58 protein-coding genes and 1 riboswitch (1 of these 59 cut by a window edge) are annotated in these 55,735 nt (G+C 67.3%); of the genes, 53 read left to right on the plus strand and 5 right to left on the minus strand.

What is annotated here, in order from left to right:
• Positions 1-167 precede the first annotated feature (167 nt).
• Both msrP and msrQ read left to right on the plus strand, forming a co-directional pair.
• Entirely contained in the window at positions 168-1,163 is a 996-nt protein-coding gene (gene msrP, locus U5771_RS26085) for a protein-methionine-sulfoxide reductase catalytic subunit MsrP (RefSeq protein ID WP_322026642.1), read from the plus strand.
• Between the two features lie 20 nt (positions 1,164-1,183).
• Positions 1,184-1,873: a protein-methionine-sulfoxide reductase heme-binding subunit MsrQ gene (msrQ, locus tag U5771_RS26090; protein WP_322026643.1), complete on the plus strand. Its 690-nt coding sequence runs from the start codon at positions 1,184-1,186 to the stop codon at positions 1,871-1,873.
• An 82-nt stretch (positions 1,874-1,955) separates the two neighbouring features.
• Here msrQ and lptM read toward each other — a convergent pair whose 3' ends face one another.
• Complete coding sequence (lptM, locus tag U5771_RS26095; RefSeq protein ID WP_322026644.1) at positions 1,956-2,237, minus strand: LPS translocon maturation chaperone LptM; 282 nt, start codon at positions 2,235-2,237, stop codon at positions 1,956-1,958.
• Between the two features lie 36 nt (positions 2,238-2,273).
• Between lptM and cyaY the strand changes: the two genes are divergently transcribed.
• Positions 2,274-2,600, plus strand: coding sequence for an iron donor protein CyaY (cyaY, locus tag U5771_RS26100; RefSeq protein WP_322026645.1), 327 nt, complete (start codon positions 2,274-2,276; stop codon positions 2,598-2,600).
• A gap of 98 nt (positions 2,601-2,698) precedes the next feature.
• Here cyaY and U5771_RS26105 read toward each other — a convergent pair whose 3' ends face one another.
• Complete coding sequence (locus U5771_RS26105) at positions 2,699-5,086, minus strand: penicillin-binding protein 1A (protein WP_322026646.1); 2,388 nt, start codon at positions 5,084-5,086, stop codon at positions 2,699-2,701.
• 226 nt (positions 5,087-5,312) lie between these two features.
• Between U5771_RS26105 and U5771_RS26110 the strand changes: the two genes are divergently transcribed.
• The 12 genes from U5771_RS26110 to ugpQ all read left to right on the plus strand — a co-directional run bounded on the left by U5771_RS26110 (position 5,313) and on the right by ugpQ (position 17,491).
• A complete protein-coding gene (locus tag U5771_RS26110; RefSeq protein ID WP_322026647.1) occupies positions 5,313-6,236 on the plus strand; it encodes a competence protein ComA in 924 nt (307 codons plus the stop codon).
• A complete protein-coding gene (locus tag U5771_RS26115) occupies positions 6,233-6,868 on the plus strand; it encodes a fimbrial protein (RefSeq protein WP_322026648.1) in 636 nt (211 codons plus the stop codon). The genes U5771_RS26110 and U5771_RS26115 overlap by 4 nt, the downstream gene beginning before the upstream one ends.
• Positions 6,865-7,731, plus strand: a complete 867-nt coding sequence (locus U5771_RS26120) for a pilus assembly protein (RefSeq protein ID WP_322026649.1) — start codon at positions 6,865-6,867, stop codon at positions 7,729-7,731. Before U5771_RS26115 ends, U5771_RS26120 begins: the two co-directional genes overlap by 4 nt.
• Positions 7,728-9,398 carry a type IV pilus secretin PilQ gene (locus tag U5771_RS26125; protein ID WP_322026650.1) on the plus strand — a complete coding sequence of 557 codons (1,671 nt, stop codon included), beginning with the start codon at positions 7,728-7,730 and terminating at the stop codon, positions 9,396-9,398. The genes U5771_RS26120 and U5771_RS26125 overlap by 4 nt, the downstream gene beginning before the upstream one ends.
• Positions 9,399-9,438: 40 nt before the next feature.
• On the plus strand, positions 9,439-9,993 hold the full coding sequence (locus U5771_RS26130) for a shikimate kinase (RefSeq protein WP_124501196.1): 555 nt from the start codon (positions 9,439-9,441) through the stop codon (positions 9,991-9,993).
• Positions 9,990-11,069 (plus strand): 3-dehydroquinate synthase, encoded by a 1,080-nt coding sequence (gene aroB, locus U5771_RS26135; RefSeq protein WP_322026651.1) that lies wholly within the window; start codon positions 9,990-9,992, stop codon positions 11,067-11,069. Before U5771_RS26130 ends, aroB begins: the two co-directional genes overlap by 4 nt.
• Positions 11,070-11,110: 41 nt before the next feature.
• Complete coding sequence (locus U5771_RS26140) at positions 11,111-12,319, plus strand: deoxyguanosinetriphosphate triphosphohydrolase (protein WP_322026652.1); 1,209 nt, start codon at positions 11,111-11,113, stop codon at positions 12,317-12,319.
• A gap of 90 nt (positions 12,320-12,409) precedes the next feature.
• Positions 12,410-13,744 carry a sn-glycerol-3-phosphate ABC transporter substrate-binding protein UgpB gene (gene ugpB, locus U5771_RS26145; protein WP_322026653.1) on the plus strand — a complete coding sequence of 445 codons (1,335 nt, stop codon included), beginning with the start codon at positions 12,410-12,412 and terminating at the stop codon, positions 13,742-13,744.
• A gap of 103 nt (positions 13,745-13,847) precedes the next feature.
• Positions 13,848-14,732 carry a sn-glycerol-3-phosphate ABC transporter permease UgpA gene (ugpA, locus tag U5771_RS26150; RefSeq protein ID WP_322026654.1) on the plus strand — a complete coding sequence of 295 codons (885 nt, stop codon included), beginning with the start codon at positions 13,848-13,850 and terminating at the stop codon, positions 14,730-14,732.
• Complete coding sequence (gene ugpE, locus U5771_RS26155; protein WP_322026655.1) at positions 14,729-15,574, plus strand: sn-glycerol-3-phosphate ABC transporter permease UgpE; 846 nt, start codon at positions 14,729-14,731, stop codon at positions 15,572-15,574. The genes ugpA and ugpE overlap by 4 nt, the downstream gene beginning before the upstream one ends.
• A gap of 32 nt (positions 15,575-15,606) precedes the next feature.
• Complete coding sequence (locus U5771_RS26160; protein WP_124487847.1) at positions 15,607-16,692, plus strand: sn-glycerol-3-phosphate import ATP-binding protein UgpC; 1,086 nt, start codon at positions 15,607-15,609, stop codon at positions 16,690-16,692.
• 28 nt (positions 16,693-16,720) lie between these two features.
• Positions 16,721-17,491 carry a glycerophosphodiester phosphodiesterase gene (ugpQ, locus tag U5771_RS26165; RefSeq protein WP_322026656.1) on the plus strand — a complete coding sequence of 257 codons (771 nt, stop codon included), beginning with the start codon at positions 16,721-16,723 and terminating at the stop codon, positions 17,489-17,491.
• A gap of 173 nt (positions 17,492-17,664) precedes the next feature.
• Here the strand turns inward: ugpQ and U5771_RS26170 are convergent, their stop codons facing one another.
• Positions 17,665-18,390, minus strand: coding sequence for an OmpW/AlkL family protein (locus U5771_RS26170; protein ID WP_322026657.1), 726 nt, complete (start codon positions 18,388-18,390; stop codon positions 17,665-17,667).
• Between the two features lie 193 nt (positions 18,391-18,583).
• Between U5771_RS26170 and U5771_RS26175 the strand changes: the two genes are divergently transcribed.
• The 6 genes from U5771_RS26175 (at position 18,584) to thpR (ending at position 28,311) form a co-directional block, all read left to right on the plus strand.
• The gene (locus U5771_RS26175; protein WP_175753211.1) at positions 18,584-19,297 is read left to right on the plus strand and encodes a transposase; all 714 of its coding nucleotides are present in this window, start codon (positions 18,584-18,586) and stop codon (positions 19,295-19,297) included.
• 289 nt (positions 19,298-19,586) lie between these two features.
• Complete coding sequence (locus U5771_RS26180; protein WP_322026658.1) at positions 19,587-24,290, plus strand: glutamate synthase-related protein; 4,704 nt, start codon at positions 19,587-19,589, stop codon at positions 24,288-24,290.
• Positions 24,291-24,375: 85 nt separating this feature from the next.
• A complete protein-coding gene (locus tag U5771_RS26185) occupies positions 24,376-25,842 on the plus strand; it encodes a glutamate synthase subunit beta (RefSeq protein ID WP_322026659.1) in 1,467 nt (488 codons plus the stop codon).
• A gap of 107 nt (positions 25,843-25,949) precedes the next feature.
• Positions 25,950-26,183 (plus strand): hypothetical protein, encoded by a 234-nt coding sequence (locus U5771_RS26190; protein ID WP_322026660.1) that lies wholly within the window; start codon positions 25,950-25,952, stop codon positions 26,181-26,183.
• 80 nt (positions 26,184-26,263) lie between these two features.
• On the plus strand, positions 26,264-27,766 hold the full coding sequence (locus U5771_RS26195) for an alanine/glycine:cation symporter family protein (RefSeq protein ID WP_322026661.1): 1,503 nt from the start codon (positions 26,264-26,266) through the stop codon (positions 27,764-27,766).
• Positions 27,763-28,311 carry an RNA 2',3'-cyclic phosphodiesterase gene (gene thpR / locus U5771_RS26200; RefSeq protein ID WP_322026662.1) on the plus strand — a complete coding sequence of 183 codons (549 nt, stop codon included), beginning with the start codon at positions 27,763-27,765 and terminating at the stop codon, positions 28,309-28,311. The genes U5771_RS26195 and thpR overlap by 4 nt, the downstream gene beginning before the upstream one ends.
• Positions 28,312-28,373: 62 nt before the next feature.
• Here the strand turns inward: thpR and U5771_RS26205 are convergent, their stop codons facing one another.
• Entirely contained in the window at positions 28,374-30,143 is a 1,770-nt protein-coding gene (locus tag U5771_RS26205) for an ABC transporter ATP-binding protein/permease (RefSeq protein WP_322026663.1), read from the minus strand.
• Between the two features lie 269 nt (positions 30,144-30,412).
• A riboswitch (TPP riboswitch) is annotated at positions 30,413-30,536 on the plus strand.
• 234 nt (positions 30,537-30,770) lie between these two features.
• On the opposite strand from U5771_RS26205, the gene U5771_RS26210 reads away from it, so the two are divergent.
• The 29 genes from U5771_RS26210 to tatC all read left to right on the plus strand — a co-directional run bounded on the left by U5771_RS26210 (position 30,771) and on the right by tatC (position 52,179).
• Positions 30,771-31,907 carry an FAD-dependent oxidoreductase gene (locus U5771_RS26210; RefSeq protein ID WP_322026664.1) on the plus strand — a complete coding sequence of 379 codons (1,137 nt, stop codon included), beginning with the start codon at positions 30,771-30,773 and terminating at the stop codon, positions 31,905-31,907.
• Between the two features lie 32 nt (positions 31,908-31,939).
• The gene (gene thiS, locus U5771_RS26215) at positions 31,940-32,137 is read left to right on the plus strand and encodes a sulfur carrier protein ThiS (protein ID WP_014898319.1); all 198 of its coding nucleotides are present in this window, start codon (positions 31,940-31,942) and stop codon (positions 32,135-32,137) included.
• A gap of 38 nt (positions 32,138-32,175) precedes the next feature.
• Positions 32,176-32,991, plus strand: coding sequence for a thiazole synthase (locus U5771_RS26220; RefSeq protein ID WP_322026665.1), 816 nt, complete (start codon positions 32,176-32,178; stop codon positions 32,989-32,991).
• Positions 32,988-34,112 (plus strand): thiamine phosphate synthase, encoded by a 1,125-nt coding sequence (gene thiE, locus U5771_RS26225; protein WP_322026666.1) that lies wholly within the window; start codon positions 32,988-32,990, stop codon positions 34,110-34,112. The genes U5771_RS26220 and thiE overlap by 4 nt, the downstream gene beginning before the upstream one ends.
• An 84-nt stretch (positions 34,113-34,196) precedes the next feature.
• Positions 34,197-35,018, plus strand: a complete 822-nt coding sequence (locus tag U5771_RS26230; protein WP_044845966.1) for an ABC transporter ATP-binding protein — start codon at positions 34,197-34,199, stop codon at positions 35,016-35,018.
• On the plus strand, positions 35,015-35,782 hold the full coding sequence (gene mlaE / locus U5771_RS26235) for a lipid asymmetry maintenance ABC transporter permease subunit MlaE (protein ID WP_322026667.1): 768 nt from the start codon (positions 35,015-35,017) through the stop codon (positions 35,780-35,782). Before U5771_RS26230 ends, mlaE begins: the two co-directional genes overlap by 4 nt.
• Positions 35,783-35,806: 24 nt before the next feature.
• Positions 35,807-36,367 carry an outer membrane lipid asymmetry maintenance protein MlaD gene (mlaD, locus tag U5771_RS26240; protein ID WP_322026668.1) on the plus strand — a complete coding sequence of 187 codons (561 nt, stop codon included), beginning with the start codon at positions 35,807-35,809 and terminating at the stop codon, positions 36,365-36,367.
• Positions 36,368-36,400: 33 nt separating this feature from the next.
• Positions 36,401-37,348 (plus strand): VacJ family lipoprotein, encoded by a 948-nt coding sequence (locus U5771_RS26245; protein ID WP_322026699.1) that lies wholly within the window; start codon positions 36,401-36,403, stop codon positions 37,346-37,348.
• 110 nt (positions 37,349-37,458) lie between these two features.
• Positions 37,459-38,088: an ABC transporter substrate-binding protein gene (locus U5771_RS26250; protein WP_322026669.1), complete on the plus strand. Its 630-nt coding sequence runs from the start codon at positions 37,459-37,461 to the stop codon at positions 38,086-38,088.
• Positions 38,085-38,360, plus strand: coding sequence for a lipid asymmetry maintenance protein MlaB (locus U5771_RS26255; RefSeq protein ID WP_322026670.1), 276 nt, complete (start codon positions 38,085-38,087; stop codon positions 38,358-38,360). The genes U5771_RS26250 and U5771_RS26255 overlap by 4 nt, the downstream gene beginning before the upstream one ends.
• Before the next feature lie 192 nt (positions 38,361-38,552).
• Positions 38,553-39,479, plus strand: a complete 927-nt coding sequence (locus tag U5771_RS26260) for an ABC transporter ATP-binding protein (protein ID WP_322026671.1) — start codon at positions 38,553-38,555, stop codon at positions 39,477-39,479.
• Positions 39,476-40,231 (plus strand): ABC transporter permease, encoded by a 756-nt coding sequence (locus tag U5771_RS26265; RefSeq protein ID WP_322026672.1) that lies wholly within the window; start codon positions 39,476-39,478, stop codon positions 40,229-40,231. The genes U5771_RS26260 and U5771_RS26265 overlap by 4 nt, the downstream gene beginning before the upstream one ends.
• Positions 40,232-40,281: 50 nt before the next feature.
• A complete protein-coding gene (locus U5771_RS26270; protein ID WP_006477131.1) occupies positions 40,282-40,521 on the plus strand; it encodes a BolA family protein in 240 nt (79 codons plus the stop codon).
• 14 nt (positions 40,522-40,535) lie between these two features.
• The gene (murA, locus tag U5771_RS26275) at positions 40,536-41,885 is read left to right on the plus strand and encodes a UDP-N-acetylglucosamine 1-carboxyvinyltransferase (RefSeq protein ID WP_059535635.1); all 1,350 of its coding nucleotides are present in this window, start codon (positions 40,536-40,538) and stop codon (positions 41,883-41,885) included.
• Positions 41,882-42,535, plus strand: coding sequence for an ATP phosphoribosyltransferase (gene hisG, locus U5771_RS26280; RefSeq protein ID WP_006751807.1), 654 nt, complete (start codon positions 41,882-41,884; stop codon positions 42,533-42,535). Before murA ends, hisG begins: the two co-directional genes overlap by 4 nt.
• Positions 42,536-42,559: 24 nt before the next feature.
• On the plus strand, positions 42,560-43,876 hold the full coding sequence (gene hisD, locus U5771_RS26285) for a histidinol dehydrogenase (protein ID WP_322026673.1): 1,317 nt from the start codon (positions 42,560-42,562) through the stop codon (positions 43,874-43,876).
• A gap of 119 nt (positions 43,877-43,995) precedes the next feature.
• Positions 43,996-45,069 carry a histidinol-phosphate transaminase gene (gene hisC / locus U5771_RS26290; RefSeq protein ID WP_322026674.1) on the plus strand — a complete coding sequence of 358 codons (1,074 nt, stop codon included), beginning with the start codon at positions 43,996-43,998 and terminating at the stop codon, positions 45,067-45,069.
• A 65-nt stretch (positions 45,070-45,134) separates the two neighbouring features.
• Positions 45,135-45,722 (plus strand): imidazoleglycerol-phosphate dehydratase HisB, encoded by a 588-nt coding sequence (gene hisB / locus U5771_RS26295; protein ID WP_322026675.1) that lies wholly within the window; start codon positions 45,135-45,137, stop codon positions 45,720-45,722.
• A 62-nt stretch (positions 45,723-45,784) separates the two neighbouring features.
• On the plus strand, positions 45,785-46,405 hold the full coding sequence (locus tag U5771_RS26300) for a YchE family NAAT transporter (RefSeq protein WP_322026676.1): 621 nt from the start codon (positions 45,785-45,787) through the stop codon (positions 46,403-46,405).
• A complete protein-coding gene (gene hisH, locus U5771_RS26305; protein ID WP_044845955.1) occupies positions 46,402-47,043 on the plus strand; it encodes an imidazole glycerol phosphate synthase subunit HisH in 642 nt (213 codons plus the stop codon). The genes U5771_RS26300 and hisH overlap by 4 nt, the downstream gene beginning before the upstream one ends.
• A gap of 163 nt (positions 47,044-47,206) precedes the next feature.
• Positions 47,207-47,962, plus strand: coding sequence for a 1-(5-phosphoribosyl)-5-[(5-phosphoribosylamino)methylideneamino]imidazole-4-carboxamide isomerase (gene hisA, locus U5771_RS26310; protein WP_043191766.1), 756 nt, complete (start codon positions 47,207-47,209; stop codon positions 47,960-47,962).
• A gap of 104 nt (positions 47,963-48,066) precedes the next feature.
• A complete protein-coding gene (gene hisF / locus U5771_RS26315; RefSeq protein WP_322026677.1) occupies positions 48,067-48,840 on the plus strand; it encodes an imidazole glycerol phosphate synthase subunit HisF in 774 nt (257 codons plus the stop codon).
• Positions 48,840-49,256, plus strand: a complete 417-nt coding sequence (hisI, locus tag U5771_RS26320) for a phosphoribosyl-AMP cyclohydrolase (protein ID WP_044845954.1) — start codon at positions 48,840-48,842, stop codon at positions 49,254-49,256. The genes hisF and hisI overlap by 1 nt, the downstream gene beginning before the upstream one ends.
• Positions 49,253-49,618 carry a phosphoribosyl-ATP diphosphatase gene (locus U5771_RS26325; RefSeq protein WP_044845953.1) on the plus strand — a complete coding sequence of 122 codons (366 nt, stop codon included), beginning with the start codon at positions 49,253-49,255 and terminating at the stop codon, positions 49,616-49,618. Before hisI ends, U5771_RS26325 begins: the two co-directional genes overlap by 4 nt.
• A 71-nt stretch (positions 49,619-49,689) precedes the next feature.
• A complete protein-coding gene (locus U5771_RS26330) occupies positions 49,690-50,082 on the plus strand; it encodes a hypothetical protein (RefSeq protein ID WP_322026678.1) in 393 nt (130 codons plus the stop codon).
• A 29-nt stretch (positions 50,083-50,111) separates the two neighbouring features.
• Entirely contained in the window at positions 50,112-50,477 is a 366-nt protein-coding gene (locus tag U5771_RS26335; RefSeq protein ID WP_166722065.1) for a histidine triad nucleotide-binding protein, read from the plus strand.
• Between the two features lie 93 nt (positions 50,478-50,570).
• The gene (gene tatA, locus U5771_RS26340; RefSeq protein WP_034183658.1) at positions 50,571-50,801 is read left to right on the plus strand and encodes a Sec-independent protein translocase subunit TatA; all 231 of its coding nucleotides are present in this window, start codon (positions 50,571-50,573) and stop codon (positions 50,799-50,801) included.
• A gap of 26 nt (positions 50,802-50,827) precedes the next feature.
• Entirely contained in the window at positions 50,828-51,355 is a 528-nt protein-coding gene (gene tatB, locus U5771_RS26345) for a Sec-independent protein translocase protein TatB (protein WP_322026679.1), read from the plus strand.
• Positions 51,356-51,396: 41 nt separating this feature from the next.
• On the plus strand, positions 51,397-52,179 hold the full coding sequence (gene tatC / locus U5771_RS26350) for a twin-arginine translocase subunit TatC (protein ID WP_322026680.1): 783 nt from the start codon (positions 51,397-51,399) through the stop codon (positions 52,177-52,179).
• Positions 52,180-52,418: 239 nt separating this feature from the next.
• On the opposite strand, the gene U5771_RS26355 is transcribed toward tatC, so the two are convergent.
• Positions 52,419-53,624 (minus strand): S1C family serine protease, encoded by a 1,206-nt coding sequence (locus U5771_RS26355; RefSeq protein WP_322026681.1) that lies wholly within the window; start codon positions 53,622-53,624, stop codon positions 52,419-52,421.
• 21 nt (positions 53,625-53,645) lie between these two features.
• Between U5771_RS26355 and U5771_RS26360 the strand changes: the two genes are divergently transcribed.
• The 3 genes from U5771_RS26360 to U5771_RS26370 all read left to right on the plus strand — a co-directional run.
• Positions 53,646-54,392 (plus strand): Nif3-like dinuclear metal center hexameric protein, encoded by a 747-nt coding sequence (locus tag U5771_RS26360; protein WP_322026682.1) that lies wholly within the window; start codon positions 53,646-53,648, stop codon positions 54,390-54,392.
• 218 nt (positions 54,393-54,610) lie between these two features.
• On the plus strand, positions 54,611-55,231 hold the full coding sequence (gene petA, locus U5771_RS26365) for a ubiquinol-cytochrome c reductase iron-sulfur subunit (RefSeq protein WP_322026683.1): 621 nt from the start codon (positions 54,611-54,613) through the stop codon (positions 55,229-55,231).
• Positions 55,228-55,735: the beginning of a cytochrome bc complex cytochrome b subunit gene (locus tag U5771_RS26370; protein ID WP_322026684.1), read on the plus strand. 875 nt of this gene lie beyond the right edge of the window; 508 of the gene's 1,383 nt are visible here — the first part of the coding sequence; it begins with the start codon at positions 55,228-55,230; the stop codon falls past the right edge of the window. Before petA ends, U5771_RS26370 begins: the two co-directional genes overlap by 4 nt.

Below are 55,735 nucleotides of genomic sequence, written 5' to 3' on the forward strand. Positions count from 1 at the left end.
CAAGCTGTAAGATTTTCGACGCGGGTCCGACAAAAGACCGCCGGCGCACTGCGTGCCCGGCGGTTTTCTTTTGTAACGGGCGGGCGGTCCGGGCGTCGAACGGCGCAGGATGGGTCGGGTCGAACGCTCATGACGCTGCGCGCCGCGCAGGCAGGAGGAGCAGCACGATGTGGATCAAACACCCTTTGCGCACCGTACTGACCGGCGGTGATATCGCGCAGAGCCAGATTACGCCGCGCGCGGTGTTCGAGAACCGGCGGCGCGTATTGCAGGCCGCCGGCCTGGCGGCGGCGGGCGGATTGCTCGGCGGCAGCGGCGCGGCGTTCGCCGCCTATGCGTCGCCCGACGCGCGGGCCGCGAAGCTCACGGCGAGAACCGACCCGAAGTTCGTCGCGGCCGACAAGGTGACGCCGTTCAAGGACATCACGTCCTACAACAACTTTTACGAATTCGGCACCGACAAGGGCGACCCGGCGCAGAACGCGGGCACGCTGCGGCCGCGTCCGTGGCGCGTGAGCGTCGAGGGCGAGGTGCTGCACCCGAAGGTGTTCGATCTCGACGAACTGCTGAAGCTCGCGCCGCTCGAGGAGCGTGTGTACCGGCTGCGTTGCGTCGAGGGCTGGTCGATGGTGATCCCGTGGATCGGCGTGCCGCTGTCCGAGCTGATCAAGCGCGTGCAGCCGACCGGCAACGCGAAATACGTGCAGTTCGTCACGCTGGCCGATCCGTCGCAGATGCCGGGGCTGTCGACGCCGGTGCTCGACTGGCCCTACTCGGAAGGGCTGCGGATGGACGAGGCGATGAATCCGCTGACGCTGCTGACGATGGGCGTCTACGGCCAGGTGCTGCCGAACCAGAACGGCGCGCCGGTGCGGATCGTCGTGCCGTGGAAGTACGGCTTCAAGAGCGCGAAGTCGCTGGTGAAGATCCGCTTCGTCGACAAGCAGCCGAAGACGAGCTGGAACACGTATGCGTCGAACGAATACGGTTTCTATTCGAACGTGAACCCGAACGTCGATCACCCGCGCTGGAGCCAGGCGACCGAGCGCCGGATCGGCGAGGACGGCTTCTTCACGCCGAAGCGCAAGACGCTGATGTTCAACGGCTACGGCGATCTCGTCGCGTCGATGTATCAGGGCATGGACCTGAAAAAGAATTTCTGAGCGCGACGGTGAGAAACGACATGCCTCCATCGACGCTGACGCCGGGGCACGCGTCCGGCCCGCGCACGGCCGCCGCCGGTAGTGCCCGAGGCGGCGCGGTGCGTACAGCCGCGCCGCGCTGGCTTGCTCCCGCCAAGGTGCTGGTTTTCGCGGCCGGTTGCTATCCGCTCGCCCGTCTCGTGCTGTTCGGGCTGACCGACCGGCTCGGCGCGAACCCGATCGAATTCATCACGCGTTCGACGGGCCTCTGGACGCTGGTGCTGCTCTGCATCACGCTCGCCGTCACACCGCTTCGGCGCGTGACGGGCGTGTCCGCGTTGCTGCGCTTCCGGCGGATGATCGGCCTGTTCGCGTTCTTTTACGCGATGCTGCATTTCACGACGTATCTGTGGTTCGACAAGTGGTTCGACGTGGTCGCGATCCTGAAGGACGTCGGCAAGCGTCCGTTCATCACGGTCGGCTTCGCCGCGTTCGTGCTGCTGATTCCGCTGGCCGCGACGTCGCCGCGCGCGATGGTGCGTCGGCTTGGCCGTCACTGGGCGACGCTGCATCGCGCGATCTATGCGATCGCGCTGTTCGGCGTGCTGCATTTCTGGTGGATGCGGGCCGGCAAGCACAATCTCGCGCAGCCGAAGTTCTACGCGGCGATCGTCGCGGTGCTGCTCGGCTGGCGGCTGCTTGAATGGGGCTGGCGACGCATTCGTGCATGACGATGCGGGCCGGAAAAACAAAAGGCGATGACGGGAAGTCATCGCCTTGATCGCGAAGGAAACCGCGCGAGCGGCGGCGCGCTTACTGCGTGGCGGCTGGGCCGGATGCCGGCGTCTCGGCCTTCGACGCACCGCTAGACAGCTCCGGCGACAGCGTGAGCGGCGTGCCGGAAGAGTCGGGAATGCTGTCGGACGACGCGTTTTCATCGGTCGGCGTGACGTCGGACGGCGGCGTGTCCTGCTGCTGGATGGGCTTCGCCGGCAGCGGGGGAACGGTGGGCAGATAGAGCGGGCCGCGTTGACCGCAGCCGGCAAGAATCGCCAAAGCCGCTACAATCGCGCTCATCCGGAAAACGACTCGCATGATCGTCCCTGAACAATTTAACCGATAGAGTTTAGCATGTCCGATACTGAATACCTGGCCCGTGCCGAGGCCGTGCTGGCGGCCGTCGAGCGTACCGTGGATGCCGCGAACGACGGCGATCACGACATCGATCTGGAGCGCAACGGCAGCGTGCTGACGCTGACGTTCGAGAACGGCTCGAAGATCATCGTCAACCTCCAGCCGCCGATGAAGGAGCTGTGGATTGCCGCGAAGGCGGGTGGATTCCATTACCGTTTCGTGGACGGCGAATGGCGCGATACGCGCTCCGGCACCGAGTTCTTCGCGGCGCTCACCGACTACGCGACGCAGCAGGCCGGCCTGCCGATCACGTTCGGCGCGTAACGTCCGGCGCTCACCCCGGCCGGGCGCCGATACGCCGGATCGAAGCACAAAGAAAAAGCGCCCCGCGGGGCGCTTTTTTCATGCTCGGGCCGTTCGTGTCAGTGGCCGCGGAACAGGTTCATGATGTCCTGCTTCTCCTGTTCGTCGACGTGCGGCACCGCTTCGTCGGTGCTCTGCACCGCCGGCGCCTGCGGCACGCCGACCGTCGACACGAAGCCGTGTCCCGGCGTGAACTCCGCGAAGTACAGCTCGCTGCCGAGCGCCTGGACGTCGTCCGGCATCGTCGGCTTGAACTCCGGCACGCCCTTCAGCGCCGCGCCCATGTACTCGATCCAGACCGGCAGCGACAGGCCGCCGCCGGTTTCGCGATCGCCGAGGCTGCGCGGATTGTCGTAGCCGATCCACGCGATCGCCGCGAGCGTGTGCTGGTAGCCGGCGAACCATGCGTCGTGCGAGTCGTTCGTCGTGCCGGTCTTGCCCGCAAGGTCGGTGCGCTTCAGCACGTTGGTGCGCGCGCCCGTGCCGCGCTGCGCGACGCTTAGCAGCAGGCTGTTCATCACGTACGCGTTGCGCGCGTCGATTGCGCGCGGCGCGTTCTGCTCGGCGATGAGCGGCTGCGCGCGGGCGACGATCGCGCCGTTCGGATCGGTCACTTCGGCGATCAGGTACGGATTCACGCGGAAGCCGCCGTTCGCGAACACCGAGTACGCGCCGGCCATCTGCAGCGGCGTGACCTGGCCCGCGCCGAGCGCCATCGGCAGGTAGGCCGGATGGCGGTCGGCGTCGAAGCCGAAGCGCGTGATGTACTGCTGCGCGTACTTCGTGCCGATGTGGTTCAGGATCCGGATCGACACGAGGTTGCGCGAGCGCTGCAGCGCGGTGCGCATCGACATCGGGCCTTCGAAGCCGCCGCCGTAGTTCTTCGGCTCCCACGGCTGGCCGCCGGTTTCCGCGGCGCTGAAATACAGCGGGCCGTCGTTGATCACCGTGGCCGGCCCGAGGCCCTTGTCGAGCGACGCCGAGTAGATGAACGGCTTGAACGACGAACCCGGTTGCCGCCACGCCTGCGTGACGTGGTTGAACTTGTTCTTGTTGTAGTCGAAGCCGCCGACGAGCGAGCGGATCGCGCCGTCCTGCGGGATGATCGAGATGAACGCGCCTTCGACCTGCGGCAACTGCGTGATCGACCACTTGCCGGCGTCGTTCTTCACGACCCGGACGATCGCACCCGGACGGATGCGGCGGTTCGGCTGCGCGCTGGCCGACAGTGCGCCCGATGCGAACCGCAGGTTGTCGCCTTCGATCGTCGCGCTGCTGCCGTCGATGAAGGAGACCGTGATCTGGCGCGGGGTTGCCGTGGTAACGACCGCCGCGATCAGCTCGCCGTTGTCGGGGTGCTCGAGCAGCGCATCGTCGATCGCCTGCTCGCGGTCGTCGGCGCCGGCCGGCAGCTCGATGAAGCCTTCCGGCCCGCGATAGCCGTGGCGGCGCTCGTAATCCATGATGCCCTTGCGCAGCGAGGTGTATGCAACCTGCTGGTCGGCGGAATCGATCGTCGTGACGACGTTGAAGCCGCGCGTGTAGGTTTCCTCGCGGTACTGCGCGTACATCATCTGCCGGACCATTTCCGCGACGTACTCGGCGTGCACGCTGAATTCGCGGCCCGCGCCCTTGACGACGAGCGGCTGCGCGACGGCTGCGTCGTACTGCTCGCGCGTGATGAAGTTCAGCTCGAGCATCCGCTGCAGGATGTATTCCTGGCGCACCTTCGCGCGCTTCGGATTGACGACCGGGTTATACGCGGACGGCGCCTTCGGCAGCCCCGCGAGCATCGCCGCCTCCGCGAGCGAGATGTCCTTCAGGTCCTTGCCGAAATACACGCGCGCGGCGCTCGCGAAGCCGTACGCACGCTGGCCGAGATAGATCTGATTCATGTAGACCTCGAGAATCTGATCCTTCGTCAGCGCGCGCTCGATCCGGTACGCGAGCAGCATCTCGTAGATCTTGCGCGTGTAGGTCTTTTCGCTGGACAGGAAGAAGTTGCGCGCGACCTGCATCGTGATCGTGCTCGCGCCCTGCGACGCATGGCCGTTCGTCAGCGCGACGAAGCCCGCGCGGGCGATGCCGGTGAGGTCGACACCGCCGTGATCGTAGAAGCGCGCGTCCTCGATCGCGAGGATCGCCTTCTTGAGCGAGTCGGGCACGTCCTTGAAATGGACGATGTCGCGGCGTTCCTCGCCGAATTCGCCGATCAGCACGTGATCGGACGTATAGATGCGCAGCGGTACCTTCGGACGATAGTCGGTCAGCGCGTCGAGCGACGGCATGTTCGGCCACGCGACGACGAGCGCGTAGCCGAGCACGAGGCCGCCGGCCACGACGAGGGCCACGCACATCGCGGCGAGGCCGATCAGGACTTTCAGCCACCAGGACCGCTTCTTCGGCTCGGGCGCGGGAGGCGGGGACGTAGGAGACGTGGATTGCATAGGCATACCGGAAAACAGTCCCGCGATTATAGCTGCCCGGTAAGACCGGTCCTGGCGCGGGGGGCGTCCGCCGGAAAGCGGCGGATCGCGGTGCCGCCCGCATAGTGTCCGCGCGGCCGCCCCGCGCCACAACTGGCCGTCCGGCCGACTGGCGGGCGCACGCGCCGCTTTGCAGAATCAGGCCTCGGAAACGCGGCGTGGGCCGCAACGATCGCGGGAGGCTGGGATGGCAGGACGATGGGCGGCGCGGTTCGCGCCGGGCAGGCACCGTTCGACGGGCATCGACGTCGGGGCGGACGAGGTGAGGGTGGCCGTGCTGAGCCGGCGGGGTCGGGCCGTGGATGTGCGGGTCGAAGGGCTCGAGCGGGAGCCGGTCGGATTGGCGGGCGGGCCGGAGGACGCGCGCTGGGCCGCGGTCGCCCGCGCGCTGGCGGCGGCCGTGTCGCGATTGTCGGCGGCGGGCGTGCGCTGCGACACGCGCGGCGTGATGGCGCTGCGCGACGACGAGATGCGGACCGCGACGCTCGACCTGGCCGGGCGCGACGACATCGCGGACGCCGCCCGGCAGGCCGCTGAACGGATCTCGGGGCTGGCGCCCGACAGTCTCGCGTTCGACTGGCGGCAGGACGACGGTGCGGGTTCGGGCGAGATTGCGGTCGCCGTCGCGCCGCAGGCATTGCTCGAACGGCGGATCGACGTGGCCGCGCAGGCCGGCATCGACCTGACGGCCGTCGACGGCGAGTCAGCCGCCGCGCTGCGCGCGTTGCGCTATGCCGCGCAACTCGAACCCGACGCACACGGCCCGTATGCGGCATTCTGGTTCTGCGACACGGGCGCGTTCGGCTGGCGGGTCGACGGCGCGGTCGCCGCGCCGGTGCTCGCGGTGTCCGGCGACGTGCGGGCGGCATTCCCCGACGCATTGCGCCGGTGCGTGTTCGAGCCGGTGCGCTGCGTACTCGTGGCTGGCGACGAGCGCAGCATCGCCCGCTGCGGGACGTCGGCCGCGGATATCGGCGATGTGCTCGGGGTGGCTGCGGTGCCGTTCGACTGCACCGGATGGGACGGGTTGCCGGGCGAGCCCGCCGGCGGGCCGGGCGGCCCGGCATTTGCCGTCGCGGTCGGGCTGGCGCTGCGCGGGGTGTGGGAATGATGGCCGATATGGGGTTCGGGCCGGCGGCAGCCGGCCATGCCGCGCTCGGCGGCTTCAACCTGCTGCCGTACCGTGAGCGGCTGGCGCAGGCGTTGCGGCGGCGCCGTGTCGGGCAATGCGGAGCGGCGATCATGCTCGGCGTGCTCGGAGCCTGCGTCTGGACGGGGGCGGCGACCGCGTGGCGATGGCGCGTGGATGCCGAGCGTACGCGTGTGGAGGCGCGGCTGCGGCAATGGCAGCCACAGGTCGAGGCCGCACGGCGCGCCGCCGGCGCGGCCGCCGAGCTCGCGCAGCGCGATGCGCGGTCGGTCGTGCTTGCCGCGCCTTACCGGCGTGTCGCCGGGCTGCTCGCGACGCTGGCGCAGGTGCGCGACGACACCGTCCGGCTCGACGCATTACGCACGACATCGTCCGGCGCCGTGCTCGACGCGCACGCGACGAGTTACCGGGCGGCCGCGCGTTGGCTCGCACGGATCGCGGCCGAGCAGCGCGACTGGCGATTCGATATTGGTGCGCTGACGCCGGCTTCGCCCACGCCGGTCACGGGTTCGGCCGTGCCGTTCCGGTTTTCCGTGCAGGTGCGCTGGCACGATGCGCCGCCTCGACAGAAGGCAGCGGGAGGCGGCGCATGACGGCGATCGTGCAGCGGTCCATGCCTGACGGTGCCGCGTGGCTCGGCCGCGTGACGCGGATGTCGCCGGCCGCAGCGCATGCCGTCGGCTGCGTGCTGGCATTCGCCTCGGTGATGGTGGGCGGCATTCATCTGATGGATGCTGTCGACGCGAGCGGGCTCGTACGCAGTCACGCGTTGCTGGCAACGGCACACGTGCGTGCCGCCGATGCTCAGCGGCTGCTCGCGGCCGCGCCACGGCGCGACACGGATCGGGCTGCCGGGCGCGACCCCGGTTCGCCGCGTGCGCCGGGGTGGCCCGCGCTGATGCTGGAGCTGGCGGACCTGGCCGGCGCGAGCGGATTGCGGATCGTGTCGATCGAACCGCGGCGCACTGACGATGCGTCGCCGGATGGCCGTCGCACGGTGCGGATCGTCGCGGACGGCGGCTTTCCGGCGCTGCTGCGGCTGATGGGTGGGCTGGCGAGTTTTCCCGCGCTGGTCGTGCCGTCGAGGCTGCAGATCGAGCGGAAGCCGCCCGCGTCGCGGCTGGACATGACGATCGACGTGTTTCCGGGGCTGTCGGGGGCCCGTGTTGCGGATGGCATGGCGTCGCAGCTTGCCGGCGCGCCGAGCGACGATCCATTCGGCGGCGCCGGTTCGCCCGCGGTGGCCGACGATATCGCGCCGCGCCTGGCTGGCACGATTCGCGACGTACGCACCGGGCTCGCGCTGTTCGACGCGGGCGATGGCGCATTCGCGACCGTCGCGCCGGGCGAAGCATTCGGGGTATCGCGCGTGGTGAGCGTCGATGCCGGTGCCGTGACGCTCGCGACGGCCGATGGCGCGCGCCGGTTCGTCGTCGACGACGGAGGCCGCCCATGACGAAGTACGGATGGCGGGTGATCGCATTCTGGGTCGGATCGAGCGTGGCTGCGGCACACGCCGCGCTACCGCCTCTGCCCCCTTTACCGCCTTTGCCGCCTTTGCCGCCGGCCGGCTGGCCGACCGCATCGACGCAGGCATACGCCCAGGGCACACCGCTGCCGCAGGGCGCGCCCGACGGCGCGGACGGCGTGGACGGTATCGCGCCCGCGCACGACGGTCCACTGCCGTTCGATCAGGCGGCACGTGTGGCGCGTCAGGCGGACACGACCGCATCGGTGCCGCTGCTGGAAGGGCCGCCGATTCCCTTGTCGCCGCCAACGCGCATGAGCGACGCCGCGGCGCGGCACCCCGGCGATGCGGACGACGCGCGGCGAATCTCGCTGAACCTGCACGGCGTGGGGCTCGCGGCCGCGTTCGACGCGCTCGCGCGATTCACCGGGCTCAACATCGTCGTCGGCGAGCAGGTGCGCGGCACCGTGACGTTACGTCTGAACAATGTCCGTTGGCGCGATGCGTTCGATACGCTGCTCGACACGCACGGGCTGGCGATGTCCCGGCGCGGCGACGTGATCTGGGTCACGCCGGCGGCCGAGCTCGCCGCGCGGGAGCGCGAGCGGTTCGAAACGCACGCCCGCGCGGCCGAGCTGGAGCCGCTCGCGAGCCGGACCTTCGCGCTGCATTACCCGCGCGCGCAGGACGTGCAGCGGCTGCTGGCCGGGGCGACCGGCCAGCGCCTGCTGTCGAAACGCGGCGCCGCGGCGGCCGATCCGCGCACGAACCTGTTGTTCGTCACCGATCTCGCGCCGCGCATCGTGCAGATCGCGGGCCTGATCGACGCGATCGACCGGCCGTCGCGGCAGGTCCGGATCGAGGCGCGCATCGTCGAAGGCGAGCAGGGCTTCTCGCGCAACCTCGGCGCACGCGTCGCGCTACGCGCGCAGGGACGGGCACCTGCGGCCGACGGCGCGGCATTCGCGACGGACACGCGCAACGCGCTCGACCTGGCTGCACGACCGCTCGGCGGCTTCGAGGCGGCGACGGCCGGCTTCACGCTGTTCGCCGCGCCGCTCAGCCGCGTGCTCGACGTCGAACTGAGCGCGCTCGAGGCGCAGGGGCGGGGCCAGATCGTTTCCAGCCCGCGCGTGGTGACGGCCGACCGCGTGAAGGCGATCGTCGAGCAGGGCTCGGAGCTGCCGTACCAGGCCAAGGTCGGCAACGGCGTGAGCGGCGTACAGTTCCGCCGCGCGACGCTGAAGCTCGAGGTCGAGCCGCAGATCACGCCCGACGGGCGTGTCGTGCTCGACCTGGACGTGACGAAGGACAGCATCGGCGAGCCGACGGCGGCCGGCCCGGCGATTCATACGAAGCATGTCCAGACGCGCGTGGAGGTCGAGGACGGCGGAACGGTCGCGATCGGCGGGATTTACGAGCAGTTGAACCGGGACGATGTGACGCGGGTGCCGCTCTTGGGCAAAATACCGGTACTGGGCGCGCTGTTCCGGCACCGCGCGCGGCGCGACCAGCGCAGCGAACTGGTCGTCTTCATCACGCCGACGGTCGTCGGCGCGCGTTGCGAGACGGCCGGCGCGGGCGACGCGGATGCAGGAAAAACGGGGCCGGAAGCCGGCGGCGCAGGCTCGACAAGGCAGCCGCTTTGCCAGTAAGCTGCGCCACACACCAGCAAGATTCAAGCAGAGGAAGCCGTTGCAAGCGCGGGACCCACATGCAAACGTATTTTTCGTCGGCCTTATGGGAGCGGGTAAGACCACCGTGGGCCGCGCGGTCGCGCGCCGGCTCGACAGGACGTTCTTCGACTCCGACCACGAAATCGAGGCCCGCACGGGGGCGCGCATTCCGGTGATCTTCGAGATGGAGGGCGAGGCCGGGTTTCGCGACCGCGAATCGCAGGTGATCGCCGATCTCACGCAGCGCGAGAACATCGTGCTCGCGACGGGCGGCGGCGCGGTGTTGCGGCCCGAGAATCGCGATTGCCTGAAAGGCAACGGCATCGTCATCTATCTGCGCGCCAATCCGCACGATCTATGGCTGCGCACCCGCAAGGACAAGAACCGCCCGCTGTTGCAGACCGACGATCCGAAAGCGCGTCTCGAAGCGCTCTACGAAGTACGCGACCCGCTGTACCGCGAATGCGCGGATTTCATCATCGAGACCGGCCGCCCGTCGGTCAACGGCCTCGTCAACATGGTGCTGATGCAACTCGAACTGGCAGGCGTCATCGCCAAGCCGCTACAAGCATGATTACCGTCAACGTCGATCTGGGCGACCGCGCCTACCCGATTCACATTGGTGCCGGCCTGATCGGCCGCACCGAACTGTTCGCCCCTCACATCACCGGTTCGTCGGTCACGATCGTCACGAACACGACGGTCGATCCGCTCTACGGCGACGCGCTGCGCGCGGCGCTCGCGCCGCTCGGCAAGCGCGTGTCGACGGTCGTGCTGCCGGACGGCGAGGCCTACAAGAACTGGGAAACGCTGAACCTGATCTTCGACGGCCTGCTGACCGAGCGCGCCGACCGCAAGACGACGCTCGTCGCACTCGGCGGCGGCGTGATCGGCGACATGACCGGCTTCGCCGCCGCGTGCTACATGCGCGGCGTGCCGTTCATCCAGGTGCCGACGACGCTGCTGTCGCAGGTCGATTCGTCGGTCGGCGGCAAGACGGGCATCAACCACCCGCTCGGCAAGAACATGATCGGCGCGTTCTACCAGCCGCAGGCCGTGGTCGCCGATATCGGCGCGCTGACCACGTTGCCCGATCGCGAGCTGGCGGCCGGCGTGGCCGAGGTCATCAAGACGGGTGCGATCGCCGATGCGGCATTCTTCGACTGGATCGAGGCGAACGTCGATGCGCTGAACCGCCGCGAGCCGGCCGCGCTCGCGCATGCCGTGAAGCGTTCGTGCGAGATCAAGGCGAGCGTGGTCGCGGCCGACGAACGCGAAGGCGGGCTGCGTGCGATCCTGAACTTCGGCCATACGTTCGGCCATGCGATCGAGGCCGGGCTCGGCTACGGCGAGTGGCTGCACGGCGAAGCGGTCGGCTGCGGGATGGTGATGGCGGGCGACCTGTCGGTGCGGCTCGGCCTGCTCGACGAAGCGTCGCGGCAGCGGCTCGATGCGGTGATCGCCGCCGCGCACCTGCCGGTCCGCGGGCCGGCACTCGGCGATGCGCGCTACATGGACCTGATGCGCGTCGACAAGAAGGCCGAAGCCGGTGCGATCAAGTTCATCCTGCTGAAGCGATTCGGCGATACGCTGATTACCCAGGCGCCCGACGAAGCCGTGTTCGCCACCCTGGCGCAGACGACCCGGTAACGGCGCCCCGGATGCCCCGGCGCCCCTGACATGGAGGAGACGTGAGCGAGACATCCAGCAGCAACCCGACCCAAGCCGGCCGCGCATCCGTCGCGGCGCTGGCCGAGCCGCCGACGCTGGCGGCGCTGGAAGCCCATCTCGCTCCGTATGCCGCCCACGCGTCGCAGTCGCGCGGCCGCCGCCATCAGGAAACGCCGCCGGCGGCGCGCACCGAATTCCAGCGCGACCGCGACCGCATCGTTCATTCGACCGCGTTCCGCCGGCTCGAATACAAGACGCAGGTCTTCGTCAATCACGAAGGCGACCTGTTTCGCACCCGCCTCACGCACAGCCTCGAAGTCGCGCAGATCGCGCGTTCGGTCGCGCGCAACCTGCGGCTCAACGAGGATCTCGTCGAAGCGATCTCGCTCGCGCACGATCTCGGTCATACGCCGTTCGGCCATGCCGGGCAGGATGCGCTGAACGCGTGCATGCGCGAGCACGGCGGCTTCGAGCACAACCTGCAGAGCCTGGCCGTGGTCGACGAGCTCGAGGAGCACTACGGCGCGTTCAACGGCCTGAACCTGTGCTTCGAGACGCGCGAAGGCATCCTCAAGCACTGCTCGCGCGAGAACGCGCGCAAGCTCGGTGCGCTCGGCGAGCGTTTCCTGCAAGGGCGCCAGCCGTCGCTGGAAGCGCAGCTCGCGAACATCGCGGACGAAATCGCGTACAACAACCATGACGTCGACGACGGCCTGCGCTCCGGCCTGATCACGATCGAGCAGCTCGCCGAAGTCGAGCTGTGGCAGCGCCACTACGACGCGGCGCTCGCCGAATTCCCGCATCTCGAAGGCCGCCGCCTCGTCCACGAGACGGTGCGCCGCATCATCAACACGCTGATCGTCGACCTGATCGACGAGACTACGCGCAATCTCGCGCGCGTCGCACCCGCGTCGCTCGACGACGTGCGCGCCGCGCCGCCGCTCGTGGCGCACAGCGAACCGATCGCCGCGCAGGCGGCCGCCCTCAAGCGTTTCCTGTTCAAGAACCTGTACCGCCACTACAAGGTGATGCGCATGGCGAACAAGGCGCAGCGCGTCGTCACCGGGCTGTTCGACGCGTTCATCGACGATCCGCGCCTGCTGCCGCCGCCGTACCAGTCGGACGACGAAGCGCAGCAGCCGCGCCTCGTCGCGCACTACATCGCCGGCATGACCGACCGCTTCGCGCTGAAGGAATACCAGCGCCTGTTCGTCATCAACGACAACTGACTGTCACAAACGATCACTAGACTTCGCCGGTTCAATGGCGCTGGGAATGTTGCACACGCTGTTGGTAACGTTTTCATAGGAGAGAGGTCGATGAAGAAGAAGCCTGCGGGGACCGTGGTTCGTTCGATCGCGCTGGGCGGCGCGCTCATGTTCGGTGTGCAGCATGCGGCGTTCGCCGCGACGGAGATCCAGTTCTGGCATGCGATGGAGTCGGCGCTCGGCGAGCGCGTGAATGAACTCGCCGCGCAGTTCAACGCATCGCAGAGCGACTACAAGATCGTGCCGGTCTTCAAGGGCACCTACGACCAGGCGCTCGCGGCGGGCATCGCCGCCTATCGCAGCGGCAACGCGCCGGCGATCCTCCAGGTCTATGAAGTCGGCACCGCGACGATGATGCAGGCGAAGAAGGCCGTCGTGCCCGTCTACGACGTGTTCAAGCAGGCCGGCGTGCCGCTCGACGAAAAGGCGTTCGTGCCGACCATCGCGAGCTACTACAGCGATGCGAAGACGGGCCATCTCGTGTCGATGCCGTTCAACAGCTCGACGCCGGTGCTGTACTACAACAAGGACGCGTTCAAGAAGGCCGGGCTCGATCCGAACCAGCCGCCGAAAACGTGGGCCGACGTGCAGGCCGACGCGGAGAAGCTGCGCAAGTCCGGGATGACGTGCGGCTTCACGACCGGCTGGCAGGGCTGGATCCAGCTCGAGAACTACAGCGTGTGGCATGCGCTGCCGTTCGCGAGCCGCAACAACGGCTTCGACGGCACCGACGCGGTGCTCGAGTTCAACAAGCCGCAGCAGATCGCGCACGTCGCGTTCCTGCAGCAGATGCAGAAGGACGGCACGTTCACGTACGCGGGCCGCAAGGACGAAGCGTCCGCGAAGTTCTACAGCGGCGACTGCGGAATCCTGACGACGTCGTCGGGCGCGCTCGCGAACGTGCAGAAGTTCGCGAAGTTCAGCTACGGCACCGGCATGATGCCGTACGACGCGAACGTGAAGGGCGCGCCGCAGAACGCGATCATCGGTGGCGCGAGCCTGTGGGTGCTGGCAGGCAAGGATCCGGCGACCTACAAGGGCGTCGCGAAATTCCTCGCGTTCCTGGCCTCGCCGCCGATCGCCGCGAAGTGGCACCAGGAAACCGGCTACCTGCCGGTCACGACGGCCGCGTACGACCTCACGCGCCAGCAGGGCTTCTACGCGAAGAACCCGAGCGCGGAAACCGCGATCAAGCAGATGATGAACAAGCCGCCGCTGCCTTACACGAAGGGGCTGCGTCTCGGCAACATGCCGCAGATCCGCACGGTCGTCGACGAAGAGCTGGAGCAGGTCTGGGCGCAGAAGAAGTCGCCTAAGGACGCGCTCGATTCGGCGGCGTCGCGCGGCGACGAGCTGCTGCGCCGCTTCGAGAAGTCGGGCGGCTGATCCGCAGCGCGTTCGTGCCGCCGGCCGCTGGCCGCCGCGTCGCCCAGGCGCGCGCGGCCGGCGGCGCGGTTCCCTTCCCGTTTCGCCTGACCGGATGCCCGCGATGCAATCCCGTTCCCGTTTCGGCGCGAGCCTGCTGCCGTACCTGCTGATCGCGCCGCAGCTCGCGATCACCGCCGTGTTCTTCCTGTGGCCCGCCGGCGTCGCGCTGTGGCAGTCGACGCAGATGCAGGATGCGTTCGGCACGTCGAGTGAATTCGTCGGCCTCGCGAACTTCACGCACCTGTTCGCCGATCCGCTGTACCTCGACTCGTTCCGCACGACGCTGGTGTTCAGCTCGCTCGTCACGGTCAGCGGGCTCGTCGTGTCGCTGCTGCTCGCCGCCTGCGCCGATCGCGTGAGCCGCGGCGCGCGCGTGTACCGCACGCTGCTGATCTGGCCGTACGCGGTCGCGCCGACGATCGCGGCCGTGCTGTGGGCGTTCCTGTTCAACCCGAGCATCGGCCTCGTCACCTATGCGCTCGCGAAGGGCGGCATCGTGTGGGATCACGCGCTGAATGGCGGCCAGGCGATGTTCCTCGTCGTGCTCGCGTCGGTGTGGAAGCAGGTGAGCTACAACTTCCTGTTCTTCTACGCGGGGCTGCAGGCGATTCCGCGCTCGCTGATCGAGGCGGCGGCGATCGACGGCGCCGGGCCGGTGCGGCGCTTCTTCAACATCGTGCTGCCGCTGCTGTCGCCGACGAGCTTCTTCCTGCTCGTCGTGAACCTCGTCTACGCATTCTTCGACACGTTCCCGGTGATCGACGCGGCGACCGCGGGCGGCCCCGCGCAAAGCACGAAGACGCTGATCTACAAGATCTTCACCGAGGGCTTCCAGGGGCTCGACATCGGCAGTTCGGGCGCGCAGTCGGTGGTGTTGATGATCATCGTCGTCGGGCTTACGGTGATCCAGTTCCGCTTCGTCGAACGCAGGGTGCAATACGCATGATCGAAAATCGCAAGGGCTTCGACCTGTTCTGCCACGCGGTGCTGATCGCGGGCGTCGTGCTGATCGTGTTCCCGGTGTACGTCGCGTTCTGCGCGGCGACCATGAACGCTCAGGAAGTGTTCACGATCCCGCTGTCGCTGGTGCCGAGCACGCACCTGCTGGAGAACATCGCCTACATCTGGGGGCACGGCAGCGGCGGCACGACGGCGCCGTTCGGCCGGCTGCTCGTCAACAGCTTCGCGATGGCGCTCGGGATCGCGGTCGGCAAGATCGCGGTGTCGATCCTGTCCGCGTACGCGATCGTCTATTTCCGCTTCCCGTTCCGCAACACGGCGTTCTGGCTGATCTTCATCACGCTGATGCTGCCGGTCGAGGTGCGGATCTTCCCGACCGTGCAGGTCGTGTCGACGCTGCACCTGACGAACACCTACGCGGGGCTCTCGCTGCCGCTGATCGCATCGGCGACCGCGACGTTCCTGTTCCGCCAGTTCTTCATGACGCTGCCCGACGAGCTGATGGACGCCGCGCGCATCGACGGCGCGGGGCCGCTGCGCTTCTTCTGGGACGTCGTGCTGCCGCTGTCGAAGACGAGCATCGCGGCGCTGTTCGTGATCACGTTCATCTACGGCTGGAACCAGTATCTGTGGCCGATCCTGATCACGACGGAGGCGTCGCTGTCGACGGCGGTGGTGGGCATCAAGACGATGATCGCGAGCGGCGACGCCGCGACCGAATGGCAATACGTAATGGCGGCGACGCTGCTGGCGATGATTCCGCCGCTCGTCGTCGTGCTGGCGATGCAGCGCTGGTTCGTGCGCGGCCTCGTCGATTCCGAGAAATAAACCAAGGACGGCAACCGGGAGAAGGACCAAGTATGGCTGCGCTGAGCTTGAAGGGCGTCAGGAAATCCTACGACGGCAAGCAGCACGTGCTGCATGGCATCGACGTGGAGATTGCCGACGGTGAATTCATCGTGCTGGTCGGCCCGTCGGGCTGCGGCAAGTCGACGTTGCTGCGGATGATCGCAGGGCTCGAGACGGTGACGGACGGCGAGATCGCGATCGGCGAGCGCGTGGTCAACGCGCTGGAGCCGAAGGATCGCGATATCGCGATGGTGTTCCAGAACTACGCGCTGTATCCGCACATGACGGTCGCGCAGAACATGGGCTACGGGCTGAAGATCCGCGGCATCGAGCGCGCGACGATCGACGCGCGGGTGGCTGCCGCCGCGAAGATCCTCGAGCTCGAGCCGCTGCTCGCGCGGCGGCCGCGCGAACTGTCCGGCGGCCAGCGGCAGCGCGTCGCGATGGGGCGTGCGATCGTGCGCGAGCCGTCGGTGTTCCTGTTCGACGAGCCGCTGTCGAACCTCGACGCGAAGCTGCGCGTGCAGATGCGGCTCGAGATCCAGCGGCTGCATGCGCGGCTCGCGACGACGAGCGTGTACGTGACGCACGACCAGATCGAGGCGATGACGCTCGCGCAGCGTGTGATCGTGATGAACCGCGGCTATGCGGAGCAGATCGGCGCGCCGGTCGACGTGTACGAGAAGCCGGCGACGGTGTTCGTCGCGGGCTTCATCGGCTCGCCGGCGATGAACCTGATGCACGGCCGGCTGTCGGAGGATGGCGCGACGTTTACGGTCGCGGGCGGCGGCCCGGCGCTGCCGGTCGCCGGCGCGCCCGGCATCGGCACCGCGATCGCCACCGGGCGCGACTGGGTGCTCGGCGTGCGGCCGGAGCACATGACGCCGCAGCCGGGCGTCGCGCAGGCGACGCTGCCGGTCGACTCGTGCGAACTGCTCGGCGCGGACAACCTCGCGCACGGCCGCTGGGGCAACCACGACGTCGCGGTGCGCCTGCCGCATGCGGATCGTCCCGCGCGCGGCACGGCACTGGGCGCCGCGCTGCCCGCGCACCGGCTGCATTTCTTCGATCCCGAGACCGGCAAGCGTGCCGGCTGACCCTGACAAACCCGTTGCGAGGCTCACGATGACTTCCCGTACCGACTGGCCCTATCCGCGCGTCGTCGCCCATCGCGGCGGCGGCACGCTCGCACCGGAGAACACGCTCGCCGCGTTCGACGAGGGCGCGCGGCGCGGTCACCGGATGGTCGAGTTCGATGCGAAGCTGTCCGCCGACGACGTGAGCTTCCTGCTGCACGACGACACGGTCGACCGCACGTCGAACGGCAGCGGGCCGGCGGCGGGCATGCGCTATGCGGCGCTGGCCGCGCTCGACGCCGGCGCCTGGTTCGACGCGCGTTTCGCGGGCGAGCGGATGCCGACGCTCGAGGCGGCGGCGGCGCGCTGCGTCGCGCACGGGCTGGCGGCGAACGTCGAGATCAAGCCGTGCCCGGGCCGCGAGCGCGACACGGGGCAGCGGGTGGCCGCCGATGCGGCCGCGTACTGGCACGGCGCGGCGGTGCCGCCGCTGCTGTCGTCGTTCTCGTTCGACGCGCTGCAACAGGCGCGCACGAGCGCACCGGCGCTGCCGCGCGGGATGCTGTACGAGGCGGTACCGGACGACTGGCACGCGCAGGTCGTCGGCGCGCTCGGCTGCGTATCGTTGCACGCAAACCACAACGAACTCGACGAACCGCTCGTGCGCGCGATCAAGGCGGCCGGGCTGCGCATCCTGGTTTACACGGTGAACGACCTCGAACGGGCGCGCGAACTCGCGCGCTGGGGCGTCGATGCGGTCTGCACGGACCGCATCGACCTGATTGCCCCCGATGCGCTGGACGACATCGAAATCGTCTAGCCGACGGCTGCGACGGCGGTCGGGAAAACCTTTCACGCAAACGTGCCTGACGCGAAAAACGACGCCCCGGCGGGATTCCCGCCGGGGCGTTTCGCATCGTGGAGACGTTACGCCAGGAAAATTCCGCTACAAATTGCAGCAGGATTAACCATTCCCCAAATATTCGACTACGCTTAGAAGCGGTAGCCGACGTTCAGGTACGTGACGATCGGGTTGAGCGAGATCTTCGCTTTCGACGTTTCGGTCAGGGTGCCGACCGGCGTCCGGCGGGCCGTCGTGAAGGTCGCGGTCACGCTGACCGGGATGTACGAGATCGACAGGCCGCCGAACCAGTGTTTCGTGAAGTTGTACGTGAAGCCGGCGTTGAACACGGGCGCCCACTGGTTGCTGGTCGTCGCGCTGGTCGGGCCGCCGAGCACGCCGTTCTCGAAGCTGCTGTTCGTGATCTTCGCGCCGGTGAACCAGACATACGTCGCGCCGACGCCGACATACGGACGGAACTTCGCGTTGGCGTCGTTGAAGTGGTAGCGCAGCAAGACGGCGGGGCTCCACTGGTACGCACGGCCGAGTACGCCGAACTTTTCGAACTGACCCTTGCCGGTGATGTCGAACTTCGGCGGTATCCCCATGACGAGTTCGGTGGAGATGTGGTCGGTGACGAAGTAGCCAGCTGCAAGCCCAAGCGTATCGGCGTCGTTGATGCCGGCGCCCGTGTTGGGAATCGATTGGTTGATGGGCGTGCCGCCGACGCCATACAGGAACAGCGGATCGCTGCTGTCCTGCGGCGACAGGTGCAGCCAGCCGGTGCTGACGTAGAAGTCACCCGCGGATTGTGCATGTGCCGTACCGCCCGCAAATGCGAGCGCTACAGCCCCCGTAATGGCCAGTTTTCGTTTCATTGTGTCTCCTCCGATCAAAGGCGTGCTCATTATGACGACTGCGTTTAAAACCAAACAAGCTCGCAAGTTAGAGCTTTCTCCCTAGTATTCGCACGACCGTACGCTTCCGCGCCCCGCCGGGACAGGCATTCTACGCAGGTGCGCATTTTCGGACCTTCGGGTATTTCCTAACGCGTTCAAACGGACATTCAGCATGGCACGGTTAGCACGACTCTACGTTCCCGACCAGCCGCAGCACGTGATACTGCGCGGCCTGGATCAGCAACCCGCGTTCGTCGACGACCAGGACTACGAACTCTTCATCGATTGTCTGAAGGCCGCGGCACGCGATCACCATCTTTCGGTGCATGCCTACGTGCTGCTTCCGCGTCAGGTGCAGCTCCTCGTGACACCGAGCGACGAGGCGAGCCTGCCGAAGGCGATGCAGGCGGTCGGCCGCCGCTACGTCGCGCATTTCAACCGGCGTTATTCGCGCCGCGGCACCCTGTGGGAAGGCCGCTATCGCGCGACCGTGATCGAAGGCGAGCGCTATTTCCTGCTCGCGAGCCGTGTGGTCGAGATGAGCCCGGTGCGCGCGCAGCTGGTGGCGACGGCCGACGCCTATCGCTGGTCGAGCTACCGGCACCACGTCGGGCTCACCGTCGACAGCCTGATCACCGACCATCCGCTCTACTGGGCGCTGGGCAACACGCCGTTCGACCGTCAGCGCGCGTACAAGGAGCTGTGCGAGCAGCCGCTCGACGAGCGGCAGGCCGATCAGCTCCAGCAGGCGACGCTGAAGGGCTGGGTGCTCGGCGGCGAGAACTACCGCGAGTGGGCGGCGCGCACCGCGAACCGTCGCGTGTCGCCGCTGCCGCGCGGACGCCCCAGAAAGGTGCGTGAAAACACGCCGCCGATCCAGCAGTAACGCGGGAAAGGCGGATCACGAGGCGGCGCTGCGGGCGCCGCTTCTTTTTGCACCAAAACGATACGGCCCCATTAAAACAGCACCAGATCAGAGCATTGGTTTAATTGGGGATCGATCAAGCGGTTTTTGTTGCTATTCCTTTGATTCGTCGCGTATATTCCGAATTCCGGTGGCCCGGGTGAAGCTCGCCCAACCACTGTCGGCCGTGCCGTCTCCCGTCGGGAGCGGGATCGACGGCAACAAAAAAATGGTTCAACGGCCCTCGCGGCCCCTTTACGACGGTGTCCCCATGAACGACCACCAGCAGCCGCTCGCCGCGGTGCCCGCCGCACAAGGTCTGTACGACCCGCAAAACGAACACGACGCCTGCGGCGTCGGCTTCGTCGCTCACATCAAGGGCAAGAAGAGCCACGAGATCATTCAGCAGGGTCTGAAGATCCTCGAGAACCTCGATCACCGCGGCGCGGTCGGTGCCGATCCGCTGATGGGCGACGGCGCCGGCATCCTGATCCAGATTCCGGACGCGTTCTATCGCGAGGAAATGTCGAAGCAGGGCGTGACGCTGCCGCCGGCCGGCGAATATGGGGCCGGGATGATCTTCCTGCCGAAGGAAAACGCGTCGCGTCTCGCGTGCGAGCAGGAGCTCGAGCGGACGGTGCGGGCAGAGGGTCAGGTCGTGCTCGGCTGGCGCGACGTGCCGGTCGACCATGCGATGCCGATCTCGCCGACGGTCAAGGCGAGCGAGCCGCTGATCCGCCAGATCTTCATCGGCCGCGGCAAGGACATCATGGTGACGGACGCGCTCGAGCGGAAGCTGTACGTGATCCGCAAGACCGCGAGCCACCGCATCCAGGCGCTGAAGCTCAAGCACGGCAAGGAATACTTCGTGCCGTCGATGTCGGCGCGCACGATCGTCTACAAGGGTCTGCTGCTGGCAGGCCAGGTCGGCGTGTACTACCGCGACCTGCAGGACGCGCGCGTCGTGTCGGCGCTCGCGCTCGTGCACCAGCGCTTCTCGACCAACACGTTCCCGGCCTGGGAGCTGGCTCACCCGTACCGGATGATCGCGCACAACGGCGAGATCAACACCGTGAAGGGCAACGTGAACTGGCTGAACGCGCGTACCGGCGCGATCGCGTCGCACGTGCTCGCGGACGACCTGCCGAAGCTGTGGCCGCTGATCTACCCGGGCCAGTCGGACACCGCATCGTTCGACAACTGTCTCGAACTGCTGGTGATGGCCGGCTACCCGCTCGTGCACGCGGTGATGATGATGATCCCGGAAGCCTGGGAACAGCACACGCTGATGGACGAGAACCGCCGCGCGTTCTACGAATACCACGCCGCGATGATGGAGCCGTGGGACGGCCCCGCCGCGATCGCGTTCACCGACGGCCGCCAGATCGGCGCGACGCTCGACCGTAACGGCCTGCGCCCGGCGCGCTACATCGTGACCGACGACGACCTCGTCATCATGGCGTCGGAAGCCGGCACGCTGCCGATCCCCGAATCGAAGATCGTCAAGAAGTGGCGCCTGCAGCCGGGCAAGATGTTCCTGATCGACATGGAGCACGGCCGCATCATCGATGACAAGGAGCTCAAGGACAACCTCGCGAACGCGAAGCCGTACAAGAGCTGGATCGACGCCGTGCGCATCAAGCTCGACGAGATCGAGCCGAAGGCCGAGGAAGTCGCGGCCGGCCGCACGCAGGGCGCCGCGCTGCTCGACCGCCAGCAGGCGTTCGGCTACACGCAGGAAGACCTGAAGTTCCTGATGGCGCCGATGGCGCAGCAGGGCGAAGAGGCCGTCGGTTCGATGGGCAACGACTCGCCGCTCGCGGTGATGTCGAACAAGAACAAGACGCTCTATCACTACTTCAAGCAGCTGTTCGCGCAGGTCACGAACCCGCCGATCGACCCGATCCGCGAGAACATGGTCATGTCGCTCGTGTCGTTCATCGGCCCGAAGCCGAACCTGCTCGACACCAACAACATCAACCCGCCGATGCGTCTCGAAGTGTCGCAGCCGGTGCTCGATTTCAAGGACATCGCGAAGATCCGCGCGATCGACCAGTACACGGGCGGCAAGTTCAGCGCGTATGAACTGAACATCTGCTACCCGGTCGCATGGGGCAAGGAAGGCATCGAGGCACGCCTCGCGTCGCTGTGCGCGGAAGCCGTCGACGCGGTCAAGTCGGGCTACAACATGCTGATCGTGTCGGACCGCAAGACGGATGCCGAGCACGTCGCGATTCCGGCGCTGCTCGCCACGTCGGCGATCCACACGCACCTCGTCCAGCAAGGGCTGCGCACGAGCACGGGCCTCGTCGTCGAGACGGGCTCCGCACGTGAGACGCACCACTTCGCGCTGCTCGCGGGCTACGGCGCGGAAGCCGTGCACCCGTACCTCGCGATGGAAACGCTCGCGAAGATGGCGGAAGGCCTGCCGGGCGACCTGTCGCCGGAGAAGGCCGTCTACAACTTCACGAAGGCGGTCGGCAAGGGCCTGCAGAAGGTGATGTCGAAGATGGGCATCTCGACGTACATGTCGTACACGGGCGCGCAGATCTTCGAAGCGCTCGGCCTGTCGAGCGACCTCGTCGAGAAGTACTTCAAGGGCACGGCCTCGAAGGTCGGCGGCATCGGCCTGTTCGAAGTCGCCGAAGAAGCGATCCGCCTGCACCGCGATGCGTTCGGCGACAACCCGGTCCTGCGCGACATGCTCGACGCGGGCGGCGAGTACGCGTACCGCGTGCGCGGCGAAGACCACATGTGGACGCCGGATTCGATCGCGAAGCTCCAGCACGCGACGCGCAGCAACTCGTACCAGACGTACAAGGAATACGCGCACCTGATCAACGACCAGACCAAGCGTCACATGACGTTCCGCGGCCTGTTCGAGTTCAAGGTCGAGCCGACCAAGGCGATCCCGATCGAAAACGTCGAGTCGGCGAAGGACATCGTCAAGCGCTTTGCGACGGGCGCGATGTCGCTCGGTTCGATCAGCACCGAAGCGCACGCGACGCTCGCGATCGCGATGAACCGGATCGGCGGCAAGTCGAACACCGGCGAAGGCGGCGAGGACGAGAAGCGCTACCGCAACGAACTGCGCGGCATTCCGATCAAGGCGGGCGAGACGCTGAAGTCGGTGATCGGCGACGAGATCGTCAGCGACATTCCGCTGAAGGACGGCGATTCGCTGCGCTCGAAGATCAAGCAGGTCGCGTCGGGCCGCTTCGGCGTCACCGCCGAGTACCTCGCATCGGCCGACCAGATCCAGATCAAGATGGCGCAGGGCGCGAAGCCGGGCGAAGGCGGCCAGCTGCCGGGCCACAAGGTGTCGGAATACATTGGCAAGCTGCGTTACTCGGTCCCGGGCGTCGGCCTGATCTCGCCGCCGCCGCACCACGACATCTACTCGATCGAGGATCTGGCGCAGCTGATCCACGACCTGAAGAACGTGAACCCGAGCTCGAGCATCTCGGTGAAGCTGGTGTCGGAAGTCGGCGTCGGCACGGTCGCGGCCGGTGTCGCGAAGGCGAAGGCCGACCACGTCGTGATCGCCGGTCATGACGGCGGCACGGGCGCATCGCCGCTGTCGTCGGTCAAGCATGCGGGCACGCCGTGGGAACTCGGCCTCGCCGAAACGCAGCAGACGCTGGTGCTGAACCGCCTGCGCGGCCGGATCCGCGTGCAGGCCGACGGCCAGATGAAGACGGGCCGCGACGTCGTGATCGGCGCGCTGCTCGGCGCGGACGAATTCGGCTTCGCGACGGCGCCGCTCGTCGTCGAAGGCTGCATCATGATGCGCAAGTGCCACCTGAACACGTGCCCGGTCGGCGTCGCGACGCAGGATCCGGTGCTGCGTGCGAAGTTCCAGGGCCAGCCCGAGCACGTCGTGAACTACTTCTTCTTCGTCGCCGAGGAAGTGCGCGAGATCATGGCGCAGCTCGGCGTTGCGAAGTTCGACGACCTGATCGGCCGTGCCGACCTGCTCGATACGCGCAAGGGCATCGAGCACTGGAAGGCGAAGGGCCTCGACTTCTCGCGCGTGTTCTACCAGCCGGAAGAATGCGAGGACGTCGCGCCGCGTCACGTCGACGTGCAGGATCACGGCCTCGAGCGCGCGCTCGACCACGTGCTGATCGAGAAGGCGAAGGCCGCGATCGAGAGCGGCGAGCATGTGTCGTTCATCCAGCCGGTGCGCAACGTGAACCGCACGGTCGGCGCGATGCTGTCGGGCGTGATCGCGAAGAAGCACGGCCATGACGGCCTGGCCGACGATGCGGTGCACATCCAGCTGAAGGGCACGGCCGGCCAGAGCTTCGGCGCGTTCCTCGCGAAGGGCGTGACGCTCGACCTCGTCGGCGACGGCAACGACTACGTCGGCAAGGGCCTGTCGGGCGGCCGGATCATCATCCGCCCGACCAACGACTTCCGCGGCAAGTCCGAGGAAAACATCATCTGCGGCAACACGGTGATGTACGGCGCGATCGAAGGCGAATCGTTCTTCCGCGGCGTCGCGGGCGAGCGCTTCTGCGTGCGCAATTCGGGCGCGACGGCGGTCGTCGAAGGCACGGGCGACCACGGTTGCGAATACATGACGGGCGGCACGGTCGTCGTGCTCGGCGAAACCGGGCGCAACTTCGCGGCCGGCATGTCGGGCGGTCTCGCGTACATCTACGATCCGGAAGGCACGTTCGCGGCGAAGTGCAACAAGTCGATGGTCGCGCTCGATCCGGTGCTGCAACAGGCCGAGCAGGAGCGTACGGTCGACCGCGCGCTCTGGCACGCAGGCACGACGGACGAAGCGCTGCTCAAGGGGCTCGTCGAGCGTCATTTCCAGTTCACGGGTTCGCCGCGCGCGAAGTCGCTGCTGGAAAACTGGGACGCGGCGCGCCGCCAGTTCGTGAAGGTGTTCCCGCACGAATACAAGCGCGCGCTGGGCGAGATCGGTGCGAAGAAGGCGGCGAAGGAAGTGCTGGCCGCCTGAGCGACGAACGACATAGCGAATGCCGCGCGCGCCTGACGGCCGCGCGCGGCTCCCCCACCCGATACACCGAACAGAAGAGCACCTTATGGGCAAGGCAACCGGTTTTCTGGAGTTCGAACGCCGCCACGAGGCGTACGAAGCACCGCTCACGCGCGTGAAGCACTACAAGGAATTCGTCGCGGCACTGACCGACGCGGACGCGAAGGTCCAGGGCGCACGCTGCATGGATTGCGGCATCCCGTTCTGCAACAACGGCTGCCCGGTCAACAACATCATCCCGGACTTCAACGATCTCGTTTACCGCCAGGACTGGCAGCAGGCGATCGAAGTCCTGCATTCGACCAACAACTTCCCCGAGTTCACGGGCCGCATCTGCCCGGCGCCGTGCGAGGCAGCCTGCACGCTCGGGATCAACGACGATCCGGTCGGCATCAAGTCGATCGAGCACGCGATCATCGACAAGGCCTGGGGCGAAGGCTGGGTGAAGCCGCTGCCGGCCGAGCACAAGACCGGCAAGAAGGTGGCGGTCGTCGGTTCGGGCCCTGCGGGCCTCGCCGCCGCGCAGCAACTCGCGCGCGCCGGCCACGACGTGACGGTGTTCGAGAAGAACGATCGCGTCGGCGGCCTGCTGCGTTACGGGATCCCCGACTTCAAGCTCGAGAAGTGGCTGATCGATCGCCGCATGCGCCAGATGGAAGCGGAAGGCGTGACGTTCCGCACCAGCGTGTTCATCGGCAAGGATCCGCTGCCCGAGTCGATCGGCAGCCTCGCGAAGGAAACCATTTCGCCGGAGAAGCTGAAGGAGGAATTCGACGCGGTCGTGATCGCGGGCGGTTCGGAAACGCCGCGTGATTTGCCGGTGCCGGGCCGCGAGCTCGCCGGCGTCCATTTCGCGATGGACTTCCTGCCGCAGCAGAACCGCGTGAACGCGGGCGACAAGCTCGTCGATCAACTGCTGGCGAAGGGCAAGCACGTGATCGTGATCGGCGGCGGCGATACGGGTTCGGACTGCGTCGGCACGTCGAACCGTCACGGCGCGAAGCAGGTCACGCAGTTCGAGCTGCTGCCGCAGCCGCCGGAAGAGGAACACAAGCCGCTCGTGTGGCCGTACTGGCCGATCAAGCTGCGCACGTCGTCGTCGCACGAGGAAGGCTGCGAGCGTGACTGGGCGGTCGCGACGAAGCGTCTCGAAGGCAAGAACGGCAAGGTCGAGAAGCTGATCGCGGTGCGTGTCGAGTGGAAGGACGGCAAGATGCAGGAAGTGCCGGGCTCCGAGTTCGAGATGAAGGCCGACCTGGTGCTGCTCGCGATGGGCTTCATGCAGCCGGCAGCCACCGTGCTCGAGGCGTTCGGCGTCGCGAAGGATGCGCGCGGCAATGCGCGTGCGGCGACCGAAGGCGATCGCTCGTACTACACGTCGGTCGACAAGGTGTTCGCGGCCGGCGACATGCGCCGCGGCCAGTCGCTCGTCGTCTGGGCGATCCGCGAAGGCCGCCAGTGCGCGCGCTCGGTCGACGCGTACCTGATGGGGCATTCGGAACTGCCGCGCTGAGCTGAAGCGCGCGAGCGGGTTTCGATGAAAACCGGGCGTCCGAAAGGGCGCCCGGTTTTTTTATGGGGCCTCGATAACACGAGTAGCCGTTCAACTGATTTGCGTGGATGTCTGAGTTCGCGAATCGCCAGCCGCAGTATTTTGCTTTGGATCGCGACGCGGCGCTGAGTCAGGCACTCCCCGTGAAGCGGGGATTGGCGGAGGACGCAAATCCCGGGCATCCATTCCTCGCCTTCACCCCGCTGCGCATCCCGCATTTTCCCGAAGCGTCGCCTAACCTGATCACATCGGCCATTGATATTCCGCGATCTTGTTTCCTTTCGTTTTGTAATAATCCTTGAAAACTGTCATATCATGTCGCCCCTCCGGCCGCGTTCGCGCGGCTGCCGCATATGACTAACCCCATTTACAAGGACTCTGGATGGAAGCATTCGTGCATGGGCTGATCGACGCCGTCAACGGCGTGCTGTGGAACTACGTGCTGATCGCGCTGCTGCTTGGCGCCGGCGCGTGGTTCACGTTGCGGTTCCGGATGATCCAGCTGAAGGCGCTGTTCCTCAGCATGAAACTGGTCGGCAGCAAGGGCGAGCCGGGCAGCATCTCGTCGTTCCAGGCGTTCGCGACCGGGCTCGCGAGCCGCGTGGGCACCGGCAACATCGCCGGCGTCGCGGTCGCGCTGACGGTCGGCGGGCCGGGCGCGATCTTCTGGATGTGGATGACGGCGCTCGTCGGGATGTCGTCGGCGTTCGTCGAGGCGACGCTCGCGCAGATCTTCAAGGTGTCGCATCCGGACGGCAGCTATCGCGGCGGCCCCGCGTACTACATCCAGACGGGCCTGCGCTCGCGCGGCTTCGGCGTGCTGTTCTCGCTGTCGCTGATCCTCGCGTTCGGCTTCGTGTTCAACGCGGTGCAGGCCAATGCGATCGCCGACGCGTTCCATACGTCGTTCGGCTGGCGCCGCGAGACGGTCGGCCTCGGCCTCGTGCTGCTCACCGCACCGCTCATCTTCGGCGGGATTCGCCGCATCGCGTCGGTCGCGCAGGTGATCGTGCCGGTGATGGCGATCGGCTACCTCGCGCTGGCGGTCTACGCGGTCGCGACGCACGTCGCGCTGGTGCCGGGCGTGATCGCGCTGATCGTGAAGAGCGCGTTCGGGCTCGAACAGGCGGCGGGCGGCCTGACCGGCTATGCGGTCGGCCAGGCGGTCGCGATGGGCGTGAAGCGCGGGCTGTTCTCGAACGAGGCCGGCATGGGCAGCGCGCCGAACGCGGCCGCGACCGCGAGCGTGCGGCATCCGGTGGTGCAGGGGCTGATCCAGATGCTCGGCGTGTTCGTCGACACGATCGTGATCTGCAGCGCGACCGCGTTCGTGATCCTGCTGTCGGGCCAGTATGAACTCGGCACCGGCATGGAAGGCGCGGCGCTCACGCAGCGCGCGATCGCGAGCCACGTCGGCGACTGGGGCGGCATCTACATGGCCGTCGCGATCTTCTTCTTCGCATACTCGTCGGTGATCGGCAATTACGCCTACGCGGAAGGCAACGTCGACTTCATCACGAAGCGGCGCGGCGTGCTGCCGCTGTTTCGCATCGCGGTGCTCGGGATGGTGATGTTCGGCAGCGTCGGCCAACTGCCGCTCGTGTGGGCGATGGCCGATACGAGCATGGGGTTGATGGCGATCATCAACCTCGTCGCGATCCTCGCGCTCGGCAAGTATGCGCATGCCGCGTGGCGCGACTATCGCCGCCAGCGCGCGCAGGGGATTGCCGATCCGGTGTTCACGCGCAACACGATTCCCGCGCTCGCACACGTGCTGCCGGCCGACGTGTGGGGCGAGCACGGTCCGCTGCCGCAGCGTCCGGCATCGGCCGCAGCGGTGGCAGATGCGGTGGCCGAAGTGCGCGTGACGGTGCGCGAGTCATGAACGGCGACCGGCTCCGTGCGTTCGTCGCGCTGATGCCCGATACGGCATCGCGCGACGCGCTGCACGCGTTGCCGGTCACCCGCGGCGCGCGGCGCACGCAGCCCGCGCAACTGCACGTGACGCTCGCGTTCATCGGCGCGATCGAGCGCGCGCGTTGCGACGCGCTGGCCGCGCGCCTGCCGGCGCTCGCGGCCGCGCATGCGCTGCCGTTGCAGCCGGTCGAGCGGATTGCGTGGTGGCCGAGCCTGCCGCGCGCGCGGCTGATCGTCGCGGAACTCGCGCCCGATCCCGCCTGCGCGGCGTTGAATGCCGGCTTGTCCGCGCTGCTGCGCGAACTGGGCGTGCCGGCCGACCGCCGGCCGTTCCGGCCGCACGTCACGCTCGCGCGGCTGCCGCGCGACGCGGACGGGCAGCCTGCGCACGGCGGCGCGACCGGGCGACCGGTCGCGCTGCGTTTCGTCGCGCTGACGCTGTTTGAAAGCCGGGTGTCGCACGACGGCGTGTCGCATGTGCCGATCGTGTCGGTGCCGGTCGGGCCGGCGTAGCGGGAAGGCGGGGAGGACGAAGAAGAGAAGGCCGACGCGGCATGCGCCGGCCTTTTTTGCGGTTACGCGGCGACCTTGTCGCTGTCGTTCACGCGCTCGACATGGATCGTGCCGACGTGGAACGCGGCCAGCGACTCGCGGTGCGCGATGCTGACGATCGCAGCCTTCGGCAGCCGTTCGGCGAACAGGTGATAAAGCCGCGCTTCGTTGTCCGCGTCGAGCGCGCTCGTCGCCTCGTCGAGGAACAGGAAGTCCGGCTTGTGCAGCAGCACGCGCGCGCCGGCGAGACGCTGCTGTTCGCCCGGCGACAGCACGCGCGTCCAGTGGCCGGTCTCGCCGAGGCGCTCGACGTAGTCTTCGAGGCGGCACGCGCGCAGCGCGTCGCGGCATGCGTCGTCGGTGAACGCGTCGGGCGCGGCCGGATAGGTGAGCGCGGCCTTGAGCGTGCCGATCGGCAAGTAGCTGGTTTGCGGCACGAACATCATCCGCGCGCCGACCGGCGCGTCGATCGCGCCGTCGCCGAACGGCCACAGGCCCGCGAGCGCGCGCATGAACGTGCTCTTGCCCGAACCCGACTTGCCGATCACGAGCCAGCGCGAGCCGGGTTCGATCGTCACGTTGCCGATGTCCGCGAGCGTGTTGCCGTTCGGCAGCGCGAGCTTCAGCGACGACGTCGACAGCTTGGCGGCATCGACGTAGTGCAGGTTGATGCCGCCGTGCTCGGTCGCGGGCGACAGGCTTTCCTTCAGGTGCGACGTGCCCATCACGCGCTTGAATTCACGCAGACGGTTGACGGTCGCGCGCCATTCGACGAGGGTCGAGTAACTGTTGATGAACCACGAGAACGAATCGCTGACGGTGCCGAACGCGGACGAGATCTGCATCAACACGCCGAACGAGAATGCGCCCGCGAAATAGCGCGGCGCCGCGACGACGAGCGGGAAGATGATCGCGATCTGTCCGTAGAAGCTCAGCACGAACGTGAGGCGCTTCGTGTACTTCATCACGCGCCACCAGTTGTCGCGAATGCGCATGAACAGGCTCTGCGCGTTGCCGGTCTCGGTTTTCTCGCCGTCGTAGAACGCGATCTGCTCGGCGTTCTCGCGCACGCGGATCAGCCCGAAGCGGAAGTCGGCCTCGACGCGCTGCTGCTGGTAGTTGATCGACACGAGCGGGTGGCCGACCTTCTGGATGATCAGCGAGCCGACCACCGCGTACAGCGCCGCCGCCCAGACCATGTAGCCGGGGATCGTGATCGGCGTCGCGCCGAGCGAGACCGTCAGCGCGCCGGCGAGCGACCACAGGATCGTGATGAACGACACGAGCGTGACGACCGTCGACAGCAGGTCGAGCGACAGCGCGAGCGTCGTCGTCGCGAACGACTGGAGGTCGTCGGTGATCCGCTGGTCGGGGTTGTCGGCGAGGCGGTCGCGTTCGATCCGGTAGAACGCGCGATCGCCGAGCCACTGGTCGAGAAACCGGTCGGTGAGCCACTGGCGCCAGCGGAACCCGAGCATCTGGCGCAGGTAGCGGCCGTACACCGCGAGGATGATGAAGCCGAACGCGAGCGCGGAGAATTGCATCAGCAGGTTCGGGAAGTCGTGGACGTCCTTCGACTGCAGCGCGTTGTAGAACTGCGCGTTCCACTTGTTCAGCTTGACGTTGATCCAGACCACGCAGAGGTTGATCGCGATGATCGTGACCAGCAGCCCCCACGCGATTTTCCATTCGGACGACACCCAGTAGGGCTTGATGAGGCTCCATGCGGATACCGGGCGCTCGTCCTGCGGCGCGTCGGAGGCGGAGCGGACGGGATCGATCGATTGGGTCATGTGCTTCCTGATGAGTAGCCGGCGCGCGGGCCGGGCGAAGCCGGCCGCGCGCCGCGATACGGCATGCCGGGACGAGGTGCCGACTGACGGCGGGCGTCCGGATGGTGGCCCGCGCGTCTTAAACGGCACTTAAGGCCGGCGGTGACGCGGCAACCGGCCGCTTGCGCGGCCGGCCTGCGGGCATTGTGCCAGAGCGGCGCGACGCGACGGCGAATTTGCCGCAAGGGGGACAGTTTGCGGCGCTTTCCGCTTTTATGGTCTAATGGCCGACGACGAAACAGGGGTGCTTCGAGCGCGGCCGACGGACAGTTCCGGGCGACGCGGCGAGGCTGAGAAAGACCCTTCGCACCCGATCCGGGTAATACCGGCGAGGGAAGTTTCTGATCCCGCCGGGCCGCGCTGGCTGCCATCCCACATGGTCAGCGCCCGAGTCCCGCCCGGCCGGCCTTTGCTGCCGGTTTCGTCCTTTTGGGTACGCGCGTTGCGCGTTACGGAAGGAATGATGACCGCTCAATCTTCAGTCTTTTGCGCTGTTCCCGATCCGCTGTCGCGTGCGTCCGCACGGGACGGTGCGCGTGCATCGACGTCCGTCGAACGTGCCCGCGCGGTTCGCGGGGAGGGCGCGCGATGAACCTCCACGCTTCCCGGCCGGATTTCGCGGTAATCGGCGGCGGCCTCGTCGGCCGCCTGATCGCCTGGCGGCTCGCGGGCGACGGGCATCGCGTCGCGCTGTACGAGCGCGGCGGCCCGGACGGCGAGCAGTCGGCCGCGTGGGTCGCGGCCGCGATGCTCGCGCCGCTCGCCGAGGCGGCGAGTGCCGAGCTGCTGATCACCGAGCTCGGCGCCGCATCGCTCGCGCGCTGGCCGCAATGGCTCGCGGAACTGCCCGAACCGGTGTTCTTCCAGCATCACGGCACGCTCGTCGTCTGGCATCACGCGGATCGCGCGGAGGCGCCGCTGTTCGAGCGGCGCGTGCGCGCGAACGCGCCGGCCGAGCTGTTCGACGGCGGCTTCGTCGCGCTGGCCGGCGCGCAGGTCGACGCGGCCGAGCCCGCGCTCGCGGGGCGCTTCGCGCGCGGCCTGATGCTGCCGCGCGAAGGACAGCTCGACAACCGGCAGGCGCTGCGCGCACTCGCGGCGGGCCTCGCGCAACGCGGCGTCGAGCTGCACTGGCACGCGACGATCGACGACGCGAACCGGCCCGACGCCCATTTCACGATCGATTGCCGCGGGCTCGGCGCGAAATCCGCGCTGCCCGCGCTGCGCGGCATCCGCGGCGAAGTCGCGCGCGTGCGTGCGCCCGGCATCGGGCTCACGCGGCCCGTGCGGCTGCTGCATCCGCGCTACCCGCTGTACATCGCGCCGAAACAGGACGACCTGTACGTGATCGGCGCGACCGAGGTGGAGGGCGAGGACCTGTCGCCCGTCAGCGTGCGCTCGGCGCTCGAACTGCTGAGCGCGGCGTTTTCCGTGCACCCGGCGTTCGGCGAGGCGCGCATCCTCGAACTGAATGCGCAATGTCGCCCGACGCTGCCCGATCACCGCCCGGCGGTGATCTGGGATGGCGCGACGACGCTTGCCGTCAACGGCCTGTACCGGCACGGCTTCATGATCGCGCCGGAAGTCGCGCAGGCGGCGGTCGCGTTCGCGCAAGCGGCGCTCGGCGGCACGTTCGCCGATGCCGACGCGTTCGCCGCGTGGCGCGATGCCGCGCGCTGGCCGACGCTCCTTCATCACCGCGACGACGCGCGCCAGCCGGCCTGACGCGCGCCGCCGACCGAATTCGATCAAGCCTCATGGATATCCAGATCAACCAACAGACGCTGACGCTGCCCGACGGCGCGACGGTGGCCGACGCGCTTGCCGCGTACGGCGCGCGTCCGCCGTACGCGGTCGCGCTGAACGGCAATTTCGTCGCGCGCACGCAGCATGCGGCGCGTGCGCTCGCGACGGGCGACAAGCTCGACGTGGTGCACCCCGTCGCGGGCGGCTGAGCGCCGCCGGTTCGCCCCCGCTCTTCCAGGAAAACGACATGACGTCCCTCACTTCCGCCGACGCGCTGACGCTGTACGGCGAAACCTTCGCAAGCCGCGTGCTGCTCGGCACGTCGCGCTATCCGTCGCTGCAGTCGCTGTCCGATTCGATCGCCGCGTCGCGCCCCGGAATGGTGACGGTCGCGCTGCGCCGCCAGATGACCGGCGGTACCGCCGAGGCCGGCTTCTTCGACCTGCTCAAGCGTCACGCGGTGCCGCTGCTGCCGAACACGGCCGGCTGCCAGACCGTCGCCGAGGCGGTGACGACCGCGCACATGGCGCGCGAGGTCTTCGGCACCGACTGGATCAAGCTCGAGCTGATCGGCGACGACTACACGCTGCAGCCCGACCCGGTCGGGCTGATCGACGCGGCCGCGCAACTGGTCAAGGACGGCTTCAAGGTGCTGCCGTACTGCACCGAGGATCTCGTGATCGGCCGGCGCCTGCTCGACGCCGGTTGCGAGGCGCTGATGCCTTGGGGCGCGCCGATCGGCACCGGCAAGGGCGTCGTGAACCCGTACGGGCTGCGCGTGCTGCGCGAGCGGCTGCCGGACGTGCCGCTGATCGTCGACGCGGGGCTGGGCGTGCCGTCGCACGCATGCCAGGTGATGGAATGGGGCTTCGACGGCGTGCTGCTGAACACGGCCGTGTCGCAGGCCACGCACCCGGAGATCATGGCGCGCGCGTTCGCGCAGGGCGTCGAGGCCGGCCGTGCGGCCTACCTCGCCGGGCCGATGGATGCGCGCGAGACCGCGCATGCGAGCACGCCGGTCGTCGGGATGCCGTTCTGGCACCAGGACGGGGGCGGCGCATGAGCGCGCGCTTCGCCGATGCCTTCTGGCCGCCGGCCGACGAGCTGGCCGAAGCGGCCGAGCGGATTCGCGCCCGCCTGGGCGACTGGCCGGCCGGCTCGACGCGGTGGCGGCTGTGCGTCGCGGCGCCCGACGTGCCGGCCGACGGCGACGTGCTGATCGTGTCGGCCGGCGACCGTGCCGCGCAGGCGCGCGCGTCGGCCGCATCGCGCCCCGCATCGCCGGACGCGGTCGCGATCGAGTTCGACGAGCAGGGCGCTGCGCTGCATGCCGCGGGCGTGCGACACGCGCTGGAAGCCGCGCATCCGCTTGCCGACGACTGGATCGCGGCGCTCGCGGCGTTCCTCGAGTGCGGTTTCGCGCCGATCGACGCGCTGGTGCTCGCGCTGGCGTGGCGCGACGGCGACGAAACGCGCGACGCCGATGCGTGGCCGGTCGACGCCGCACGGTTTCCGCGTGTCGCCGGCCTGGCCGCCGCGCCCGAGCCGGCATTCCCGCCGTGCCCCGCGCAACTCGGCCTTTATCCGGTTGTCCCGAATGCCGAATGGGTCGAACGCGTGCTCGATTGCGGCGCGCGGACCGTGCAACTGCGCGTGAAGGACGCGAGCCCGGACACGTTGCGCCAGGAAGTCGCGCGTGCGGTCGCGGCAGGGCGCCGCTATCCCGATGCGCGCGTGTTCATCAACGATCACTGGCAGATCGCGGTAGAAGAGGGTGCGTACGGCGTACATCTGGGGCAGGAAGACCTGGAAACGGCCGATCTGGCCGCGATCGCGCGCGCCGGCCTGCGGCTCGGACTGTCGAGCCACGGTTATTACGAGATGTTGCGGGCGTTGCACGAGCGCCCGAGCTATCTGGCGCTTGGCCCCGTGTACGCGACCGCGACCAAGGCGGTCGCGGCACCGCCGCAGGGCCTGGCGCGGATCGCCCGCTATGCGCGCTTCGCGGGGGGGCGGGCGCCGCTCGTCGCGATCGGCGGCGTGGGGCTCGACGCGTTGCCGGACGTACTGGCGACGGGCGTCGGCAGCGTCGCGGTCGTCAGTGCGGTCACGGGCGCGATCGATTATCGGGCGGCCATTGTTGCGTTGCAGCAATGTTTTGCCCGACAATTTGACAATCATTGACCGCAGGGCCCGGAACGGCGTCACGACATCATTCCAATGCAGGCCCTATAATTCGGCGTTCTGCGTAAAAGGACTGTCAGCTCCGTGAGCCCCACTCCTACCGAGACCCTGCTGGAACTTCGCGACGTCGACTTTGGCTACGGCGACCGCCTCGTCCTGTCGAACCTGAACATGCGCTTCGGGCGCGGCCAGGTCGTCGCCGTCATGGGCGGGTCGGGTTGCGGCAAGACGACCGTGCTGCGCCTGATCGGCGGCCTGGTGCGTGCACGCCGCGGCCAGGTGCTGTTCGACGGCGCCGACGTCGGCGCGCAGACGCGCGACGGCCTGTACGCGCTGCGCCGCAAGATGGGCATGCTGTTCCAGTTCGGCGCGCTGTTCACCGACATGTCGGTGTTCGAGAACGTCGCGTTCGCGCTGCGCGAACACACCGACCTGCCTGACGACCTGATCCGCGACCTCGTGCTGATGAAGCTCAACGCGGTCGGCCTGCGCGGCGCGCGCGACCTGATGCCGTCCGAGGTGTCGGGCGGGATGGCGCGCCGCATCGCGCTCGCGCGGGCGATCGCGCTCGACCCGCAGCTCATCATGTACGACGAACCGTTCGCGGGCCTCGATCCGATCTCGCTCGGCATCACCGCGAACCTGATCCGCACGCTGAACGAGGCGCTCGGCGCGACGTCGATCCTCGTCACGCACGACGTGCCGGAATCGTTCGCGATCGCCGATTACGTGTATTTTCTGGCCAACGGCGGCGTGCTCGCGCAGGGGACGCCCGACGAGCTGCGCGCGTCGACCGACCCGAGCGTGCGCCAGTTCATCGACGGCGCGCCGGACGGCCCGTTCAAATTTCATTACACGAGCCCGCCGCTGGCAGCGGATTTCGGGCTCGGCGGAGGGCGCGCATGATCAGCGCGATCGGACGTTACGTCATCGGCGGCCTCGAGCGCGCGGGCTACGGCACGCGGCTGTTCGTGCGCCTCGTGCTGGAATTCTTCCCGTTGCTGCGCCGGCCGCGGCTGGTCACGAAGCAGATCCACTTCCTCGGCAACTATTCGTTCGTGATCATTGCCGTGTCGGGCCTGTTCGTCGGCTTCGTGCTCGGCCTGCAGGGCTACTACACGCTGAATCGCTACGGGTCCGAGCAGGCGCTCGGCCTGCTGGTCGCGCTGTCGCTCGTGCGCGAGCTCGGCCCGGTCGTGACCGCGCTGCTGTTCGCGGGCCGCGCGGGCACGTCGCTCACGGCCGAGATCGGCCTGATGAAGGCCGGCGAGCAGCTCACCGCGCTCGAGATGATGGCCGTCGACCCGCTCAAGACGGTGATCGCGCCGCGCCTGTGGGCCGGGATCATCGCGATGCCGCTGCTCGCCGCGATCTTCAACGCGGTCGGCGTGCTCGGCGGTTATTTCGTCGGCGTCGTGCTGATCGGCGTCGATCCGGGCGCGTTCTGGTCGCAGATGCAGGGCGGGGTCCAGGTATGGGCCGACGTCGGCAACGGTGTGATCAAGAGCATCGTGTTCGGGTTCGCCGTGACCTTCATTGCACTGTTTCAAGGGTATGAAGCGAAGCCCACGCCCGAGGGCGTGTCGCGCGCGACGACCAAGACGGTCGTGTTCGCGTCGCTCGCCGTACTCGGCCTCGATTTCCTGCTGACCGCGCTGATGTTCAGCTAAGCCTCAGCCAAGCCAAATTTTGGGATGACGATGAAAAAGACTGCTCTCGACTTCTGGGTCGGCCTGTTCGTGGTGGTGGGCTTCCTTGCGGTGCTGTTCCTGGCGCTCAAGGTCGGCAACATGAGCTCGCTGTCGTTTCAGCCGACCTACTCGGTGAGGATGAAATTCGACAACATCGGCGGGCTGAAGCCGCGCGCGGCCGTGAAGAGCGCGGGCGTCGTGGTCGGCCGCGTGAAGGCGATCGGCTTCGACCCCAACACGTACCAGGCGCTGGTGACGATCGATGTCGACGGCCAGTATCCGTTCCCGAAGGATTCGTCGGCGAAGATCCTGACGTCGGGCCTGCTCGGCGAGCAGTACATCGGCCTCGATCCGGGCGGCGACACCGAAATGCTGAAGTCGGGCGATACGATCACGATGACGCAGTCGGCGATCGTGCTCGAGAACCTGATCGGCCAGTTCCTGTACAGCAAGGCAGCCGACGCGGGCGGCGCGAAGCCGGCGGCCGGGGCCTCGGCAGCACCTGCGGCGCCCGCACCGGTGGCGGTGCCGGCGTCCGCGGTGTCCGGTTCGGCCGCCCAATAAACCACACGAGAGAAAGACAAGAGGGTAATGACCATGCAGACGATCCGCATCAGGCACGCCGCGCTCGCGGTGGCGGCAGTCGCCGCGTTGAGCGGTTGCGCGACCGTGCAGACGCCGACCAAGGGCGATCCGCTCGAAGGCTTCAACCGGTCGATGTACAAGTTCAACGACACGGTCGACACGTACGCGCTGAAACCGGTTGCGAAGGGCTACCAGTACGTGGTGCCGCAGCCGGTGCGCGACAGCGTGACGAACTTCTTCTCGAACATCGGCGACGTCTACATCGCGGCGAACAACATCGTGCAGTTGCGGATCGCGGACGGCGTCGGCGACATCATGCGCGTCGTGATCAACACGGTGTTCGGCGTCGGCGGCCTGTTCGACGTCGCGACGATCGCGAAACTGCCGAAGCACACGGCCGACTTCGGGATCACGATGGGCCGCTACGGCATGCCGTCGGGCCCGTATCTCGTGCTGCCGCTGCTCGGCCCGAGCACGCTGCGCGACACGGCCGGCCTCGGCGTCGACTACGTCGGCAACCCGCTCACCTACGTGAAGCCGGACGGCCTGAGCTGGGGCCTGTTCGGCGTGAACCTCGTCAACACGCGGGCGAACCTGCTCGGCGCGGGCGACGTGCTGGATGCCGCGGCGCTCGACAAGTATTCGTTCGTGCGCAACGCGTACCTGCAGCGCCGCCAGATGCTGATCGACAACGCACGGGGCGAGGCCTCCACGACGTCGAGCAACGATGCGCTGCCGAAGTACGACCTGCCGGACGACGGCGCGGCGCCGGCGGCAGCCGGCGCAGCGGTAGTCGGCGGCGCGACAGCCCCGGCCGGCGCATCGGGCGCGGCCGCTCCCGCCCCGGCATCGGGCACCGCCGAAATGCCGAACCCGGCGAGCGCGACGACCGTGCCGCCGATGCAGGTGGCGCCGCCGTCGCCGGGCGGGTTCCGCTTCCCGAGCATCCGGCTGCACTGACCCGCTTACATTCGTTACAGCCGGAAACGATTCAGTCGGTAGCGCCCGCGAACTTGCGCGTAAGCTACCGGCTCCAACCTACGCATCGACTCTTCATGCAGGTCACTATGATGAAAAAACTGTTCCTGATCCCGGTTTTCGCGGCGCTGTTCTCGTTCGGCAGCGCAGCTCACGCGCAAGTCGACCAGTCGAACCCGCAGGCGCTGATCAAGACGGCGACGCAGCAGGTGCTCGACGAGGTCAAGCAGCAGACGATCAAGCAGGGCGACACCAATCGCATCATTACGATCGTCAACAAGGACATCCTGCCGTTCACCGATTTCCGCCGCACCACGCAGCTCGCGATGGGCCGCAACTGGCGCACGGCGTCGGCCGAGCAGCAGCAGCAGGTTCAGGAGCAGTTCAAGCTGCTGCTGATCCGCACGTATTCGGGCGCGCTTGCGCAGCTGAAGCCGGACCAGCAGATCCAGTATCCGCCGTTCCGCGCCGATCCGGCCGACACCGACGTCGTCGTGAAGACGGTCGCGATGAACAACGGCCAGCCGGTCCAGATCGACTACCGCCTGTACAAGACGGCCAACGGCTGGAAGGTGTACGACCTGAACGTGCTCGGCGCATGGCTGATCCAGACGTACCAGCAGCAGTTCAACGAGAAGATCCAGCAAAGCGGCGTGGACGGCCTGATCAAGTTCCTGACGCAGCGCAACCAGGAACTTGCCGCCGGCAAGCAGGCGTCGTGAGCGGCTTCGCAGCCGGCTCCTCGCTGACCGTCGCGAGCGCGAAGTCCGCGCTCGCGGACGGTCTCGCGCGCATCGACGCGGGTGCGACCGCCGTCGATTGCGCGGCGCTGACGCAGTTCGACTCGTCCGCGCTCGCCGTGCTGCTCGCATGGCAACGTGCCGCCAAAGCGCGCGGCACGACCCTCGACATCCTCAATCTCCCCTCGAAGCTCGCCAGCCTCGCGCGCGCCTACGGCGTCGACGCGCTCATCGAAGGCACCGGGCGACATTGACCCTGTCCGACCGAGGCCTGCCGCGCCAGCCGGCGCGCGCACGCTTCAGGCCGCGCGCCTCCGGCGCCGGCTCCACCAGCCGGTTTGCCCTATAATCAAGCGTTTTGCGGGGCAGCCAATCGGCGTCCGGCCCCCATTTTCTTTCGCAGCAAGCACAGAATAGGCGTCGCGGCCCTTGCGCCGCGCACAGTCATGTCAGCCATAGAAATCCGTCACGTCAAGAAGCGCTACAAATCGCTTCAGGCGCTCAAGGGCGTCAGCCTGTCGGTCGAGGAAGGCGAGTTTTTCGGTCTGCTCGGCCCGAACGGCGCAGGCAAGACCACGCTCATCAGTATCCTCGCCGGGCTTGCCCGGGCCGATGAAGGCAGTATCTCGGTGCGCGGCCACGACGTCGTCAAGGACTTCCGGGGGGCGCGCCGCGCGCTCGGCGTCGTCCCGCAGGAACTCGTGTTCGACCCGTTCTTCACCGTCCGCGAGACGCTGCGGATCCAGTCCGGCTATTTCGGGCTGCGCCGCAACGACGACTGGATCGACGAAGTGATGGCCAATCTCGACCTCACCGAGAAGGCCGACGCGAACATGCGCGCGCTGTCGGGCGGGATGAAGCGCCGCGTGCTGGTCGCGCAGGCACTCGTGCACCGGCCGCCCGTGATCGTGCTCGACGAGCCGACCGCCGGCGTCGACGTCGAACTGCGCCAGACCCTGTGGAAGTTCATCTCGCGGCTGAACCGCGAGGGCCACACGATCGTCCTGACCACCCATTACCTCGAGGAAGCCGAGTCGCTGTGCGACCGCATCGCGATGCTGCGTCGCGGTGAAGTCGTCGCGCTCGACCGCACCGACGCGCTGCTGCGCCGCTTCGCGGGGCTGCAGCTGTACCTGCGGCTGGCAACGGGCGCGCTGCCCGCCGAGCTGCGCGGGCTCGAGACGGATCCGGCCGCACGCGCGCCGGGCGAGCACCTGCTGCGTCTCGCGAGCTACGACGATGTCGAGCGGATCCTCGCGCAGTGTCGCGCGGCGGGCTGCACGTTCGACGAGATCGAAGTCCGCAAGGCCGACCTGGAGGATGTGTTCCTCCAGGTGATGAACGGGGCAGAAGTCGTCGAGGGGTTGGCATGAGCGGTTTTCAAACGCTGTTCTACAAGGAACTCCTGCGTTTCTGGAAGGTGTCGTTCCAGACGGTGTGCGCACCGATCGTGACGGCGCTGCTGTACCTGACGATCTTCGGCCACGCGCTGTCGGGCCGCGTCGAGGTGTATCCGGGCGTCGAGTACGTGAGCTTCCTGGTCCCCGGCCTCGTGATGATGAGCGTGCTGCAGAACGCGTTCGCGAACAGCTCGTCGTCGCTGATCCAGTCGAAGATCACCGGCAACCTCGTGTTCATGCTGCTGCCGCCGCTGTCCTACAAGGACATCTTCGGCGCGTACGTGCTCGCGTCCGTCGTGCGCGGGCTCGCGGTCGGCACGGGCGTGTTCGTCGTGACGATCTGGTTTATCCCGATGCATTTCGCGGCGCCGTTGTTCATCATCGCGTTCGCGCTGCTCGGCTCGGCGATCCTCGGCACGCTCGGGCTGATCGCCGGGATCTGGGCCGAGAAGTTCGACCAGCTCGCCGCGTTCCAGAACTTCCTGATCATGCCGCTGACGTTCCTGTCCGGCGTGTTCTATTCGACGCACTCGCTGCCGCCCGTGTGGCGCGAGATCTCGCGTCTCAACCCGTTTTTCTACATGATCGACGGCTTCCGTTACGGGTTCTTCGGCGCGTCCGACATCAACCCGCTCGCGAGCCTCGCGATCGTCACCGGTTTCTTCGTGCTGCTCGCGATGTTCGCGATGCGGCTGCTCGCGACCGGCTACAAACTGCGTCATTGATATCGACGGCGGCGGCCGCCACGGGCGGCGCGCGCCGACAGGAGCCCCTCATGTTGCCGACTCCCGAACAGGTCAAGCAATACATCGCCGGCGGTCTCGCCTGCACTCATCTGGAAGTCGAAGGCGACGGCCAGCATTTCTTCGCGACGATCGTGTCGGCGGCCTTCGAAGGCAAGCGGCCGATCCAGCGGCACCAGCTCGTCTATGCGGCGCTCGGCGATCGCATGAAGCAGGAAATCCACGCGCTCAGCATGAAGACGCTGACGCCCGCCGAATGGCAGAACGCATAAACCGGAACCACTGAGTGCAAGTCACCGTCAACGAGCGCGACGCCGTCCAGAGCGTCGCCACGGCACACCCGGCCGCCAACGGGGAATCGCAGGGACATGGGATGGACAAGCTGGTGATCGAAGGCGGTCGCCGGCTGTCGGGCGAGATCGTCGTGTCGGGCGCGAAGAACGCCGCGCTGCCGATCCTGTGCGCGGGGCTGCTCAGCGCCGAGCCGGTCGAGCTCGACAACGTGCCGAACCTGAAGGACGTGCGCACCACGCTGAAGGTTCTGAACCAGATGGGCGTGAAGAGCGAAACGGACGGCTGCCGCGTGCAGCTCGACGCATCGCGCGTCGACAACCTCGTCGCGCCGTACGAGCTCGTCAAGACGATGCGCGCGTCGATCCTCGTGCTCGGGCCGCTGCTCGCGCGCTTCGGCGAGGCGAAGGTGTCGCTGCCGGGCGGCTGCGCGATCGGCGCGCGGCCGGTCGACCAGCACATCAAGGGCCTGCAGGCGATGGGCGCCGAGATCAGCATCGAGCACGGCTTCATCGAGGCACGCGCGAAGCGCCTGAAGGGCGCGCGCATCGTGACCGACATGATCACGGTGACGGGGACGGAAAACCTGCTGATGGCCGCGACCCTGGCCGACGGCGAGACGGTGATCGAGAACGCGGCACGCGAGCCGGAAGTGAGCGATCTCGCACACTTGCTGGTCGCGATGGGCGCGAAAATCGACGGCATCGGCACCGACCGCCTCGTGATCCAGGGCGTCGAGCGGCTGCATGGCGCACGCCATTCGGTGATTCCCGACCGCATCGAGGCCGGCACGTTCCTGTGCGCGGTCGCGGCGGCGGGCGGCGACGTGATGCTGACGGGCGTGCGCCCGCACATCCTCGACGCGGTGATCGACAAGCTGCGCGAGGCCGGCGTGTCGATCGAGGAAGGCGACAGCTGGCTGCGCGTGAAGATGGACCGCCGCCCGTCGGCGGTGACGATCCGCACGTCGGAATACCCGGCGTTCCCGACCGACATGCAGGCGCAGTTCATGGCCCTCAATTCGGTCGCGACGGGCACCGCGCAGGTCGTCGAGACCATTTTCGAGAACCGCTTCATGCACGTGCAGGAGCTGAACCGGCTCGGCGCGAACATCACGATCGACGGCAACACGGCGCTCGTGACGGGTGTCGACAAGCTGTCCGGCGCGAACGTGATGGCGACCGACCTGCGCGCATCGGCGAGCCTCGTGATCGCCGGGCTGCGCGCCGAGGGCGAAACGCTCGTCGACCGCATCTATCACCTGGACCGCGGCTACGACCGCATGGAAACCAAACTGACCGCCGTCGGCGCGAACGTGCGCCGCCTCTCCGGGAGCCAAGCATGACCGCGCCGCTGACCCTCGCCCTGTCGAAGGGCCGGATTTTCGAGGAAACCCTGCCGCTCCTGGCGGCCGCCGGCGTGCAGGTGGCCGAGGATCCGGAAACGTCGCGCAAGCTGATCCTGCCGACGACCGACCCGAACCTGCGCGTGATCATCGTGCGTGCGAGCGACGTGCCGACCTACGTCGAATACGGCGCGGCCGATTTCGGCGTGGCCGGCAAGGACGTGCTGGTCGAGCACGGCGGCTCGGGCCTGTACCAGCCGATCGATCTGAACATTGCACGCTGCCGGATGTCGGTGGCCGTGCCGGCCGGTTTCGACTACGCGAACGCGGTGCGCCAGGGCGCGCGCCTGCGGGTCGCGACCAAGTACGTCGAAACGGCACGCGAACACTTCGCCGCGAAGGGCGTGCACGTCGACCTGATCAAGCTGTACGGCTCGATGGAGCTGGCGCCGCTGGTCGGGCTGGCCGACGCGATCGTCGACCTCGTGAGCTCGGGCGGCACGCTGAAGGCGAACAATCTGGTCGAGGTCGAGGAGATCATGGCGATCTCGTCGCGCCTCGTCGTGAACCAGGCTGCGCTGAAGTTGAAGCGCGCGGCGCTCAAGCCGATTCTCGACGCGTTCGAACGCGCGTCGCAGAATGGCAATTGAGCGCATCACCGTAACGGAACTCCCATGGCCATCACCATCCGCAAACTCGATTCGACCCGCGAAGGCTTCGACGCCGCGCTGCGTGCGGTGCTCGCGTTCGAGGCGAGCGAGGACGAAGCGATCGAGCAGTCGGTCGCGAAGATTCTCGCCGACGTGAAGTCGCGCGGCGACGCCGCGGTGCTCGAGTACACGAACCGCTTCGACCGGCTGGACGCGAGCAGCGTCGCCGCGCTCGAACTGCCGCAGGACGCGCTGCAGACGGCGCTCGACGGCCTCGCGCCGAAGGCGCGCGCGGCGCTGGAAGCCGCTGCCGCACGCGTGCGGGCGTATCACGAGAAGCAGAAGATCGAGTGCGGCACCCATAGCTGGCAGTACACGGAAAGCGACGGCACGGTGCTCGGCCAGAAGATCACGCCGCTCGACCGCGTCGGCCTGTACGTGCCGGGCGGCAAGGCCGCCTATCCGTCGTCGGTGCTGATGAACGCGATTCCCGCGCGCGTCGCGGGCGTCGGCGAGATCGTGATGGTCGTGCCGACCCCGGACGGCGTGAAGAACGACCTCGTGCTCGCCGCGGCGCTGCTCGGCGGCGTCGATCGCGTGTTCACGATCGGCGGCGCGCAGGCGGTCGGCGCGCTCGCGTACGGCACGGCCACGGTGCCGCCGGTCGACAAGATCTGCGGGCCGGGCAATGCGTACGTCGCGTCGGCGAAGCGCCGCGTGTTCGGCACGGTCGGCATCGACATGATCGCCGGCCCGTCGGAAATCCTCGTGCTGTGCGACGGCACGACCGATCCGAGCTGGGTCGCGATGGACCTGTTCTCGCAGGCTGAACACGACGAACTCGCGCAGTCGATCCTGCTGTGCCCGGACGGCGCGTTCCTCGAGCGCGTCGAGAAGGCGATCGACGAGCTGCTGCCGACGATGCCGCGCCAGGACGTGATCCGCGCGTCGCTGGAAGGCCGCGGCGCGCTGATCAAGGTGCGCGACATGGCCGAAGCGTGCCGGATCGCGAACGACATCGCGCCGGAGCACCTCGAGATCTCCGCGCTGGAGCCGCAGCAATGGGGCCAGCAGATCCGCCACGCCGGCGCGATCTTCCTCGGCCGCTACACGAGCGAAAGCCTCGGCGACTACTGCGCGGGCCCGAACCACGTGCTGCCGACGTCGCGCACCGCGCGCTTCTCGTCGCCGCTCGGCGTGTACGACTTCATCAAGCGTTCGAGCCTGATCGAAGTCAGCGCCGAAGGCGCGCAGACGCTGGGCGAGATCGCCTCCGAGCTCGCGTACGGCGAGGGGCTGCAGGCACACGCGCGCAGCGCCGAACTCCGGATGAAGGGGTGATACGCGCGCCGAAGCCGATGCCGACGCATCGGCTTCGGTCGCCCGGAGACCGAAGCAGGGCGGCAGCCGCCGCCTTGCCTACCATTTGATGCCGGCGCGACGCACGCCGGCTTGAGACCATGACGACGCCACAAGACATCATCCGCCGCGACGTGCTCGCGATGACGAGCTACCCGGTGCCCGACGCGAGCGGGTTCGTGAAGCTCGACGCGATGGAGAACCCGTATTCGCTGCCCGCGCCGCTCGCGGCCGCGCTCGGCGAGCGCCTCGCGCAGGTCGCGCTGAACCGCTACCCGGCGCCGCGCCCGGGCGCGCTGCTCGACAAGCTGCGCCACGCGATGGGCGTGCCGGCCGCGTGCGACGTGCTGCTCGGCAACGGCTCGGACGAAATCATCAGCATGATGTCGGTGGCGTGCGCGAAGCCGGGCGCGAAGGTGCTCGCGCCGGTGCCGGGCTTCGTGATGTACGAGCTGTCCGCGAAGTTCGCGCAGCTCGAATTCGTCGGCGTGCCGCTCAAGGCCGACCTGACGCTCGACGCCGACGCGATGATCGCGGCGATCGCCGAGCACCGGCCCGCGATCGTCTATCTCGCGTACCCGAACAACCCGACCGGCACGCTGTATGACGAAGCCGATGTCGAGCGGATCATCGCGGCCGCGCGGCACAGCCTGATCGTGATCGACGAGGCGTACCAGCCGTTCGCGGAGCGCTCGTGGCTGCCGCGCGCCGCCGAGTTCGACAACGTCGTCGTGATGCGCACGGTGTCGAAGCTCGGCCTCGCGGGGATCCGGCTCGGCTATCTCGCCGGGCTGCCGGCGTGGCTGACCGAGTTCGACAAGGTGCGCCCGCCGTACAACATCAACGTGCTGACCCAGGCGACCGTCGATTTCCTGCTCGACCACCTCGACGTGCTCGATGCGCAGGCGGCCGAACTGCGTGCGGAACGCACGCGCCTCGCGCAGGCCGTGGCCGCGTTGCCGGGCGCGACGGTGTTCCCGAGCGCCGGCAATTTCCTGCTGGTGCGCGTGCCGGACGCGGCGGCCGTGTTCGATGCGCTGCTCACCGAGCGGGTGCTGATCAAAAACGTGAGTAAAATGCATCCGTTGCTGGCCGAATGCGTGCGGCTGACCGTCGGTTCTCCCGACGAAAACGCGCGCCTGCTGGCTGCCTTGAAACTCGCGCTGCCCGGTTGAGCCCAGGGCGCGGCGGCGCGCGACGATCAATCCCCATTTACATCAGACTCATTCAAGGAATTGCCATGCGTGTGGCGGAAGTCGTTCGCAATACCAGCGAAACGCAGATCCGTGTGAAGCTCGATCTCGACGGTACGGGCCGGCAGAAGCTGGCCACCGGCGTGCCGTTTCTCGACCATATGCTCGATCAGATCGCGCGACACGGTCTGATCGATCTCGAGGTCGAAGCGCATGGCGATACGCATATCGACGACCACCACACGGTCGAGGATGTCGGCATCACGCTCGGTCAGGCCGTCGCGAAGGCGATCGGCGAAAGAAAGGGCATCCGCCGCTACGGTCATTCGTACGTGCCGCTCGACGAGGCGCTGTCGCGCGTCGTGATCGACTTCTCGGGCCGTCCGGGTCTCGAATTCCACGTGCCGTTCACGCGCGCGCGGATCGGCACGTTCGACGTCGACCTGTCGATCGAATTCTTCCGCGGGTTCGTGAACCACGCGGGCGTCACGCTGCACATCGACAACCTGCGCGGGATCAACGCGCACCACCAGCTCGAAACGGTGTTCAAGGCCTTCGGCCGGGCGCTGCGTGCGGCGGTGGAGCTCGACGAGCGCGCGGCGGGGCAGATTCCGTCGACGAAGGGCAGCCTCTAACTTCCCGACGGACAGGACGCCCAGGACAACCTCACGGCTTCGGCGCGGCGCGCCGGCTTGCGATGGATCTGCTCAAATCGTTCATTTCGCTGCTGGCGCTGATCAACCCGGTCGGCGCGGTACCGTTTTTCCTGAGCCTGACGGCGCAGCAGACGGACGACGAGCGACGCCGCACGATCCGGATCGCGTCGGTGTCGGTGTTCTGCGTGATGACGGTGACGACGCTGCTTGGGCAGCAGATCATCAACTTCTTCGGCATTTCGGTCGGTTCGCTCGAAGTGGGCGGCGGGATCATCATGCTGCTGATGGCGATCAACATGCTGAACGCGCAGATCGGCAACACGCGATCGACGCCCGAGGAGCGCCACGAGGCCGAGCTGAAGGACAACATCGCGGTCGTGCCGCTGGCGATTCCGCTGCTCACGGGCCCCGGCTCGATCAGCACGGTGATCATCTATGCGGCGAACTCGCATCACTGGTATGAGCGAGCCGGGCTCGTCGCGATCGGCGCGGTCCTGGCTCTGCTGTGTTTCTTCGCGATGCGGCTTGCCGAGCCGATCGCGAACTGGATCGGCCGCACCGGCATCAACATCGCCACGCGGCTGATGGGTCTGATGCTGTCGGCGCTGGCGGTGGAATTCATCGTCAATGGACTGAGGGCGCTACTGCCTGCACTGAGATGAAAACTTCGATTGCGATTGTGGATTATGGGATGGGCAACCTGCGCTCGGTCGCGCAGGCGCTCAAGAAGGCCGAACCGGCCGCCGACGTGGCGATCGTCGACACGCCGGCCGCGATTCGCGCGGCCGACCGCGTCGTGCTGCCCGGCCAGGGCGCGATGCCCGACTGCATGCGCTGCCTCGGCGAATCGGGGCTGCAGGAAGCGGTGATCGAGGCGTCGCGCACGAAGCCGCTGCTCGGCGTGTGCGTCGGCGAGCAGATGCTGTTCGACTGGAGCGCGGAAGGCGACACGAAGGGCCTGGGCCTGCTGCCCGGCAAGGTCGTGCGTTTCGAGCTCGACGGCCGGCTGCAGGACGACGGCTCGCGCTTCAAGGTGCCGCAGATGGGCTGGAACCGCGTGCGCCAGTCGCAGCCGCACCCGCTGTGGGACGGCGTGCCCGACGACGCGTATTTCTACTTCGTGCACAGCTATTACGTGAGCCCGGACAACCCGGCGCACACGGTCGGCGAAACGGCCTACGGCGCGCCGTTTACGTCCGCGGTCGCGCGGGACAATCTCTTCGCGACCCAATTCCACCCCGAGAAAAGCGCGGAAGTCGGGTTGCGTCTGTATCGCAACTTCGTACACTGGAAGCCGTGAACGTCGCGTGCGTGCCACAGTCGGTGGGCCGGAAAGGCCCGTCGTGCGGGGCTCGCCCGCCTATGAGCAGAAAGAGTTGTACTAAACTAGCGAGACGGCGCGGCACCGGTTTGGCCGGTACGCGCCGGATTCTTTTCATTTTCCACGACGACACCCGATTGCTATGTTGCTGATTCCGGCCATCGATCTCAAAGACGGTCAGTGTGTGCGCCTCAAACAGGGCGATATGGACCAGGCCACGATTTTCTCCGAGGACCCGGCGGCGATGGCCCGCAAATGGGTCGATCTCGGCGCCCGGCGGCTCCATCTGGTCGACCTGAACGGCGCATTCGCCGGCAAGCCGAAGAATCTCGAGGCGATCGAAGCGATCCTCGACGAAGTCGGCGACGAAATCCCCGTACAGCTCGGCGGCGGCATCCGCAGCCTCGAGACGATCGAGAAGTATCTCGACGCCGGCCTGTCCTACGTGATCATCGGCACGGCGGCCGTGAAGGACCCGGGCTTCCTGCAGGACGCGTGCACCGCGTTCGCCGGCAGCATCATCGTCGGGCTGGACGCGAAGGACGGCAAGGTCGCGACCGACGGCTGGAGCAAGCTGACCGGCCACGAGGTGATCGATCTCGCGCAGAAGTTCGAGGACTACGGCGTCGAGTCGATCGTCTACACGGACATCGGCCGCGACGGGATGCTGCAGGGCATCAACATCGAGGCGACCGTGAAGCTCGCGCAGGCGGTCGGCATTCCGGTGATCGCCAGCGGCGGCCTGTCGAACCTCACGGACATCGAGAACCTGTGCGAAGTGGAAGAGCACGGCGTCGAAGGCGTGATCTGCGGCCGTGCGATCTACTCCGGCGATCTCGATTTCGCGGCCGCGCAAAAGCGCGCGGACGAACTGAACGGCGAACTCGACAACGCGTAACCGCGGTGTCCCGTTCGCCGGGGCTGCCCGCAGGCGGCCCCGACCGGAAGCCTCGCGCGAGGCTTCCGCAACCGGCCGTTCCACCGCGGCCTATGGCGCACATCATGGCTCTAGCTAAACGCATCATCCCCTGCCTGGACGTGACTGCCGGGCGTGTCGTCAAGGGCGTCAACTTCGTCGAACTGCGCGATGCCGGCGACCCCGTCGAAATCGCCCGCCGTTACGACGACCAGGGCGCCGACGAACTGACGTTCCTCGACATCACCGCGACCTCCGACCAGCGCGACCTGATCCTGCCGATCATCGAAGCCGTCGCGTCGCAGGTCTTCATTCCGCTGACCGTCGGCGGCGGCGTGCGCGCCGTCGAGGACGTGCGGCGCCTGTTGAACGCCGGCGCGGACAAGGTCAGCATGAATTCGTCGGCGGTCGCGAACCCGCAGCTCGTGCGCGACGCGGCCGACAAGTACGGCTCGCAGTGCATCGTCGTCGCGATCGACGCGAAGCGCGTGTCGGCCGACGGCGAGGCGCCGCGCTGGGAAGTCTTCACGCACGGCGGCCGCAAGGGCACGGGCCTCGACGCGATCGAATGGGCGCGCAAGATGGCCGAGCTCGGCGCGGGCGAGATCCTGCTCACGAGCATGGACCGCGACGGCACGAAGTCGGGCTTCGACCTCGCGCTCACGCGCGGCGTGTCGGACGCGGTGCCGGTGCCGGTGATCGCATCGGGCGGCGTCGGCTGCCTGCAGGACCTTGCGGACGGCATCAAGGACGGCCGCGCCGACGCGGTGCTGGCGGCGAGCATCTTCCACTACGGCGAGCACACGGTCGGCGAGGCGAAGCGCTTCATGGCCGACCAGGGCATCCCGGTGAGGCTGTGATGAATACGGAAACGAAATCCCTGCCCGCGTGGCTCGACAAGGTCCGCTGGGACGACAACGGCCTCGTGCCGGTGATCGCGCAGGAAGCGTCGACGAACGACGTGCTGATGTTCGCGTGGATGAACCGCGAGGCACTGGCGAAGACGATCGAGACGCAGCGCGCGGTCTACTATTCGCGCTCGCGCAAGCGCCTGTGGTTCAAGGGCGAGGAGTCGGGCCACGTGCAGCACGTGCACGAGGTGCGGCTCGACTGCGACGAGGACGTCGTGCTGCTGAAGGTCGAGCAGGTGTCGGGCATCGCATGCCACACCGGCCGGCATTCGTGCTTCTTCCAGAAATTCGAAGGCACTGTGGACAGCGGCGACTGGGTCGCGGTCGATCCGGTGCTGAAAGACCCCGAACACATCTACAAATGACGCAATCGACCGAAGACACGCTGCTGCGCCTCGCGGCCGTGATCGATAGCCGCAAGGGCGGCGACCCCGAGCAATCGTACGTATCGCGCCTGTTCCACAAGGGTGACGACGCGGTGCTGAAGAAGATCGGCGAAGAGGCGACCGAAGTCGTGCTGGCCGCGAAGGACGTGCGCCAGGGCGGCGCGCCGACGGCGCTGGTCGGCGAGGTGGCCGATCTGTGGTTCCACTGCCTCGTCATGCTGTCGCATTTCGACCTGAGCCCGGCCGACGTGATCGCCGAACTCGAGCGCCGCGAAGGGCTGTCGGGCATCGAGGAAAAGGCGCTGCGCAAGCGCCGCGAGCGCGAGGAAAACGGCGGGTGACGGCCGATGGCCTGCCGCGCCGGCAACAGTGCGGTAAGCTGTAAGAATTGTCATCCAACGGGGGTAGCATCATGACCGATACGCCGAGCCAGTTTCCGCCACCGTCGGTGCCGGGTGCCGCGGACGCCGAGCGACTGAACGGTTTGCGCACGCTGACGCACGTGCTGTATGGCCTCTACGCGATTCATTGGCTGACGGGCGGCGTCACCGGCATCATCGCGATCATCATCAACTACGTGAAGCGCGGCGATGTGGCCGGCACGCCGTACGCCGACCATTTCGAGTGGCAGATCCGCACCTTCTGGCGCGCGCTGATCGCCTACGTGATCGGCTTCGCGCTGATGTTCGTGGCGGTGGGATTCGTCGTCATGTTTGTCACATGGATCTGGACGCTGTACCGTATCATCAAGGGTTGGCTGTACCTGAACGACAACAAGACGCTCGATCCGCAGGCCTGGTTCTGACCGGTGCGCGGGCGTTTCGCAGGAGCAACATGAGTCACGATCCGAATTGCCTGTTCTGCAAGATCGCGGCGGGCGAGATCCCGAGCGCGAAGGTGCACGAGGACGACGAATTCGTCGCGTTCCGCGACATCCGCCCGGCGGCCGAGACGCATGTGCTCGTGATTCCGCGCCGGCACTTGCCGACGTTGTCGGCGGCGAGCGAGGCCGATGCGCCGATGCTCGGCCGGCTGATGCTGCTGGTCGCGCGTCTGGCCGACCAGCTCGGCGTCGCGTATACGGGCGGCGAAACCGGTTTTCGCACGGTGATCAACACGGGCCCCGGCGGCGGGCAGGAGGTCTACCACCTGCACGCGCACATTCTGGCCGGCCCGCGCCCGTGGCTGCGGATGGGTTGACGTCGCGGGGCGTTTCCCCGCATCGATAGTCGAAGCCGGCGTGCCGCCGGCGATTTGCGCCGCGCCGCGGCATGGTTGAGGAGAGGTTTCATCATGGGTGGATTGAGCATTTGGCACTGGCTGATCGTGCTGCTGATCGTCGCGCTGGTTTTCGGTACGAAGAAGCTGCGCAACATCGGCAACGACCTCGGCAGCGCCGTGAAGGGTTTCAAGGACGGCATGAAGGAAGGCGAGACGCCGGCGGACGCGCAGCAACTGCCGCGCTCGGGCTCGGTCGACGTCAACGCGAAGGAAACGACGCGTTCCGACTCGAACAAGGCGTAACGCCGGCACGCTGACAGGCATTCTCGATGCTGGATCTCGGTCTTTCGAAGATGGCGCTGATCGGCGTCGTCGCGCTCGTGGTGCTCGGCCCCGAGCGCCTGCCGCGCGTCGCGCGTACGGCCGGCGCATTGTTCGGCCGCGCGCAGCGGTACATCAACGACGTGAAGGCCGAGGTCTCGCGCGAAATCGAACTCGACGCGCTGCGGACGATGAAGACCGATTTCGAGACGGCCGCGCGCAATGTCGAGACGACGATTCACGACAACCTGCGCGAGCACGAGAAGGAACTGAACGACACGTGGCATTCCGCGGTCGGCGGCCTTAACGAAGGCTCGGTCGATGCCGGCACGTACGGCTCCGACACGTCCGGGGCGCCGTCGTGGCGCGGCAGCACGGCGCTCGCGCCGAAGCGCCGCAACTGGCGCGTGAAACAGGCGGCGACGCCTGTCTGGTACAAGCGCGCGACGACCCGCCGCACGCACGTGCAGTCGGGCGCCGCGCGTGTCGCGCGCCACCAGCCGGCCAGCCTGCGCCGGCCGACGCGCTTCTTCTGAGCCGAGCGCATGCTCGCTCGTCAATCCTACCGAGGGCCGGTGTGAGCGACCCCCAGCAGAATCCGGGCGACGCCCCGGAAGAAACCTTCATTTCCCATCTCGTCGAGCTTCGCGATCGCATCATTCGCGCGGGGCTGGCCGTGATCGTCGTGTTCCTCGGGCTCGTGTACTGGGCGCCCGACATCTTCCGGCTGCTCGCGCGGCCGCTGATGGAAAACCTGCCGAAGGGCGGCAGGATGATCGTGACCGACGTCACCGGCTCGTTCTTCGTGCCGATGAAGGTCACGATGCTCGTCGCGCTCGTGATCGCGCTGCCGATCGTGCTGTACCAGATCTGGGCGTTCGTCGCGCCGGGGCTGTACCAGCACGAGAAGAAGCTCGTCGTGCCGCTCGTCGGCAGCAGCTACTTCCTGTTCCTGTGCGGGATGGCGTTCGCGTACTTCCTCGTGTTCCCGACGATCTTCCGCGTGATGGCGCACTACAACGCGCCGCTCGGTGCGGAGATGTCGACCGACATCGACAACTACCTGAGCTTCGTGCTCGGGATGTTCATCGCGTTCGGGGTCACGTTCGAGGTACCGATCATCGTCGTGCTGCTCGTCCGGATGGGCGTGCTGACGCTGAAGAAGCTGAAGGAGATGCGGCCGTACGTGATCGTCGGCGCGTTCGTCGTCGCGGCGGTCGTCACGCCGCCGGACGTGTTCTCGCAACTGATGCTCGCGCTGCCGCTCGTCGTGCTGTTCGAGATCGGGCTGCTGGCCGCGCGCTTCTTCGTGCCGAAGCCGACGGAAGCACCCGAGGCGGAGAACGGCGCCGCGAGTTGATGAAGCAATGGCGCGCGGCGGCCGGCACGCTGGCCGTCGTCGATCAGATCGCGCTGCAACCTTGACGCCGGGTGGTCGATCGGAAGGGGCGGACCGTGAGGGGAACGCTGCTTCACCGGCAGCTTCACCGTGGCGAAAGCGCTTCGATGCAAGGCAAAACAATAGGGCAGCCTGACCGGCTGCCCTTTTTCACTTCCATCCGCGGCCCGCGGCGCCCATGCGCCGCTGCCCGCCGGACGTCACTCGCTGTCGCTGTCCTGTTCGTCGAGCGTCTGCTTCGGCGGCGGCGGGCGCTTGCCGATCACGACGTTCACGTCGAACTCCTTGCCCTTGCGCACGACGTGCACCTTGGTCGGCGAGCCCGGCTTGATCTGCGCGACAGTGTTCAGCAACTTCGTCGTATCGGTGATCTCCTCGCCGTTCACACTCACGAGGATGTCGCCCGGCTTGATGCCGGCCTTGTCGGCCGGGCCGCCCTGCAGCACGCCCGCGACGATCGCGCCCGATTTCTGCTGGAGCCCGAACGACTCGGCGATTTCCGGCGTGACATCCTGCGGCTCGACGCCGATCCAGCCGCGCGTGACCGAGCCCGTCGTGATGATGCTTTCGAGCACGGTGCGCGCGGTCGACACGGGAATCGCGAAGCCGATGCCGAGCGAGCCGCCCGAGCGCGAGTAGATCGCCGTGTTGATGCCGAGCAGGTTGCCGTTCACGTCGACCAGCGCGCCGCCCGAGTTGCCGGGGTTGATCGGTGCGTCGGTCTGGATGAAGTTCTCGAACGTGTTGATGCCGAGGTGATTGCGGCCGAGCGCGCTGATGATCCCCATCGTGACCGTCTGGCCGACGCCGAACGGGTTGCCGATCGCGAGCACGACGTCGCCGACCCGCGACTGGTCCGAACGGCCGAGCGTGATCGTCGGCAGGTTCGTCATGTTGATCTTCAGCACGGCAAGGTCGGTTTCGGGATCGCTGCCGATCACCTTCGCGGTGGCCGTGCGGCCGTCGGCGAGCGCGACTTCGATCTGGTCGGCGCCGTCCACGACGTGCTGGTTCGTTAGAATGTAACCTTCAGGGCTCACGATAACGCCCGAGCCAAGGTTGGCGGCCGGTTCGTCCTGCTGCTTGCGGGCGTTGCGGTCGCCGAAGAAGTAGCGGAACAGCGGATCCTTCGCGCGCGGATCGGGCGGCAGCGATCCGTCCTTGCTGGAGAAGACGTTGACGACGGCGGGCATCGCCTTTTGCGCGGCTTCCGCGTACGACGTGGTCGCGGGTGCGCCGCCGATGCCCGGCGCGACTTCCCGCAGCGCGACGATCGGCGTGGCGAGCTGCTTGCCGAGCTGTCCTTGCCGTTGCAGCCATTGCGGCTTGAGCGTCACGACGATGAACATCAGCGCGAGCAGTACGGTTACCGCCTGCGCGAAGAACAGCCAGAAGCGTCTAAGCATCTGAATGGATTAGAGGTTTATATGGATCGGATCGAACTTGAATTGTACTTGAACAATACCCTTGAAATCGCGCGCTTCAAGGACTATTGCCCGAACGGCCTCCAGGTCGAGGGGCGCCGCAAGATCGAAAAGATCGCCACCGGCGTGACGGCGTCGGTCGCGTTCCTCGAAGCCGCGCTCGAATGGGGGGCGGATGCCGTGCTCGTCCATCACGGCTATTTCTGGCGCAACGAGGCGCCGCAGATCACCGGCCGCAAGTACCAGCGCCTGAAGCTGCTGCTCGCGAACGACCTGAACCTGTTCGCGTTCCACCTGCCGCTCGACGCGCACCCCGAATTCGGCAACAACGCGCAGCTCGGCCAGAAGCTCGGGCTGCTCGGCGAGCAGCGTTTCGGCGACGGCGACCTCGGCTGGATGGCCACGCTGCCGATGCCCGTCTCGCTCGAGCACTTCGTCGCGAAGGTCGAGCGCACGCTCGGCCGCACGCCGCTCGTGCTGGGCGATCCGGACATGCAGTTGCGCCGCATCGCGTGGTGCACCGGCGCCGCGCAAAGCTACTTCGACGCGGCGATCGAGGCCGGCGCCGACGTGTTCCTGACCGGCGAGGTGTCGGAATCCGTCACGCACGCGTCGGCCGAAAGCGGCGTCGCGTTCGTTGCGGCAGGGCACCATGCGACCGAACGCTACGGAATCCAGGCGCTGGGCGCCCACTTGTCCGAAGAATTCGATATCGAACACCTTTTTATCGACATTCATAATCCGGTCTGAGCGACGGATTTGCGGCAGCGCATCGAAATTTCGCAATGTAGCGGATGCTTAAAAGCGAAATGATTTAATCGCTCCGATAGTGGGGGAAAACCCTTAACTATCAACTACTTCGAAGGGATTTTCGTCTCCGGGCCTTGTAAATGGCGACTCCATTCGCGCAAACTAGCGGCGGAATGGAAAGTCGTGACGGAAAATCCAACTCAGAAGTGGGGCGTGTGATGCGAGACAAGGAAGAGAAACGCGTCGACAGCGGCCGCCGTACCTGGCTGATTGCGACATCCGTAGCAGGTGGCGTGGGAGGCGTAGCCACCGTCATACCTTTCGCGGCGTCGCTCGCGCCGTCCGCGAAAGCGAAAGCGGCCGGTGCACCGGTCGAGGTCGACATCAGCGGCCTGAAGCCCGGCGAGATGGTCACCGTGCCGTGGCGCGGCAAGCCGGTCTGGATCCTGAATCGCACCGACGACATGCTGACCGACATCGTCAAGGCCGACAAGGAAGTGGCCGATCCGACCTCGAAATCCCCGTATTCGATGCCGTTGCCCGCGTATTGCGCGAACGAATATCGCTCGCGGGCCGATCGCAAGAACATTCTCGTCGTGATGGCCGTGTGTACGCACCTCGGCTGCACGCCTAGCCAACGCTTCACGCCGGGTCCGCAGCCGAACCTGCCGGACGACTGGCCGGGCGGTTTCCTGTGCCCGTGCCACGGTTCGACCTACGACCTCGCCGGCCGCGTGTTCAAGAACAAGCCGGCGCCTCAGAATCTCGACATCCCGCCCTACATGTTCACGTCGGCGACGACCCTCGTGATCGGCAAGGACGAGAAAGGAGAAGCGTGATGGCCGACAACAAGGAAGTCTCCACGACAGGTCTCACCGGCTGGATCGACCAGCGCTTCCCGCTCACGTCCACCTGGAAGAAGCACGTTTCCGAGTACTACGCGCCGAAGAACTTCAACTTCTGGTACTTCTTCGGCTCCCTCGCGCTGCTGGTGCTCGTCAACCAGATCGTCACGGGCATCTTCCTGACGATGAACTACAAGCCCGACTCGACGCTCGCGTTCGCGTCGGTCGAGTACATCATGCGCGAGGTGCCGTGGGGCTGGCTGATCCGCTACATGCACTCGACCGGCGCATCGATGTTCTTCGTGGTCGTGTACCTGCACATGTTCCGCGGGCTGATGTACGGGTCGTACCGCAAGCCGCGCGAGCTCGTGTGGATCTTCGGCTGCGCGATCTTCCTGTGCCTGATGGCCGAGGCGTTCTTCGGCTACCTGCTGCCGTGGGGCCAGATGTCGTTCTGGGGCGCGCAGGTGATCGTGAACCTGTTCTCGGCGATTCCGT

Origin of the sequence: Burkholderia sp. BCC1977, from assembly GCF_905339595.1 — a bacterium.
Lineage (GTDB): Bacteria > Pseudomonadota > Gammaproteobacteria > Burkholderiales > Burkholderiaceae > Burkholderia.

Coding starts and splice junctions, on each gene's coding strand:
- msrP (WP_322026642.1), top strand. CDS start 168: ATGTGGATCAAACACCCTTTGCGCACCGTACTGACCGGCGGTGATATC.
- msrQ (WP_322026643.1), top strand. CDS start 1,184: ATGCCTCCATCGACGCTGACGCCGGGGCACGCGTCCGGCCCGCGCACG.
- lptM (WP_322026644.1), bottom strand. CDS start 2,237: ATGCGAGTCGTTTTCCGGATGAGCGCGATTGTAGCGGCTTTGGCGATT.
- cyaY (WP_322026645.1), top strand. CDS start 2,274: ATGTCCGATACTGAATACCTGGCCCGTGCCGAGGCCGTGCTGGCGGCC.
- U5771_RS26105 (WP_322026646.1), bottom strand. CDS start 5,086: ATGCAATCCACGTCTCCTACGTCCCCGCCTCCCGCGCCCGAGCCGAAG.
- U5771_RS26110 (WP_322026647.1), top strand. CDS start 5,313: ATGGCAGGACGATGGGCGGCGCGGTTCGCGCCGGGCAGGCACCGTTCG.
- U5771_RS26115 (WP_322026648.1), top strand. CDS start 6,233: ATGATGGCCGATATGGGGTTCGGGCCGGCGGCAGCCGGCCATGCCGCG.
- U5771_RS26120 (WP_322026649.1), top strand. CDS start 6,865: ATGACGGCGATCGTGCAGCGGTCCATGCCTGACGGTGCCGCGTGGCTC.
- U5771_RS26125 (WP_322026650.1), top strand. CDS start 7,728: ATGACGAAGTACGGATGGCGGGTGATCGCATTCTGGGTCGGATCGAGC.
- aroB (WP_322026651.1), top strand. CDS start 9,990: ATGATTACCGTCAACGTCGATCTGGGCGACCGCGCCTACCCGATTCAC.
- ugpB (WP_322026653.1), top strand. CDS start 12,410: ATGAAGAAGAAGCCTGCGGGGACCGTGGTTCGTTCGATCGCGCTGGGC.
- ugpA (WP_322026654.1), top strand. CDS start 13,848: ATGCAATCCCGTTCCCGTTTCGGCGCGAGCCTGCTGCCGTACCTGCTG.
- ugpE (WP_322026655.1), top strand. CDS start 14,729: ATGATCGAAAATCGCAAGGGCTTCGACCTGTTCTGCCACGCGGTGCTG.
- U5771_RS26160 (WP_124487847.1), top strand. CDS start 15,607: ATGGCTGCGCTGAGCTTGAAGGGCGTCAGGAAATCCTACGACGGCAAG.
- ugpQ (WP_322026656.1), top strand. CDS start 16,721: ATGACTTCCCGTACCGACTGGCCCTATCCGCGCGTCGTCGCCCATCGC.
- U5771_RS26170 (WP_322026657.1), bottom strand. CDS start 18,390: ATGAAACGAAAACTGGCCATTACGGGGGCTGTAGCGCTCGCATTTGCG.
- U5771_RS26175 (WP_175753211.1), top strand. CDS start 18,584: ATGGCACGGTTAGCACGACTCTACGTTCCCGACCAGCCGCAGCACGTG.
- U5771_RS26180 (WP_322026658.1), top strand. CDS start 19,587: ATGAACGACCACCAGCAGCCGCTCGCCGCGGTGCCCGCCGCACAAGGT.
- U5771_RS26185 (WP_322026659.1), top strand. CDS start 24,376: ATGGGCAAGGCAACCGGTTTTCTGGAGTTCGAACGCCGCCACGAGGCG.
- U5771_RS26190 (WP_322026660.1), top strand. CDS start 25,950: ATGTCTGAGTTCGCGAATCGCCAGCCGCAGTATTTTGCTTTGGATCGC.
- U5771_RS26195 (WP_322026661.1), top strand. CDS start 26,264: ATGGAAGCATTCGTGCATGGGCTGATCGACGCCGTCAACGGCGTGCTG.
- thpR (WP_322026662.1), top strand. CDS start 27,763: ATGAACGGCGACCGGCTCCGTGCGTTCGTCGCGCTGATGCCCGATACG.
- U5771_RS26205 (WP_322026663.1), bottom strand. CDS start 30,143: ATGACCCAATCGATCGATCCCGTCCGCTCCGCCTCCGACGCGCCGCAG.
- U5771_RS26210 (WP_322026664.1), top strand. CDS start 30,771: ATGAACCTCCACGCTTCCCGGCCGGATTTCGCGGTAATCGGCGGCGGC.
- thiS (WP_014898319.1), top strand. CDS start 31,940: ATGGATATCCAGATCAACCAACAGACGCTGACGCTGCCCGACGGCGCG.
- U5771_RS26220 (WP_322026665.1), top strand. CDS start 32,176: ATGACGTCCCTCACTTCCGCCGACGCGCTGACGCTGTACGGCGAAACC.
- thiE (WP_322026666.1), top strand. CDS start 32,988: ATGAGCGCGCGCTTCGCCGATGCCTTCTGGCCGCCGGCCGACGAGCTG.
- mlaE (WP_322026667.1), top strand. CDS start 35,015: ATGATCAGCGCGATCGGACGTTACGTCATCGGCGGCCTCGAGCGCGCG.
- mlaD (WP_322026668.1), top strand. CDS start 35,807: ATGACGATGAAAAAGACTGCTCTCGACTTCTGGGTCGGCCTGTTCGTG.
- U5771_RS26245 (WP_322026699.1), top strand. CDS start 36,401: ATGCAGACGATCCGCATCAGGCACGCCGCGCTCGCGGTGGCGGCAGTC.
- U5771_RS26250 (WP_322026669.1), top strand. CDS start 37,459: ATGAAAAAACTGTTCCTGATCCCGGTTTTCGCGGCGCTGTTCTCGTTC.
- U5771_RS26260 (WP_322026671.1), top strand. CDS start 38,553: ATGTCAGCCATAGAAATCCGTCACGTCAAGAAGCGCTACAAATCGCTT.
- U5771_RS26265 (WP_322026672.1), top strand. CDS start 39,476: ATGAGCGGTTTTCAAACGCTGTTCTACAAGGAACTCCTGCGTTTCTGG.
- U5771_RS26270 (WP_006477131.1), top strand. CDS start 40,282: ATGTTGCCGACTCCCGAACAGGTCAAGCAATACATCGCCGGCGGTCTC.
- hisG (WP_006751807.1), top strand. CDS start 41,882: ATGACCGCGCCGCTGACCCTCGCCCTGTCGAAGGGCCGGATTTTCGAG.
- hisD (WP_322026673.1), top strand. CDS start 42,560: ATGGCCATCACCATCCGCAAACTCGATTCGACCCGCGAAGGCTTCGAC.
- hisC (WP_322026674.1), top strand. CDS start 43,996: ATGACGACGCCACAAGACATCATCCGCCGCGACGTGCTCGCGATGACG.
- hisB (WP_322026675.1), top strand. CDS start 45,135: ATGCGTGTGGCGGAAGTCGTTCGCAATACCAGCGAAACGCAGATCCGT.
- U5771_RS26300 (WP_322026676.1), top strand. CDS start 45,785: ATGGATCTGCTCAAATCGTTCATTTCGCTGCTGGCGCTGATCAACCCG.
- hisH (WP_044845955.1), top strand. CDS start 46,402: ATGAAAACTTCGATTGCGATTGTGGATTATGGGATGGGCAACCTGCGC.
- hisA (WP_043191766.1), top strand. CDS start 47,207: ATGTTGCTGATTCCGGCCATCGATCTCAAAGACGGTCAGTGTGTGCGC.
- hisF (WP_322026677.1), top strand. CDS start 48,067: ATGGCTCTAGCTAAACGCATCATCCCCTGCCTGGACGTGACTGCCGGG.
- hisI (WP_044845954.1), top strand. CDS start 48,840: ATGAATACGGAAACGAAATCCCTGCCCGCGTGGCTCGACAAGGTCCGC.
- U5771_RS26325 (WP_044845953.1), top strand. CDS start 49,253: ATGACGCAATCGACCGAAGACACGCTGCTGCGCCTCGCGGCCGTGATC.
- U5771_RS26330 (WP_322026678.1), top strand. CDS start 49,690: ATGACCGATACGCCGAGCCAGTTTCCGCCACCGTCGGTGCCGGGTGCC.
- U5771_RS26335 (WP_166722065.1), top strand. CDS start 50,112: ATGAGTCACGATCCGAATTGCCTGTTCTGCAAGATCGCGGCGGGCGAG.
- tatA (WP_034183658.1), top strand. CDS start 50,571: ATGGGTGGATTGAGCATTTGGCACTGGCTGATCGTGCTGCTGATCGTC.
- tatB (WP_322026679.1), top strand. CDS start 50,828: ATGCTGGATCTCGGTCTTTCGAAGATGGCGCTGATCGGCGTCGTCGCG.
- U5771_RS26355 (WP_322026681.1), bottom strand. CDS start 53,624: ATGCTTAGACGCTTCTGGCTGTTCTTCGCGCAGGCGGTAACCGTACTG.
- U5771_RS26360 (WP_322026682.1), top strand. CDS start 53,646: ATGGATCGGATCGAACTTGAATTGTACTTGAACAATACCCTTGAAATC.
- petA (WP_322026683.1), top strand. CDS start 54,611: ATGCGAGACAAGGAAGAGAAACGCGTCGACAGCGGCCGCCGTACCTGG.